At 70.4% G+C, this 57516-nt stretch carries 54 protein-coding genes and 1 pseudogene (1 of these 55 running past the window's edge); 33 read left to right on the plus strand and 22 right to left on the minus strand.

Features of this window, described 5'->3' with window-relative positions:
* Positions 1-20: 20 nt before the first annotated feature.
* Complete coding sequence (locus tag NZH93_RS38605; RefSeq protein ID WP_259628257.1) at positions 21-428, minus strand: RidA family protein; 408 nt, start codon at positions 426-428, stop codon at positions 21-23.
* A gap of 70 nt (positions 429-498) precedes the next feature.
* Here NZH93_RS38605 and NZH93_RS38610 point away from each other — a divergent pair, with 70 nt between their 5' ends.
* Positions 499-1107 carry a TetR/AcrR family transcriptional regulator gene (locus tag NZH93_RS38610; RefSeq protein WP_259628258.1) on the plus strand — a complete coding sequence of 203 codons (609 nt, stop codon included), beginning with the start codon at positions 499-501 and terminating at the stop codon, positions 1105-1107.
* 3 nt (positions 1108-1110) lie between these two features.
* Here the strand turns inward: NZH93_RS38610 and NZH93_RS38615 are convergent, their stop codons facing one another.
* Positions 1111-1866, minus strand: coding sequence for a histidine phosphatase family protein (locus NZH93_RS38615; protein WP_259628259.1), 756 nt, complete (start codon positions 1864-1866; stop codon positions 1111-1113).
* A 42-nt stretch (positions 1867-1908) separates the two neighbouring features.
* On the opposite strand from NZH93_RS38615, the gene NZH93_RS38620 reads away from it, so the two are divergent.
* On the plus strand, positions 1909-2556 hold the full coding sequence (locus NZH93_RS38620; RefSeq protein WP_259628260.1) for a ceramidase domain-containing protein: 648 nt from the start codon (positions 1909-1911) through the stop codon (positions 2554-2556).
* Here the strand turns inward: NZH93_RS38620 and NZH93_RS38625 are convergent.
* The gene (locus tag NZH93_RS38625; protein WP_259628261.1) at positions 2540-3922 is read right to left on the minus strand and encodes a DUF2252 domain-containing protein; all 1383 of its coding nucleotides are present in this window, start codon (positions 3920-3922) and stop codon (positions 2540-2542) included. The two genes, NZH93_RS38620 and NZH93_RS38625, sit on opposite strands and share 17 nt — an antisense overlap.
* A 77-nt stretch (positions 3923-3999) precedes the next feature.
* Positions 4000-5235, minus strand: coding sequence for an ornithine--oxo-acid transaminase (gene rocD / locus NZH93_RS38630; RefSeq protein WP_259628262.1), 1236 nt, complete (start codon positions 5233-5235; stop codon positions 4000-4002).
* A 141-nt stretch (positions 5236-5376) separates the two neighbouring features.
* Here rocD and NZH93_RS38635 point away from each other — a divergent pair, with 141 nt between their 5' ends.
* The 9 genes from NZH93_RS38635 (at position 5377) to NZH93_RS38675 (ending at position 14931) form a co-directional block, all read left to right on the plus strand.
* Positions 5377-6246, plus strand: a complete 870-nt coding sequence (locus tag NZH93_RS38635) for a PPK2 family polyphosphate kinase (protein ID WP_259628263.1) — start codon at positions 5377-5379, stop codon at positions 6244-6246.
* Positions 6247-6330: 84 nt separating this feature from the next.
* Positions 6331-7476 (plus strand): lactonase family protein, encoded by a 1146-nt coding sequence (locus NZH93_RS38640; protein WP_259628264.1) that lies wholly within the window; start codon positions 6331-6333, stop codon positions 7474-7476.
* A gap of 42 nt (positions 7477-7518) precedes the next feature.
* A complete protein-coding gene (locus tag NZH93_RS38645; protein WP_259628265.1) occupies positions 7519-8262 on the plus strand; it encodes an SGNH/GDSL hydrolase family protein in 744 nt (247 codons plus the stop codon).
* Positions 8263-8321: 59 nt separating this feature from the next.
* Positions 8322-9116 carry a HipA family kinase gene (locus NZH93_RS38650; protein ID WP_259628266.1) on the plus strand — a complete coding sequence of 265 codons (795 nt, stop codon included), beginning with the start codon at positions 8322-8324 and terminating at the stop codon, positions 9114-9116.
* Complete coding sequence (locus NZH93_RS38655) at positions 9100-9489, plus strand: DUF3037 domain-containing protein (RefSeq protein WP_259628267.1); 390 nt, start codon at positions 9100-9102, stop codon at positions 9487-9489. Before NZH93_RS38650 ends, NZH93_RS38655 begins: the two co-directional genes overlap by 17 nt.
* Positions 9490-9573: 84 nt before the next feature.
* Complete coding sequence (locus NZH93_RS38660) at positions 9574-10587, plus strand: LCP family protein (RefSeq protein ID WP_259628268.1); 1014 nt, start codon at positions 9574-9576, stop codon at positions 10585-10587.
* Between the two features lie 337 nt (positions 10588-10924).
* Complete coding sequence (locus NZH93_RS38665) at positions 10925-11695, plus strand: 3-hydroxybutyrate dehydrogenase (RefSeq protein ID WP_259628269.1); 771 nt, start codon at positions 10925-10927, stop codon at positions 11693-11695.
* 37 nt (positions 11696-11732) lie between these two features.
* Positions 11733-13067 carry an MFS transporter gene (locus NZH93_RS38670; protein ID WP_259628270.1) on the plus strand — a complete coding sequence of 445 codons (1335 nt, stop codon included), beginning with the start codon at positions 11733-11735 and terminating at the stop codon, positions 13065-13067.
* Positions 13068-13071: 4 nt separating this feature from the next.
* Positions 13072-14931 (plus strand): GAF domain-containing protein, encoded by a 1860-nt coding sequence (locus NZH93_RS38675; protein WP_259628271.1) that lies wholly within the window; start codon positions 13072-13074, stop codon positions 14929-14931.
* On the opposite strand, the gene NZH93_RS38680 is transcribed toward NZH93_RS38675, so the two are convergent.
* The gene (locus NZH93_RS38680; protein ID WP_372506976.1) at positions 14928-16136 is read right to left on the minus strand and encodes an alpha/beta hydrolase family protein; all 1209 of its coding nucleotides are present in this window, start codon (positions 16134-16136) and stop codon (positions 14928-14930) included. The genes NZH93_RS38675 and NZH93_RS38680 overlap by 4 nt on opposite strands.
* A 142-nt stretch (positions 16137-16278) precedes the next feature.
* On the opposite strand from NZH93_RS38680, the gene NZH93_RS38685 reads away from it, so the two are divergent.
* Entirely contained in the window at positions 16279-17205 is a 927-nt protein-coding gene (locus tag NZH93_RS38685) for an extracellular catalytic domain type 1 short-chain-length polyhydroxyalkanoate depolymerase (protein WP_259628272.1), read from the plus strand.
* Positions 17206-17325: 120 nt separating this feature from the next.
* On the opposite strand, the pseudogene NZH93_RS51330 reads toward NZH93_RS38685, so the two are convergent.
* Both NZH93_RS51330 and NZH93_RS38690 read right to left on the minus strand, forming a co-directional pair.
* Positions 17326-17589: pseudogene (locus NZH93_RS51330) on the minus strand (hypothetical protein); the annotation flags it as partial.
* A 42-nt stretch (positions 17590-17631) separates the two neighbouring features.
* Entirely contained in the window at positions 17632-18561 is a 930-nt protein-coding gene (locus NZH93_RS38690; protein WP_259628273.1) for a helix-turn-helix domain-containing protein, read from the minus strand.
* 178 nt (positions 18562-18739) lie between these two features.
* On the opposite strand from NZH93_RS38690, the gene NZH93_RS38695 reads away from it, so the two are divergent.
* Entirely contained in the window at positions 18740-18958 is a 219-nt protein-coding gene (locus tag NZH93_RS38695; protein ID WP_259628274.1) for a hypothetical protein, read from the plus strand.
* Between the two features lie 43 nt (positions 18959-19001).
* Here the strand turns inward: NZH93_RS38695 and NZH93_RS38700 are convergent, their stop codons facing one another.
* The 4 genes from NZH93_RS38700 to NZH93_RS38715 all read right to left on the minus strand — a co-directional run bounded on the left by NZH93_RS38700 (position 19002) and on the right by NZH93_RS38715 (position 23467).
* Entirely contained in the window at positions 19002-20468 is a 1467-nt protein-coding gene (locus NZH93_RS38700; RefSeq protein ID WP_259628275.1) for a GMC family oxidoreductase, read from the minus strand.
* Entirely contained in the window at positions 20461-21942 is a 1482-nt protein-coding gene (locus NZH93_RS38705; protein ID WP_259628276.1) for an aldehyde dehydrogenase family protein, read from the minus strand. The genes NZH93_RS38700 and NZH93_RS38705 overlap by 8 nt, the downstream gene beginning before the upstream one ends.
* Before the next feature lie 74 nt (positions 21943-22016).
* Entirely contained in the window at positions 22017-23153 is a 1137-nt protein-coding gene (locus tag NZH93_RS38710) for an NAD(P)/FAD-dependent oxidoreductase (RefSeq protein WP_259628277.1), read from the minus strand.
* Positions 23150-23467 carry a bifunctional 3-phenylpropionate/cinnamic acid dioxygenase ferredoxin subunit gene (locus tag NZH93_RS38715; protein ID WP_259628278.1) on the minus strand — a complete coding sequence of 106 codons (318 nt, stop codon included), beginning with the start codon at positions 23465-23467 and terminating at the stop codon, positions 23150-23152. The genes NZH93_RS38710 and NZH93_RS38715 overlap by 4 nt, the downstream gene beginning before the upstream one ends.
* A 130-nt stretch (positions 23468-23597) precedes the next feature.
* Between NZH93_RS38715 and NZH93_RS38720 the strand changes: the two genes are divergently transcribed.
* The 7 genes from NZH93_RS38720 (at position 23598) to NZH93_RS38750 (ending at position 31239) form a co-directional block, all read left to right on the plus strand.
* Positions 23598-24380 carry an IclR family transcriptional regulator gene (locus NZH93_RS38720; RefSeq protein WP_259628279.1) on the plus strand — a complete coding sequence of 261 codons (783 nt, stop codon included), beginning with the start codon at positions 23598-23600 and terminating at the stop codon, positions 24378-24380.
* A 204-nt stretch (positions 24381-24584) separates the two neighbouring features.
* Positions 24585-26978, plus strand: coding sequence for a GcvT family protein (locus NZH93_RS38725; protein WP_259628280.1), 2394 nt, complete (start codon positions 24585-24587; stop codon positions 26976-26978).
* 4 nt (positions 26979-26982) lie between these two features.
* Complete coding sequence (gene solA, locus NZH93_RS38730) at positions 26983-28146, plus strand: N-methyl-L-tryptophan oxidase (protein WP_259628281.1); 1164 nt, start codon at positions 26983-26985, stop codon at positions 28144-28146.
* Positions 28143-29261 (plus strand): aromatic ring-hydroxylating oxygenase subunit alpha, encoded by a 1119-nt coding sequence (locus tag NZH93_RS38735; RefSeq protein WP_259628282.1) that lies wholly within the window; start codon positions 28143-28145, stop codon positions 29259-29261. Before solA ends, NZH93_RS38735 begins: the two co-directional genes overlap by 4 nt.
* Before the next feature lie 48 nt (positions 29262-29309).
* Positions 29310-29594, plus strand: coding sequence for a hypothetical protein (locus NZH93_RS38740; protein ID WP_259628283.1), 285 nt, complete (start codon positions 29310-29312; stop codon positions 29592-29594).
* A gap of 146 nt (positions 29595-29740) precedes the next feature.
* On the plus strand, positions 29741-30592 hold the full coding sequence (locus NZH93_RS38745; protein ID WP_259628284.1) for a helix-turn-helix domain-containing protein: 852 nt from the start codon (positions 29741-29743) through the stop codon (positions 30590-30592).
* A 65-nt stretch (positions 30593-30657) separates the two neighbouring features.
* Positions 30658-31239, plus strand: coding sequence for a dihydrofolate reductase family protein (locus tag NZH93_RS38750; protein WP_259628285.1), 582 nt, complete (start codon positions 30658-30660; stop codon positions 31237-31239).
* A 523-nt stretch (positions 31240-31762) separates the two neighbouring features.
* Here NZH93_RS38750 and secA2 read toward each other — a convergent pair.
* Positions 31763-34084: an accessory Sec system translocase SecA2 gene (secA2, locus tag NZH93_RS38755; protein WP_259628286.1), complete on the minus strand. Its 2322-nt coding sequence runs from the start codon at positions 34082-34084 to the stop codon at positions 31763-31765.
* Positions 34085-34276: 192 nt separating this feature from the next.
* Entirely contained in the window at positions 34277-37282 is a 3006-nt protein-coding gene (locus tag NZH93_RS38760; protein ID WP_259628287.1) for a carboxyl transferase domain-containing protein, read from the minus strand.
* A gap of 157 nt (positions 37283-37439) precedes the next feature.
* Here NZH93_RS38760 and NZH93_RS38765 point away from each other — a divergent pair, with 157 nt between their 5' ends.
* Both NZH93_RS38765 and NZH93_RS38770 read left to right on the plus strand, forming a co-directional pair.
* Positions 37440-38240 carry a sporulation protein gene (locus NZH93_RS38765; protein WP_259628288.1) on the plus strand — a complete coding sequence of 267 codons (801 nt, stop codon included), beginning with the start codon at positions 37440-37442 and terminating at the stop codon, positions 38238-38240.
* Between the two features lie 122 nt (positions 38241-38362).
* Complete coding sequence (locus tag NZH93_RS38770; RefSeq protein WP_259628289.1) at positions 38363-38635, plus strand: GlsB/YeaQ/YmgE family stress response membrane protein; 273 nt, start codon at positions 38363-38365, stop codon at positions 38633-38635.
* Between the two features lie 548 nt (positions 38636-39183).
* On the opposite strand, the gene NZH93_RS38775 is transcribed toward NZH93_RS38770, so the two are convergent.
* Positions 39184-39810, minus strand: coding sequence for a TetR/AcrR family transcriptional regulator (locus NZH93_RS38775; RefSeq protein WP_259628290.1), 627 nt, complete (start codon positions 39808-39810; stop codon positions 39184-39186).
* A 102-nt stretch (positions 39811-39912) separates the two neighbouring features.
* Between NZH93_RS38775 and NZH93_RS38780 the strand changes: the two genes are divergently transcribed.
* The 4 genes from NZH93_RS38780 to NZH93_RS38795 all read left to right on the plus strand — a co-directional run bounded on the left by NZH93_RS38780 (position 39913) and on the right by NZH93_RS38795 (position 43046).
* Positions 39913-41058: an acyl-CoA dehydrogenase family protein gene (locus NZH93_RS38780; RefSeq protein ID WP_259628291.1), complete on the plus strand. Its 1146-nt coding sequence runs from the start codon at positions 39913-39915 to the stop codon at positions 41056-41058.
* Positions 41059-41085: 27 nt separating this feature from the next.
* Positions 41086-41847: an SDR family NAD(P)-dependent oxidoreductase gene (locus NZH93_RS38785; RefSeq protein ID WP_259628292.1), complete on the plus strand. Its 762-nt coding sequence runs from the start codon at positions 41086-41088 to the stop codon at positions 41845-41847.
* 85 nt (positions 41848-41932) lie between these two features.
* The gene (locus NZH93_RS38790; RefSeq protein WP_259628293.1) at positions 41933-42466 is read left to right on the plus strand and encodes a 3'-5' exonuclease; all 534 of its coding nucleotides are present in this window, start codon (positions 41933-41935) and stop codon (positions 42464-42466) included.
* A 13-nt stretch (positions 42467-42479) separates the two neighbouring features.
* Positions 42480-43046 carry a TetR/AcrR family transcriptional regulator gene (locus NZH93_RS38795; RefSeq protein WP_259628294.1) on the plus strand — a complete coding sequence of 189 codons (567 nt, stop codon included), beginning with the start codon at positions 42480-42482 and terminating at the stop codon, positions 43044-43046.
* Here NZH93_RS38795 and NZH93_RS38800 read toward each other — a convergent pair.
* The 3 genes from NZH93_RS38800 to fabG form a co-directional block, all read right to left on the minus strand.
* Positions 43043-46297 (minus strand): tetratricopeptide repeat protein, encoded by a 3255-nt coding sequence (locus NZH93_RS38800; protein ID WP_259628295.1) that lies wholly within the window; start codon positions 46295-46297, stop codon positions 43043-43045. The genes NZH93_RS38795 and NZH93_RS38800 overlap by 4 nt on opposite strands.
* 215 nt (positions 46298-46512) lie before the next feature.
* On the minus strand, positions 46513-46965 hold the full coding sequence (locus tag NZH93_RS38805; protein ID WP_259628296.1) for a MaoC family dehydratase: 453 nt from the start codon (positions 46963-46965) through the stop codon (positions 46513-46515).
* An 11-nt stretch (positions 46966-46976) separates the two neighbouring features.
* A complete protein-coding gene (fabG, locus tag NZH93_RS38810) occupies positions 46977-47741 on the minus strand; it encodes a 3-oxoacyl-ACP reductase FabG (RefSeq protein WP_259628297.1) in 765 nt (254 codons plus the stop codon).
* A gap of 137 nt (positions 47742-47878) precedes the next feature.
* On the opposite strand from fabG, the gene NZH93_RS38815 reads away from it, so the two are divergent.
* Together NZH93_RS38815 and NZH93_RS38820 are read left to right on the plus strand one after the other, a co-directional pair.
* Positions 47879-48682 carry an SDR family NAD(P)-dependent oxidoreductase gene (locus tag NZH93_RS38815; protein WP_259628298.1) on the plus strand — a complete coding sequence of 268 codons (804 nt, stop codon included), beginning with the start codon at positions 47879-47881 and terminating at the stop codon, positions 48680-48682.
* 5 nt (positions 48683-48687) lie between these two features.
* Positions 48688-49647, plus strand: coding sequence for a quinone oxidoreductase family protein (locus tag NZH93_RS38820; RefSeq protein ID WP_259628299.1), 960 nt, complete (start codon positions 48688-48690; stop codon positions 49645-49647).
* Positions 49648-49704: 57 nt separating this feature from the next.
* On the opposite strand, the gene NZH93_RS38825 is transcribed toward NZH93_RS38820, so the two are convergent.
* From NZH93_RS38825 to NZH93_RS38845, 5 genes are all read right to left on the minus strand, one after another.
* Positions 49705-50139, minus strand: coding sequence for a DUF6319 family protein (locus NZH93_RS38825; RefSeq protein WP_259628300.1), 435 nt, complete (start codon positions 50137-50139; stop codon positions 49705-49707).
* A 207-nt stretch (positions 50140-50346) separates the two neighbouring features.
* Complete coding sequence (locus NZH93_RS38830) at positions 50347-50571, minus strand: hypothetical protein (protein WP_259628301.1); 225 nt, start codon at positions 50569-50571, stop codon at positions 50347-50349.
* Between the two features lie 19 nt (positions 50572-50590).
* On the minus strand, positions 50591-51757 hold the full coding sequence (locus NZH93_RS38835; RefSeq protein WP_259628302.1) for a S8 family peptidase: 1167 nt from the start codon (positions 51755-51757) through the stop codon (positions 50591-50593).
* Between the two features lie 101 nt (positions 51758-51858).
* Positions 51859-53046, minus strand: a complete 1188-nt coding sequence (locus NZH93_RS38840) for a cation:proton antiporter (RefSeq protein ID WP_259628303.1) — start codon at positions 53044-53046, stop codon at positions 51859-51861.
* A gap of 6 nt (positions 53047-53052) precedes the next feature.
* Positions 53053-53535 (minus strand): cation:proton antiporter regulatory subunit, encoded by a 483-nt coding sequence (locus tag NZH93_RS38845; protein WP_259628304.1) that lies wholly within the window; start codon positions 53533-53535, stop codon positions 53053-53055.
* A 57-nt stretch (positions 53536-53592) separates the two neighbouring features.
* Between NZH93_RS38845 and NZH93_RS38850 the strand changes: the two genes are divergently transcribed.
* The 5 genes from NZH93_RS38850 to der form a co-directional block, all read left to right on the plus strand.
* A complete protein-coding gene (locus NZH93_RS38850; protein WP_259628305.1) occupies positions 53593-54738 on the plus strand; it encodes a DUF1015 family protein in 1146 nt (381 codons plus the stop codon).
* 10 nt (positions 54739-54748) lie between these two features.
* Positions 54749-55114, plus strand: coding sequence for a chorismate mutase (gene aroH, locus NZH93_RS38855; protein ID WP_259628306.1), 366 nt, complete (start codon positions 54749-54751; stop codon positions 55112-55114).
* 124 nt (positions 55115-55238) lie between these two features.
* Positions 55239-55949, plus strand: a complete 711-nt coding sequence (gene cmk / locus NZH93_RS38860; protein WP_259628307.1) for a (d)CMP kinase — start codon at positions 55239-55241, stop codon at positions 55947-55949.
* On the plus strand, positions 55946-56605 hold the full coding sequence (locus NZH93_RS38865; RefSeq protein ID WP_259628308.1) for a lysophospholipid acyltransferase family protein: 660 nt from the start codon (positions 55946-55948) through the stop codon (positions 56603-56605). The genes cmk and NZH93_RS38865 overlap by 4 nt, the downstream gene beginning before the upstream one ends.
* On the plus strand, positions 56602-57516 hold the 5' portion of the coding sequence (gene der, locus NZH93_RS38870) for a ribosome biogenesis GTPase Der (RefSeq protein ID WP_259628309.1). The gene runs 534 nt beyond the window's last position; 915 of the gene's 1449 nt are visible here — the first part of the coding sequence; its start codon is at positions 56602-56604; its stop codon lies off the right edge, out of view. Before NZH93_RS38865 ends, der begins: the two co-directional genes overlap by 4 nt.

The raw sequence follows: 57516 nt of genomic DNA on the forward strand, positions 1-57516 counted from the left end.
GCGGGCCCCCCCACGGCGGGTCAGTCGAGGACCGCGGTGGCCTCGACCTCCAGCAGCAGGCCGGGCTCGGCCAGCGCGGCGACGCCGATGCCGGTGAGCGGCGCGATCGGGGTGACGCCCAGCTTCGCGGCGGCCCTGGCGACCCCCTCGGCGAACAGGGGCATCTTCTCCGGCGTCCAGTCGACGACGTAGACGGTCAACTTCACCACGTCGGCGAACGTGGCGCCGACCTCGGCCAGCGCGGTGCCGACGTTGAGGTAGCACTGCTCGGCCTGCGCGGCGAAGTCGCCGTCGCCGACGTGGCGACCGTCGGCGTCGAGCGAGACCTGGCCCGCGATGAACACCAGCCTCGACCCGGTGGCGACCGACACCTGCCGGTAGAGGTCGACCTTCGGCAGACCCTCGGGGTTCACCAGGGTGATGGGCATGCTGACTCCTTGCGGCGAGAACGGCGGGACCCTCTGAACATAGCAGTGCAATGCTATGTAATCTTCTCCCATGGTCAGGACGAAGGATCCGGCGGTCCGCACCCTGCTCCTCGAACGCGCCGCGCACATGCTCCGCACCCGCCAGCCCATCACCCTGCGCTCGCTGGTGGCCGGGACCGGGGTGTCGACGATGGCCGTCTACACCCACTTCGAGGGCATGGACGGCATGTGGAAGGCACTGCGGCAGGAGGGCTTCACCCGGCTCGCGGCCCGGTTCGCGCTGGTGGAGATGTCCGCGGACCCGGTGCTGGACCTGACCGCGCTGGTGGCCGCCTACCTCCGCAACGCGCTGGACCACCCCGACCTGTACCGGGTCATGTTCGACGCCGACTTCGACCTCGAAGACCTCGGCGCGGCGGACGCGACGCTGGAGCACATGGTCCAGGCCGTCGTCCGGGGTCGGGCGGCCGAGCGCTTCCGCGCCGACGTCGTCCCGCTCGACCTGGCCACCCAGAGCTGGGTCGTCGGCCACGGGCTGGTGTCCCTGGTCGCCACCGGCCCGCTGCCGGACCAGGCGCTCGACCACGGCCCCGTCCTGCTGACCTCGCTGTTCACCGGCGCGGGGGACCGGCCGGACCGGTGCCGCGCCTCGGTCGAACGGGGCTGGCGGGTCGGGTAGCGGTCAGGACCAGGAACGGGTGGTGCTCGCCCGCACCGGGACCTCGACCGTCGTGTCGTCGGAACCGGGGACCGGGTCTTGGAGGTGCGCCGTCGAGTACTCGTGCACCAGCCGGAAGCCCCCGTCGTCCCGCGCCCACGACGTCAGCGACCCGGTGGCCACCACGGAGGCGCGCGCGACGGCGAGCAGGTCCCGCTCCGGCACCCCTTCGAGCAGGTACCGCAGCAGGTACGCGGTGACCTCGTGGGCGAACAGCAGCACCCGCCTGCCCTCGTGGTCGCGTTCCAGGTCGCCCAGCAGCGACCGCAGTCGAAGCGCCACGTCGGCCCACGACTCGCCGCCCGGCGGCCGGTGGTAGAACTCGCCGAGCCGTTGCCTGCGGATCAGCTCGTCCGGGTACCGCAGGGCCACCCCGCGCGCGGTCAGCAGGTCCAGGACCCCCGGTTCGCGGTCGCGCAGGCGCTCGTCCACGACCTGCGTCGGCTGGTAGTCCAGCTCGCGGGTGGCGAACCACGCCGTGCCCAGCGTCCGCAGGTAGGGCGAGCACACGACCACGTCCGGCCGCTGGTCGACGGGCACCGCCGCGAGCCACCGCCCGACGGCGCGGGCCTGCTCCTCGCCGCGCGGCGACAGCGGCACGTCCGCGTCCCGCTCGGGGACGTCGATGACGTCGAGCCCGGTGGCCTCGGCGTGCTGCCTGGCGACGTCGCCGGTGCTCTCCCCGTGCCTGACCACACCGATCCACCCGAGATGCGTCACGCGGTGGTACGTACCCACTTCTCGTGCGCTAAAACCCACACCATGAACCAGTACGTCGACACCTACTGCGAGCGGTTGGCCCCCGGTCTGTGGGGCGAACCGCTCAACGCGCTCAGCAACCTCGCGTTCCTGCTGGCCGCTGCGGTGCTGTGGTTCCGCTACCGGCCGGAGGACCGGAGCATGCGGGCACTGGTGGCGCTGCTGGCGCTGATCGGGTTGGGCAGCCTCTCGTTCCACACGGCGGCCACCGAGCTGACGCGGGTGTTCGACGTGCTGTTCATCGCGCTGTTCGTGTTCTTCTACGTGGTCTGCTTCGGGCACTGGTTCTGGGGCCTGCCGTGGCCGAGGGCGTGGCTGTTCGCGCCCGCGCTGGCACTGCTGGGCGTGCTGCTCATCCCGGTGTCGCTGCTGATCCCGGCCGGGTCGGGGTCGTACCTGGCGGCCGGGGTGGCGCTGGTGGGGCTGGCCGTGGCGCTGCGGTTCTTCGGGCCGGACGGGACGCGGCACCACTGGCGCGCGTTCGGGATCGCGGCCGTGGTGTTCGCGGTGTCGCTGACGCTGCGGACCGTCGACCTCAGCGCGTGCACCGGGTGGCCGACGGGCACCCACTACCTCTGGCACCTGCTGAACGCCGTCGTCCTCTACCTGGTCGCCCGCGAGGCGATGATCCGGGTCAGTCCTCCTCGATGAACGCGGGCAGCCTGCCCGCCCGCACCTCGGCCACGAGCCTCCCGTGGTCGGACTCGGTCTGGTCGGCGTAGTCGAACGCGTACTTCGCGAACGCCTCGTCCAACTCCTCGCCGTCGTCCGCGCAGTAGCCCGCGAGCAGCCGCGGGTCGACGGACCGGGTGTGCGCGCGGGCCAGCAGGGCGCCCGCGAAGCGGCCGTAGTCGTCCAGGTCGTCCCGCTTGAGCGTGGTCGCGTCGATCTCGCCCTTGCGGTTGCGGAACTGGCGGACGATGTAGTCGCGGCCGTCGATGGTCGTCCAGCCGAGCAGGATGTCCGTCTCGGCCTGCACCAGCCGCGCGCCGTGCACGATCCGCTTGCCCTGGTGCTTGCTCGGCGGCACGTCGAGGAACGGCTCCAGCGCCGACGGCCGCGCCTCCTTGACCTGGAGGATCAGCGCCTCGTCGCCGTTGCCGTGCAGCAGCACCAGGTAGTTGCGCAGGCCGACGCTGCCCGTGCCGACGACGCGGAAGGCCACGTCGGACACCCCGTAGCGCATGATCAGGTTGCGGCGGGACTCGCGCAGCGAGTCCACGTAGGACGGCAGGGAGGCGACGACCTCGGCCGCGGTCCGCTCGGTGACCTTGGTCAGCACCGGCGGGTCCTCGAGGAACCGCCAGTGCTCGCCCTGCTTGCGGGTCCACTTCGCGGCGACCTTCGCGCTGGTGTTCTTGCGCGCCTTGGACGCGGCCTTGCTGAACTCGTCGATCAGGTCGTTCGCCTTCGCCTTGTTCAGCACCGACTCGTCGCCGAGCGCGCTCCACGAGTCCAGGAACGGCAGTTCCGCCATGTGCCTCATCGCGCCCCGGTACGCGCGCACGGTGTCCTCGACGGCGTCGCGGCAGCCCTTGTCCGACACGCCGCCCTCGCGGCCCGCCAGCACGAGGCTGGTCACGAGCCTCTTCAGGTCCCACTCCCACGGCCCGGGGAGGGTCTCGTCGAAGTCATTGACGTCCATCACGATCTGGCCCTCGGGCGTCCCGTACAGGCCGAAGTTCGCCGCGTGCGCGTCCCCGCACAACTGGACGTCGACGCCGCTGCGCGGGCTTACCGCGAGGTCGCCCGCCATCAGGCCCGCGCTGCCGCGGAAGAACGAGAACGGCGACGCGACCATCCGCCCGATCCGCAGCGGGACCAGCGTTTCCAGCCTGCCCTCGTTGCTCGCCCGCACGTAGTCCGGGATGGACGGCCGGTCGACCGCGAGCAGCGCCTTCCGGTGCGCCTGGTGCCCGACGGCGTCCCGCAGCGCCCGTCCGGCCGCGTGCACCTCCTCCGGCTCCGTCCACCGGCCAAGAGCCGCCGCCGCTTCCGCCCGCACCCGTTCACCCATGAACGGCATCATGCAACGCGAACGGGCACCTCACGACGTGTATGACACATCGTGAGGTGCCCGCGTGCCCATCGTGACTATCGCTTGACGATCTCGGCGATGGCGTCCACGCCGAGGTCGATCTCCTCCGCCGTGATCACCAGCGGGGGCGCCACGCGCAGGGTCGAGTCGTGCGTCTCCTTGCACAGCACGCCGCGGGCGGCCAGCGCCTCGGACGCCTCCCGGCCCTTCGGCCCGCCCGCCGAGATCTCCACCCCGGCCCACAGCCCGCGACCGCGGACCTCGGACACGCCGTGGCCGACGAGGTCGCCGAGCCTGGCGTGCAGGTAGGCGCCGAGTTCGCGCGAGCGCTCCTGGTACTCGCCGGTGGCCAGCAGCTTCACGACCGCGCGCCCGATGGCGCAGGCCAGCGGGTTGCCGCCGAACGTGGACCCGTGCTCGCCTGGCTTGAGGACGCCCAGCACCGACCGGGTGCCGACCACGGCCGACACCGGCATGATCCCGCCGCCGAGCGCCTTGCCCAGCGTGTACAGGTCGGCGCGCACGCCCGCGTGGTCGAGCGCCAGCAGCTCGCCGGTCCGGCCGAGACCGGACTGGATCTCGTCGGCGATCATCAGCACGTCGTTCTCGTCGCAGATCCGGCGCACGGCGGCCAGGTAGCCGTCCGGCGGCACGACGATGCCGGCTTCGCCCTGGATGGGCTCGATCAGCACGGCGGCGGTCCGGTCCGTGATGGCGTTCCGCAGCGCCTGCTCGTCGCCGTAGGCCACGACCGAGAAGCCGGGCGTGAACGGGCCGAAGTCGGCGCGCGCCACCTCGTCGGTGGAGAACGACACGATGGTGGTCGTGCGGCCGTGGAAGTTCGCGCCCGCGACGACGATCTCCGCCGTGCCCGCCGGGACGCCCTTGACCTGGTAGGCCCACTTGCGGGCCACCTTGATCGCGGACTCGACGGCCTCGGCGCCGGAGTTCATCGTCAGCACCATCTCGGTGCCGGTGAGGTCGGCCAGCTCCCGGCAGAACAGGCCGAACTGGTCGTGGTGGAACGCGCGGCTGGTCAGCGTGACGCGGCCGAGCTGCTCGACGGCCGCGGCGATCAGCGCGGGGTGGCGGTGGCCGAAGTTGAGGGACGAGTAGCCGGACAGGAAGTCCAGGTAGCGACGACCGTCCACGTCCGTCACCCACGCGCCCTCGCCGTGGGAGATCACGACCGGCAGCGGGTGGTAGTTGTGCGTGCTCCAGTGCTCGTCCAGCGCGATGAAGTCGGCCCCGCTGGTCGGGGCCTCTGTGGTGGGAGCGGCGATGGCGGTCATAGGACAAGGCTAAGGGGCGGATGGCGGCGATTTCATCCGTCAGCCGTTGCGCAGGTGTCAGGTTTCTTGCGCAATCGGGGTGATCGACGGAGATCCGTTGCGTACCGAGCGGAGTGATCACCGCCTGGCTACCCTGCGACGATGGCGAAGAAGTCGGCTCACGTCCCCTCCGTCCGCGACGTGCTGGAGGTGGACCCGGCCGGGGTCGACCTCGCGGCGATCGACCCGGCCGCCACGCCGGTCGGTCCGACGAACAAGGCCGACGCCGCGAAGGCCATGGAGGCCATCGGCGTCGAGCTGGACCAGCTCCAGGAGAACCTCTACGCCGAGGGCGTCGGCGGTGGTCGGCGGCGGGTGCTCGTCGTGCTCCAGGGCATGGACACCTCCGGCAAGGGCGGCACGATCAGCCACGTCGCCGGGCTGATGAACCCGCAGGGCCTGCGCGTGGTGTCGTTCAAGAAGCCCACCCGCGCGGAGCTGTCGCACGACTTCCTCTGGCGGATCCGCAGGCAGGTGCCCGGTCCGGGGCAGATCGGCTTCTTCGACCGGTCGCACTACGAGGACGTGCTGGTCCCGAGGGTGGACGAGCTGGTGCCGCCGTCGACCTGGCAGGCCAGGTACCAGCAGATCAACGACTTCGAGGCCGAGCTGGCCGAGTCCGGCGTGACGATCGTGAAGTGCTTCCTGCACATCTCGCCGGAGAAGCAGAAGGAGCGGCTGGTCGCCCGGCTCCAGACGCCGGAGAAGCTCTGGAAGTACAACCCGTCCGACCTCGCGGTGCGGGCCAAGTGGTCGCGGTACCAGGAGGCGTACACCGACCTGCTGGCCAAGTGCTCGTCGCGGGCCGCGCCCTGGTACGCCGTGCCGTCCGACCGCAAGTGGTACCGCAACTGGGCCGTCGCCGAGTTGCTGCTGCACGCCCTGCGCGACCTCGCGCCCACGTATCCTGTGCCCGCGTACGACCCCGCGGTGGAGCTGGCCAAGCTGACCGAGGCGGATCCGTTGCGCTAGGCGCAATCTTCGTTGCATCCCTTGTCCGGGCGCAGTGGTCTAGGCCACTGTGGGTCCTGCCGCCAGGGATCAACGGAGGTGTTCGTGACGATCGACAGGCGACGGTTCCTCGGAGCCATGGGTGTTGGGGCGGGGATGCTGGTGACCGGTGAGGCCGCTGCGGCGCAACTACGTGCGGAGTCCCGCGTGTACCTCGGGACGTACACGACGTGGCCGGGCGGGGGCACCGGGATCGGGCTGGCCTCCTACGACCAGACCACCGGGCAGCTCCGCGCCACCGGCGTGTTCCCCGGTGTGGCGAACCCGTCGTTCGTCATCGAGTCGGGCCGCACCCTCTACGCGGTGAACGAGCAGGGCAGCGGGTCCGTCACGGCCATCGCCGTCGGCGCGGGCGGCGGGCTGCGGATCATCAACGCGCAGAGCACCGGCGGAGCGGACCCGTGCCACCTGGCGCTGGACCCGTCCGGGCGGTACCTGCTGTCCGCGAACTACTCGTCGGGCAGCGTCTCGGTCCACCCGGTGAAGGCCGACGGCGGACTGGGCGCGCGCACGGACCTGGTGACGCACCAGGGCTCCGGGCCGGACCGCGAACGCCAGGAGGGCCCGCACGCCCACCAGGTGCTCCCGGACCTCGCGGGCAAGCACCTGCTGGCCGTCGACCTCGGCACCGACTCCGTCTACAGCTACCGGCTCGACACGACCACCGGGAAGCTCGCGCTCGTCGGCACCGCGAAGGTGAAGCCCGGCGCCGGTCCGCGGCACCTCGCGTTCCACCCGACCGGCAAGTTCGCCTACATCGCGAACGAGCTGGACTCCACGATCGTGGCCGCCTCCTACGACGCCGACCGCGGGGTGCTGACCCCCGGCCAGGCGCTGCGGACCGTGCCCGTGGGAGCGCCCGCCACCCCGCGGAACTACCCGGCGGAGGTCGTCGTGTCGGCGGACGGGCGGTTCGTCTACCTGTCCAACCGCGGCCACGACAGCGTGGCGCTGTTCGCCGTCGAGCAGGGCGGCGCGCGGCTGCGGTTCGTCGAGGCCGTGCCCACCGGCGGCAAGTTCCCGCGGCACGTCACGTTCGACCCGTCCGGGCGATTCCTGTTCGCCGCCAACCAGAACTCGAACACGGTGACGTCGTTCCGGGTCGACCTGGCCACCGGCCGGTTGACCGCTTCCGGGGTGCCGCTGTCGTCGCCGATCCCGGTCTGCGTGGTGCCCACCCGGCTGGGTTAACGGCCTTCCGGGCCGACTGTCCACAGTGGTACCGCTATCACCATGGGTATCGCTGCCGCGTTGGTCTTGAGCTTGGTCATGGTTCCCGCGCCGGTGGCGTCGGAGTACGTCGCGCTGGGCGACTCCTACGCCGCCGGTGTCGGGAGCGGGAGCTCGGGTGAGTGCGGCCGGAGCGCTTCCGCGCACCCGAGCCTGTGGAACGCCGAGCACTCGCCCGCCGCCTTCCGGTTCGTCGCGTGCACCGGCGCGACCACGCAGGACGTGCTGGACGGCCAGGTGGCGTCGCTGTCGTCCACGACGACCCTGGTGACCCTCACCGTGGGCGGGAACGACATCGGGTTCACCGAGGTGATGACGACCTGCACGCTCAGCTCGGACGAGGGGTGCGAGGCCGCCGTCGCCCAGGCGGGCGAGGTGATCCGCACCGAGCTGCCCGGTCGGCTGGAGCGGCTGCTGGCCGAGGTCCGGGCCAGGGCCCCGATCGCGCAGGTCGTCCTCCTCGGCTACCCCAGGCTCTTCGAGTCCGGGGATTGCGTGAGCGGGACGTCCGCGGCGAAGCGCGCGGCGGTGAACAGCGGCGCCGACTCGCTGGCGGCCACGACGGCCGCCGCGGCGCAGGCGGCGGGCGTGGCCTTCGTGGACGTGCGGGAGGCGTTCACCGGGCACGGGATCTGCGGGGCGGACCCGTGGCTGCACTCGATCACGCTGCCCGTCCGCGACTCCTACCACCCGAACCGGAACGGGCAGACCGGCTACCTGCGGGCGCTGGAGGCGGAACTCCGGTAGTCACCGGCTCCGGGTTAACCGGTTGGCACCGGACCGGTCGTTCCGACCATGATGCGGGCGTGGAATCAACGAACGGGCTGCGGAAGGTGTCGGCCACGCGCTACGTGACCCCCTTCCGCGAAGGCGGGTCCCTGCCGGGGCTGGTCGAGGCGGACGACCTCGGGATGTACGTGCTCAAGTTCCGGGGCGCCGGGCAGGGCATCAAGGCGCTCATCGCCGAGATCGTGGTGGGGGAACTGGCGCGACGGCTTGACTTCCGGGTGCCGGAGGTCGTGCTGGTCGACGTCGACCCCGAACTGGCGCGGTCCGAGCCGGACGAGGAGATCCAGGACCTGCTGCGGGCCAGCGGCGGGGTCAACCTCGGCCTGGACTTCCTGCCCGGTTCCTTCGACTACAACCCGGTCGTGCGCGAGCCCGACGTCGAGACGGCCACGCGGCTGCTGTGGCTCGACGGCCTGGTGCTGAACGTCGACCGGAGCTGGCGCAACCCGAACACCCTGCTGTGGCACCGGCAGTTGTGGCTGATCGACCACGGCGCCGCGCTGTACTTCCACCACGGCTGGCGCGCGGATCGCTTCCCCGCCAAGGAGTACCGGTTCGACGCAGGCGACCACCTGATGCTGCCGTTCGCCGGCCCGCTGGCGGACGTCGACGCCGACCTGGCCGCGAAGGTGACCCCGGAGCTGCTGCGGGAGGTACTGGCGCTGGTCCCGGACGAGTGGTTGGCGCAGGACCAGGTGTTCGACGGCGCGGACGCCGTGCGCGAGGCGTACCTGGCGTACTTCGCCGCTCGCCTCGCCGGGCCCCGTGCGTGGGTCGACGTGCTGGAGGTGGCTCGTGCCGCACGTGTTTGAGTACGCCGTGCTGCGGGCGGTTCCCCGCGTCGAGCGCGGTGAGTTCGTCAACGTCGGGGTGCTCCTGTACTGCCCCGACCTGGACTTCCTGTGCGCCAGGACGTTCGTGGACGTCGCTCGGGTGCGGGCGCTGGACCCCGGCGTCGACGTCGAGCTGCTGGAGGCCGCCCTGCGGCACCTCGGGTCGTCGTGCGACGGGGCCGCCGACGCCGGTCCGGTGTCGGGGACGACCCGCGGCCAGCGGTTCCGGTGGCTGACCGCGCCGCGGAGCACGGTGATCCAGACCTCGCCCACGCACACGGGGTTCACCACCGACCCCGACGCCGAGGTGAACCGGCTGCTCGCCGCGCTCGTGATGCCACTGGGTGACTAGGGTGGCAACCTCTCCGCTCGCGCCGCGTCTCTTAGGGGCAAGAGCGGTTGACCGGAGCATCCATCCAGATCGGGGTTGGCGAACATGAGCGCTGGATACCAGCAGGGGTACCAGCAACCGCCCGCGCGCAGGCCGATGCCGCAGCGGCGCAAGGTGAAGAAGGGCCGGGTGTTCCTGGCCATCGTCTTCGTGCTGTTGCTGGTCCTGGTCGGGTTGTACTTCTACGTCGACTCGTCGTTGCGGCGTTCCAACGCGCTGCCGGACTACGAGGGGCGGCCCGCCGACACACCCGGCACCAACTGGTTGCTGGTCGGCTCGGACGCCCGCGACGACCTCACCCAGGAGCAGAAGGACGCGCTGTCGACCGGTGACGCGGGCGGCAAGCGGACCGACACCATCATGCTCCTGCACATCCCGGCGGGTTCCGGGAAGTCGACGCTGGTGAGCCTGCCGCGCGACTCCTATGTGGACATCCCGGGCGAGGGGAAGAACAAGATCAACGCCGCGTTCGCGCTCGGTGGCGCGCCGCTGCTGGCGCAGACCGTCGAAGGCGTGACCGGGATCCACCTCGACCACTACATGGAGATCGGCTTCGGCGGGTTCGCGGGCATCGTGGACGCCGTCGGCGGCGTCGACATGTGCATCGAGGAGCCGATGCAGGACCCGTTGGCGGGCCTGGACCTCAAGCCCGGCTGCCAGGAGCTGGACGGCACGCAGGCGCTCGGGTTCGTGCGCACGCGGGCCTTCGCCACGGCCGACCTCCAGCGGGTGCAGAACCAGCGCAAGTTCCTGTCCGCGCTGTCGGACCGGGCGACGAGCCCGGCCACGCTGCTGAACCCGTTCCGCGCGTTCCCGCTGCTGTTCGCGAGCACCGATTCCATCTCGGTGAACGACGACGACAGCCTGTTCAACCTCGGCGGGCTCGCGTTCGGGATGGGCGGCGGCGTGGACACGGCGACCGTGCCCGTCGGCGGCACGCCGACGCTCGACGGCGTCGGGTCGGTCGTGCAGTGGGACCGGGAGAACGCCCTGCGCCTGTTCGGCGCGCTGGAGAAGGACGAACCGGTCCCCGCGGACCTGTTGCAGCAGCCCGGCTAGTAGTCGATCAACTGGCGATCGGGCCGTCGAGCTCCTGCTCGGCGGCCTTTTCGTCGTTCTCGGCCGGACTCTTCGCCTTGCTGGCCGCCATGATGCCGTCGAGCTCGCGCATGAGGTCGTCGTAGATCGGCGTTAATGACATTGAGTTACCCCCAAGTACGTCGTGGTCCCCCGAACGGATCAACGAACTGTACTCATGGATGAGCCCTGATATCACCAGGTATTGGGTAAGCCGATGGTCACATCGCTAACTGTCGGCTAAACACATGAAGCAATACGGCGTTATGTGCTGGTCACACATGTGCCGACCCGGAGGCCCCTCGCTAGCGTCGACGGCATGAACAGTGGGCTCCGTCACAGCGGCGACGACCTCGCGGGCCGCACGGCACTCGTCACGGGGGCGGGAGGCGGCATCGGCCGCGCCTGCGCCGTGGCGCTGAGCGAGGCCGGGGCGAAGGTCCACCTGGTCGACCGGGACGCCGACGCGGTGCGCGCGGTGGCCGCCGAGACCGGCGGTACGGAGCACGTGGTCGACCTCTCCTCCGCCGACCCGACCCGCGACCTGCCCCGCGAGGTCGACATCCTGGTCAACAACGCCGGGCTCCAGCACGTGGCGCCGATCCACGAGTTCCCGCCGGAGCGGTTCGAGCTGATCCAACGGGTCATGCTCACCGCCCCGTTCCTGCTGATGCGGCACTGCCTGCCGCACATGCGCTCGCACGGCTGGGGCCGGGTCGTCAACCTCACCAGCGTCCACGGCCTGCGCGCCAGCGCGTTCAAGGCCGCCTACGTCGCCGCGAAGCACGGCCTGGAGGGGCTGAGCAAGGTCGCCGCGCTGGAGGGCGCCGAGCACGGCGTGACGAGCAACTGCGTGAGCCCCGGCTACGTGCGCACACCGCTGGTGGAGGGGCAGGTCGCCGAACAGGCCCGCGCGCACGGCGTCCCGGAGGACCGCGTGCTCGCCGAGGTGATGCTCCAGCGCACCGCCATCAAGCGGCTCATCGAGCCCGAGGACGTCGCGGCGACCGTGCTCTGGTTGTGCGGCAAGCACTCCGGGCACGTGACCGGCTCCACGTTCACGATCGACGGCGGCTGGACCGCCCAGTAGACGCCCCGCAAGTCCGCCCCGACGAAGTGGTGACCCCATGACTACCGCAGCACCGAGGAAACCCATCATCAAGGTGGTGGCCGCAAGTCTGATCGGAACGACTATCGAGTGGTATGACTTCTTTCTCTACGGCTCCGCCGCCGCTCTGGTGTTCAACAAGCTGTTCTTCCCCAGCGTGGACCCGCTGACCGGCACGCTGCTGGCGTTCACCACCTACGCCATCGGGTTCCTGGCCAGGCCGCTGGGCGGTGTGGTGTTCGGGCACTTCGGCGACAAGATCGGCCGCAAGAAGCTGCTGGTGTTCGCGCTCGTCCTCATGGGCGGGGCCACGTTCGCGATGGGCCTGCTGCCCACCTACGCCACCATCGGCGTCGCGGCACCGCTGCTGCTGACGCTGCTGCGCCTGGTGCAGGGCTTCGCGCTCGGCGGCGAGTGGGGCGGCGCGGTGCTGATCGTGTCCGAGCACGGCGACGCGAAACGGCGTGGCTTCTGGGCTTCCTGGCCGCAGGCCGGGGTTCCGCTCGGCAACCTGCTCGCCACGGCGGTGCTCGCCGTGCTGGCGGCCGTGCAGACCGACGAGGCGTTCCTGGCGTGGGGCTGGCGGGTGCCGTTCCTGCTGTCCGGCCTGCTGGTCGTGATCGGCCTGTGGATCAGGTTGACCGTCAGCGAGTCGCCGGTGTTCCTGGAGGCGCAGCGGAAGGCGGAACTGCGGAAGTCGCCGGTCGCGGAGAAGGCGCCGATCGTCACGCTGCTGCGCCTGCACTGGCGCGAGGTGCTGATCGCGATGGGCGCCAGGATGGGCGAGAACGTCTCGTACTACGTCATCACCGCGTTCATCCTCGTCTACCTCACCGGCCCGTTGGGACTGTCCAAGTCGTACGGCCTCAACGCCGTCCTGATCGCCTCGGTGATCCACTTCATCTCGATCCCGCTGTGGGGAGCCCTGTCCGACCGCGTCGGCCGCCGCGCGGTGTACCTGTTCGGCGCGGTCGGCGTCGGCGTGTGGATCTTCCTGTTCTTCACCCTGCTGGACACGAAGTCGTTCGGCGCCATCGTGCTCGCCACGTCCGTCGGCCTGCTGCTGCACGGCGCCATGTACGGCCCGCAGGCCGCGTTCTTCTCCGAGCTGTTCGGCACCAGGGTCCGCTACTCGGGCGCATCGGTCGGCTACCAGCTCGCGTCCATCGTGGCCGGTGCGCTCGCGCCGCTGATCGCCACGGCCCTGCTCAAGTCGTACGGCAGCACCGTCCCGGTCGCCCTCTACGTCGGGTTCGCCTGCCTGCTCAGCGTCGTCGCCGTGGTCGTCGCGAAGGAAACCAGGGGCGTGTCGCTGGAGAAGAACACCGATGAGGCCGCGGAAGTGTCAGCATGACGCCATGACCGACCCGGTGGAGCACCTGCTCGAACTGCTCGCCCAGGACGCGGGCAGCGAGCGGCTCGCGCAGGTGCTCCCCGCGGCGCGGGCCGCGGGGGCGAGCGGCGCCGACCTCGACCGGGTCGAGCGGGCCGCGGAGTGGGCGTTGGAGATCCGGCGCACGCTGACCGAGCACCGCCGCCGCGAGGCCGAGCTGGAGGCGCTGTTCGACACCGCCAGCGACCTCGCGGGCGCCCGCGACCCGGACGCGGTGCTGCGGTCGATCGTCCGGAGGGCCCGGCTGCTGCTGGGCACGGACGTGGCGTACCTGAGCATGAACGAACCCGCCGCGCACGGCACGTACATGCGCGTCACGGACGGATCGGTCTCCGCGCTGTTCCAGGAGGTCCGGCTCGGCATGGGGGAGGGGCTCGGCGGTCTGGTCGCCCAGACGGCCAGGCCGTACGCCACCGCCGACTACTTCGCCGACCTGCGCTTCAACCACACCAGGCCGATCGACACCGCCGTGGAGGACGAGGGCCTGGTCGCGATCCTCGGCGTGCCGCTGACGCTGGGCAGCCGGGTGATCGGCGTCCTGTACGCGGCGAACCGGTCACCGCGGCGCTTCCCGCCCGACGAGGTGGCGCTGCTGTCGTCGCTCGCGGACCACGCGGCCATCGCGCTGGACACCGCGCACCTGCTGGAGGAGACGCGGGTCGCGCTGCGGGAGCGCAACGAGGCCAACGAGGTCATCCGCGCGCAGAGCGAGGACATGCGCCGCGCCGAGGAGGCGCACGACCGGCTCGCGGACCTCGTGCTGCGCGGCGCGGACCTGCCCGAGGTGGCGGCGGCCGTGGCGAAGGTGCTCGGCGGCGCCATCGCCGTGCACGACGGCGACCTGGGTGAACTGGCCCGGATCGGCGTCACGAAGAAGACCCCGCCCCGGTCGGCGGTGAACGCCTCCCGCGCGACCGGGCGGGCGGTGGCGCAGGACGGCACGTGGGTGTGCGCGGTGCTGGCCGGTCGGGAGCTGCTGGGCAGCATCACGTTGACCGGCAGGCCCGACCTGGAGGACGCCGACCGGCGGCTGTTCGAACGCGCGAGCGTCGTGACGGCGTTGCTCCTGCTGTTGCGCCGCAGCGTGGCCGAGGCGGAGAACAAGGTGCGCGGCGAGCTGATCACCGACCTGCTGACCGCGCCGGACCGCGACCCGGCCGGGTTGGCCGCGCGGGCCAGGCGGGTCGGCGTCGAACTGGGCGTGCCGCACGTCGTCCTGGTCGCCGACGGCGGCCCCCGCGATCGACTCCTCGCCGCCGCGGCGCACCTCGCGTCGACCGGGCGCGGGCTCGCGGGCGTGCACGGCGAGCACGTCGTGCTGCTGCTGCCGGGCACGGCCGCCGGGCCCGCCGCCACGGACACCGCGCGGGTGCTCGGCAAGGCCGTGGGCGTGCCGGTGACCGTCGGCGCGGGCGGCCCGGCGGAGGGCCCGGAACAGGTCGTCACGGCGCACGCCGAAGCCGCCCGGTGCCTGTCCGCGCTGCTCGTGCTGGACCGGCGCGGCCAGGGCGGGACACCCGCCGACCTCGGGTTCGTCGGCGTGCTGCTGGGCGAGCGCGCGGACGTGGCCGGGTACGTGCGCACGACGTTGGGACCGCTGCTGGACTACGACGCCGCGCGCGGCACGGAACTCGTGCGGACCCTCGCCGTCTACTTCTCCTGCGGCGCGAACCTCAGCCGAGCCAAGGACGAGCTGCACGTGCACGTCAACACCGTGGTGCAGCGGCTGGACCGCGTCGCCACGCTGCTCGGCGAGGACTGGCAGTCGCCGGAGCGGGTGCTGGAGATCCAGTTGGCGCTGCGCCTCCTGCTGCTCGTCGGCTAGCCCAGCGAGCACTCGGTGGGGGAGACGGTGTCCGGTCGGTCGACCGTGGCCGAGGCGGGTGGCCGTTCGCCGCCGAGCCAGCGCTCCAGCGCGGCGAAAGCCGTGCGGTGGCAGGGGGTCAGCGGTCGGAGCCGGTCGGGGAAGGCGTCGTACAGCGAGTCGACGTGCGTGCCGCCCTCGACCCGGTAGTAGCGGAACAGCCTGTCCCGCCCCGCCTTCCGCACCATCTCGGCGTACACGTCGGAGTCCTGGTCGATCGGCAGCAGCCCGTCCAGCGTGCCGTGCAGCGTCAGCAGTGGCTTGCCGATCCGACCGGTCAACGCGATCTCCCGCACCGCCCGCCGCGCCGCGGGCCTGCTCGCGTAGTCGTAGTCCGCTTCCGCACCCTCGTAGTCGGGGTCCAGCGCCTCCCGGTAGATGCGCTGGGTCAGCTCCCAGTAGTGCTGGCGGTAGAACGGCCACAGGAACTCCGACGCGGCCGGGAACACCGGCTCACCGCGCAGCGCGGGCGGCAGGAACGTCAGCAGGTTCGGCCCGTCCTCCCGCCACAGCACGCCCTCCCAGTCGACCCCGCCGTCGTACAGCTCGGGGTGGTTCTCCAGTTGCCACCGCACCAGGTAGCCGCCGTTCGACAGCCCGGTCGCGATAGTGCGACTCGCCGGACGGCAGTAGTGCTCCCGCACCAACGCCTTCGCCGCGCGGGTCAACTGGGTCACGCGCTGGTTCCACTCCACGATCGCGTCCCCACCGGCGTAGAACCCGACCCCGGTGTTGCCCTTGTCGGTCGCGGCGAACGCGTACCCGCGCTGGAGCACCCAGTCGCTGATCGCGCGGTCGTTCGCGTACTGCTCGCGGACCCCCGGCGAGCCGGAGACCACCAGCCCGCCGTTCCACCGCGCGGGCAACCGGATCACGAACTGCGAGTCGTGGTTCCAGCCGTGGTTGGTGTTGGACGTCGAGTCGTCCGGGAAGTACCCGTCGACCTGCGTGCCGGGCACGGCGGTCGGCGCGGGCAGTCCGGCGGGCGTCAACCCGGCCCAGTCCGCCGGATCGGTCACCCCGCCCGCCGTGGTCAGGTCGACGGCACGGCGGACCTCCTGGTGTTCGGCACCGGGCACCCGCACCGGCCCGCACCGACCGGCCTGCTCGGCCTGGGCTGGGGTGATGTTGACGAGGAACAGGGCTGCGACGAGCGGAACGACGATGTTCACGCACCCGACGGTAGGGCGAGGACCGTTGGCGGGTAATGGTTCCGGCCACCACACGCGCGCCGCGCGATGTGGCTGTCCCTTCCATCGCGCCGCGGTCGGGCGCTTCCTACCGTGAGGTGCGGACAAGGAGGTCCGCATGCGCATCATCGCCCTGGTCTTGATCCTGCTCATGACCACGACACCGTCCGCGAGCGCCGCGAGCGTCACCGAGGTGACCGGGTTCGGCACCAATCCCGGCAACCTCAGGATGTTCCGCTACGTCCCCGACAACCTCCCCGCCGGTCGCCCGCTCGTGGTGGCCCTGCACGGCTGCACCCAGGACGCCGCGGGCTACGGCACCGCGTCGGGCTGGCTGGCGCTGGCCGACCGCTACCGCTTCACGGTGCTGCTGCCGCAGCAGCAGAGCGCCAACAACCTCAACAAGTGCTTCAACTGGTTCCAGACGACGGACACCACCCGCGGTCAGGGTGAGGCGGCGTCCATCGCCCAGATGATCACCAAGACGGGCGCGACCCCGGTCTACGTCACCGGCCTGTCCGCGGGCGGCGGCATGACCTCGGTCCTGCTCGCCACCTACCCGGAGACCTTCCGCGGCGGCGGCATAGTCGCCGGCCTCCCGTTCGGCTGCGCCGCCTCCGTCATCGACGCCTACACCTGCATGAACCCCGGCAAGAACCTCACACCGCAGCAGTGGGGCGACAAGGTCCGCGCCGCAGCCCCGTTCTCCGGCACCCGCCCACCCGTGACGATCTGGCACGGCACGGCCGACTACACCGTCGCCGTGGCCAACCAGCGGGAACTCGTCGAGCAGTGGACGAACGCCCACGGCACCGACGCAGTCGCCGACACAACCGACACCGTCGCCGGCCACCCGCACGCCGTGTACCGCAACACCTCAGGAGGTGCAGCGGTCGAAACGCACACCATCACCGGAATGGGCCACGGCCAACCAGTCGACCCCGGCACCGGCCCCCAACAATGCGGCACCGCCACCGCTTACGTGCTCGACGTGAACGCCTGCGCCGCCTGGCACCTGGCGCACGGGTGGGGTTTGGACGGTTGAACGGAGTTGCTGCCAGAGCGCACGCCGGGTCCGGTGGAACTCGGTCTCGTCGGCCTTGAGGGCGCTCCAGTCCGCGTTGTCCAGACCGGTGCCCGGAGCCAAGCCGGTCGGACGCAGGATCGCGACCTCGTCCGGACCGTTCTCCTCCCAGCCGAGTTCGGTGCTGCTGCAGAACATCCCGTGTGAGACCGCTCCCCGGAACCTCGTGCGCCGCATCTTCCTGCGCCCCGGCAAACGGGTTCCGGGGAGGGCGACGGGCACGAAGTCGCCTGCCTTGACCAAGGCCGGTCCACCGAAGACTATTTGAACCTTGTCACGTCCGATGTCGACTATTGCGAGACGGATGAAATCAGCATTCGGGTGGTCGAAGACGTCGATGACCATCCCTGCAACGACACCGGGCACCGGGGGATCCTATTGGAAGGCTCAGGCCCTGCTCGCAGCGGCCCAGAGGACGTCGAACGCGACCTGTGCTCGATCGCGGTGTTCCTTGTTCATCACCATGTCGCTATTGGAATCCTCATTCGGCCTGATCAGATAACCCAATTCTCCTCTCGTGCTGATGTAGTCCTGCATCTGGGCGAGGAGTGCGGGTTCTTCGGTGTCCAGTGCGTCCAGGTCGAGTCGGTAGAGGGCGGTTCCCGAAGTCACCGGTTGAGTGGCTCGGCGGAATGAGCAGTTCCGGCGGACGAGGTCGCGGCCCACCCGATCGGTGAGCAGGTCGCGGAACTGCTCCACGACGTGTCCCGAGTACGCCGGTACCAGGAAGCGGTAGTCGCACCCCTCCAGCACGTTCGACGCCACGACGCCCATGAACTTCCCGGCCACCGCCCTTCCGTCGGGCATGACGATCAAGTCGTATTCCAGGTTGAGCGTCAAGATGTCCGCCGAGAGGCAGAACCGCTCTATCCGGGCCGCCTCGTCGTCCTGGATCAGACCTTCGCGTCCTGCGGTGGGCGATTTCGCCAATTCGCGCGCGACCTGGTCGACCCGGTCGGCCAGTACCCGGCCCACGCGTCCCACCAGTGCGGTGTGGCGTCGTGTGTTGACCGAGACGCGCTGCCAGGAGTTCTCGATGTAGCCCGTCAGCAGGGTGTGGTCGGGTGCCGGTTGGCTCGCTTCGCCGAACACGAGGTAATCCAGGCTCACCCCGAAGAAGTCCGCCAGCGCCACCAGCTTCTGGAAGCTGGGCCGGGTCTGGTCGCGGGTGTACTGCGAGAGCGCCGCGGGACTGATTTCGAGAGCGTCGAGTATTTCTCGTCTATGTCTGCTGTACCCACCGCGTTCGATCAGTGAGATGAGCGTCTGTCCGAGCTTTACCTGTCGTTCGTTCACTTCATCCACCCGCGCTTTCACGTGGAATCGACCCTTGGAGGCCGATTCCAAGGTAAAGCAAGGCTTCACGGCTGTGAAGCGACGCTTTGCGAAGGCTCTTGACGGGCCCGACAAAGCACGCATACTTCAGGGTGAACGGCCAAAAATCAAGTCCGCAAAAATGGCGGATAGCTTGATCGGAATTGGGCGGGTGGTCGCGATGGTGGTTCTGGTCTTCCTCATCGGCGCGTTGTTGGGATTGTTGGTCGGGGCGGCGGTCTGCGTTCGCAACGTCCGGCAGGAGGTGCCGACGCGGGTGGCGTTCCGCATGCACGTCCTGGAGTCGCGGCTGAGCGCGCTCCAGTCGTCGGTCGACCAGGCGCTGTCGAGGTGGAACGACGACGTGCCCGCCCCGCGGCGTGAACGAGTGCTCGACTGAACTGGCGTGGAGCTTCCCCCGCGCGGGGGAAGCTCCACGGGGTTCACGCGCCGCGGATCAGGTCCGCTGCTCGTTCGCCGATCATCAGCACCGTCACCATCGGGTTCACGGTCGGCATCGTCGGGAACACTGAAGCGTCCACGACCCTCAACCCCTCCAACCCGATGACCTTCAACGACGGGTCCACCACGGACCCGATCGCGCACGTCCCGGCCGGGTGGTAGACGGTGTGGGCGGCGCGGCGGCCGTACTCCGACAGGTCCTCGTCGGACGTCACCTCGGGGCCGGGGGCGATTTCCCGTTTGAGCCAGGACTTCAGCGGTTCCTGCGAGGCGATCTCCCGCGCGATCCGGAACCCGTCGACCAGGGTCTGCTCGTCGTACCCGTCGGGGTTGGTGAAGTACCCGAAGTCGAGCGCCGGTTTCACGGTGGGGTCCGCGCTGGTGAGCCACATCCGGCCGACGCTGTGCGGGCGGGGGATGTTCGGGGTCATGCAGACGCCGTGCTCGACGACCGGGTAGCCGAGCCGCTCGGTGTTGGCGGTGAACGGGATCTGGTAGAAGTGGAACATCAGGTCCGGGCGGGGGTCGGACTGGTCGCGCCGGACGAACAGGCCCGCGTCGGAGTCCATCACCGAGTTCAGCGGGATCGGGCCGTCGGTCTCCCAGATGATCACCGACTCCGGGTGGTCCAGCAGGTTCTCGCCGACGCCCGGCAGGTCGTGCACGACCTCGATGCCCAGCGCGGACAGGTCCGCGGCCGGGCCGACGCCGGACAGCATCAGCAGCCGCGGCGTGTCGATCGCGCCCGCGCACAGCAGGACCTCGCGCCGCGCGGAGATGAACCCGGCCGACGTGTCGACACCAATCGCCCGTCCGTCCTCGAAGGACACGCGCGAGACCCACGTCTCCAGCACCAGCGTCAGGTTCGGCCGGTCGAGGACCGGGTGCAGGTAGGCCGTGGACGCGGAGGACCGAGACCCGGTCTCCGGGTGGTAGGCGACCGAGAAGAACCCCGTCCCGTCGGCGAACGGCTTGGCGTTGAAGTCCTCGACCTCCGGAACGCCCAGCGCCGCCTTGGCCGCCGCGATGAAGTCCAGCGCGATCGGGTTCCGGTCCGCCGGGTCCACCGGGATGATGTTGTTGAGCAGCCTGTCGTAGTACGGGCCGAACGTGTCCCAGTCCCAGCCCGGCCCCCAGGAGGCGACGTCCTGCGGGAACGGGACGAAGCTGATCAGCGTGTTGTGCGAGGAGCAGCCGCCGAGCACGCGGGCGCGGGAGTGGCGGATGTGGGAGTTGCCGCGCGGTTGCTCGACGGTGGGGTAGTCGTAGTCCAGTTCCGAGCCGAGCAGGTTGATCCAGTTGCGGAGTTCCAGGACGCGCGGGTCGTCGACGTCGCTCGGCCCGCCCTCGACGACGCACACCGTCACCGAGGGGTCCTCCGAGAGCCTGGCCGCGAGCACCGATCCGGCGGTGCCACCGCCGACGATGACGTAGTCGTACTCAGGCATCGGAGCTCCTCGCGAACCAGTTCTGGGCCGTGGGCTTGAGGTTCTGGTAGACGTGCTTCGGTTCGCAGTACTCGTGCAGGCCGCTGGGCCCGAGTTCGCGGCCGATGCCGGACCGCTTGAAGCCGCCCCACTCCGCCTGCGGCAGGTACGGACCGAAGTCGTTGATCCACACGGTGCCGTGGCGCAGCTTGCGCGCGACCCACTGGGCCTTCTCCAGGTCCTGCGACCACACGCCGCCCGCCAGGCCGTACTCGGTGTCGTTGCCCAGGAACACCGCCTCCTCCCGCGTGCTGAAGCGCTCCGCGGTGATGATCGGACCGAAGGTCTCCTCCTGCACCAGCTTCATCTCACGGGTGCAGTCCGCGAACACGGTGGGGCGGAAGAAGAAACCCTCCCGCAAGTCCGGGGACGTGGGCCGCGCACCGCCCGCCACCAGCCGCGCGCCCTCGGCCAGCCCGATCTCCACGTACTTCTCGACCTTGGCGCGGTGCTCGGCCGACACCAGCGGCCCGCTCTCCGTGTCGGGGTCGAAACCGTTGCCCAGCCGGACCAGGTCCGCGCGCCGGGCGACCTCCGCGACGAAGTCGTCGTACACCGAGTCCTGCACGATCAGGCGGGTGCCGGACGAGCACACCTGGCCCGCGTGGAAGAACGCGGCCGTCAGCGCGTAGTCGACGGCGGTGTCCAGGTCGGCGTCGGCGAACACGATGTTCGGGTTCTTGCCGCCCAGTTCCAGCGCGACCTTCTTCACCGACGTCGCCGCCGCCCGCATGATGTACTGCCCGACGCCCAGGCTGCCGGTGAACGAGACCAGGTCGACGTCGTCGCTCTCCACGAGCACCGAGCCGACCTCGGATCCCGTGCCCAGCACCAGGTTCGCGACCCCCGCGGGCACCCCCGCCTCCGCGAGGACCTCGAACAGCTTGACGGTCGTCAGCGGCGTGATCTCACTCGGCTTGGCGACGAGCGTGTTGCCCGCCAACAACGCCGGCGCGATCTTCCACGCCACCTGGAGCAGCGGGTAGTTCCACGGCGCGATCATCGCGCACACGCCGACGGGGTCGTAGTCGATCCGGCTGATCACGTCCGGGCCCGCGCCGGTCACGACGCGCGGGTGGATCGCCCCCGCGAGGTTGCCGTAGTAGCGGAACACCGCCGCCACGTCGTCGACGTCGATCCGGCTCTCCACCAGGGTTTTGCCGGTGTCCAGCGTCTCGGTGCGGGCGATGTCCTCCTTCGACCGGTCGAGCAGGTCGGCCACGTGGTTCAGCACGGCCGCGCGGTGCTCGGGACTGGTCGCCGACCAGCGGCCGTCGTCGAACGCGCGCCGAGCGGCCGCGACGGCGGCCAGTGCGTCCGCCGCCGTCCCCTCCGCCACGGTGGCGACCACGCTCCGGTCGAAGGGGTTGATCACCTCGCGCTCGGCGCCGCTACTCGACCCGACCCACCGGCCGTCGATGAACAGCTTCGACACGGGTGTTCGCCTCCTTGCGAGATGGACTGATCGTTTCACCGTTCCCGCAGGTGGCTGGTCCTGTCAAGCCGGCCTCACGGTGCCGGTGTGGACAGTGGGGCCGCGCCGAGCTGCCTGCGCAGCCGGGTGAAGTGCCGGGCGTTGTTCATCGCCACGACCCCGACGACCACGTCGTCGCGCAGGTACACGGCGGCGAACTTGCGGTCCTCCGGCGTGCCGTCGACGTACCGGACCTCGTCGTACAGGTGGGTTTCGCCGACGAACTGGATGCGGACGCCGTACTGGTCCGACCAGAAGTAGCCGGGGCGGTCGTGGACCTCCGCGGTCGTGCCCGCGAGCAGGTTGCGCACCGCCACCGACGCCTGTTCGGCCGCGCTGGTCCAGTGCTCGTGCCGCTGGCCGCTCCACCGGGCCACGTCGCCGACGGCGACCACGCCGGGCACGTTCGTCACGCCGCCCTGGTCGCACAGCACGCCGTTGCCGACCGCCACGCCCGAGCCCGCGAGCCAGTCGGTGGCCGGGTGCGCGCCGACGCCCGCGACGACCAGGTCGGCGGGCAGCACGTCGCCGTCGGTCAGCACGACCCCGGCCGCGGACACCTCGTTCACGCCGACGCCGCAGCGCAGCGCCACGCCGTGGTCGAGGTGCAGTTCGCCGCAGACCGCGCCGATCTCCGGCCCGAGCACGCGGCCCAGCGGGATCGGCAGCACCTCCACGACGGTCACGTCGAGGCCGAGCTTCCGGGCCGTGGACGCGACTTCCGCGCCGATGAAGCCCGCGCCGATCACCACGAGCCGCTCGGTGCCGCCGGTGAGCGCCGCCCGCAGCGCGACGGCGTCGTCCAGCGTCCGCAGCGCGAGGGCGCCGGGCACCGTCCTGGGCGCGCCGCCGGTCGCGATCACCACGCCGTCGGCGGTGAGGGTCGAGCCGTCGGACAGGTGGACCTCGCGGGTGGTCGTGTCGAGCCGGTCCGCGCGCACGCCCAGTCGCCAGTCGGCGTCGAGCGCGGCCAGCGCGTCCGGGTCCGACAGCGCCAGCGACTCGCGGTCCACCGTGCCGAGGAGGAAGTCCTTGGACAGCGGCGGCCGGTCGTACGGTGCGTGCGGCTCGTCGCCGACGACGACCAGCCGTCCGTCGAAACCCTGTGCCCGCAACGCTTCCGCGGAGCGGAGTCCGGCGAGCGAGGCGCCGATGACCGCGATGGTCCTCACGCCACGTCCTGCTGGGCCTCGGTGTTCACGTAGACGACGTCGTCGACCACGACGACCGGGTAGGTGCGGACGGGTCTCTTGGCGGGCAGCCCGTTTGGCAGGCCGGTGCGCAGGTCGAACGACGACGCGTGCAGCGGGCACTCCACCCAGCAGCCCTCCAGCCAGCCGTCCGCGAGGGAGGCGTCCTGGTGGGAGCAGGTGTCGTCGATGGCGTACAGCTCGCCGTCGGCGTTGAACACCGCGATGGGCACGCGGGCCAGGATGCGGACCGCCTCGCCAGGGGGGAGGTCGATGACGGTGCAGACGCGGATCATGGGGGCGCCTCCGTTGCGCGATGCAGAACACGACCTGGATAACGCAACAATGTGAGGCTGGCGGGGGCCGCCGTCAAGAGGTTCGCCTGGTTGGACCATGGCTCATTTACCCAGTGGTTACTGTTGCGCCATGAGCAACTCGGACGCAGATCGGGGAACGGTGGCTCAGGTCCAGTCCGTGGACCGGGCCATCAGCGTGCTGGAGATGCTGGCGCACGGCGAGGCGGGTATCACCGAAATCGCTGGTGAGCTGGGTGTGCACAAGTCCACGGCGTCCAGACTCGTGAGCGTGCTGGAGTCACGGGGCCTCGTCGAGCAGCTCGGCGAACGGGGCAAGTACGCCATCGGGTTCGGGATCGTCCGGCTCGCGGGCGCGGCGACCGGGCGCATGGACCTCACCAAGTTGGGCCAACCGACGTGCCAATCGCTCGCGGACGAGTTCGGCGAGACGGTCAACATCGCCGTGGCGGACCAGGGCGTCGCCATCAACATCACTCAGGCCAGGGGATCGGCCGCGATCAGCGCGCAGAACTGGATCGGCCAGCGCACGCCGCTGCACGCCACGTCCAGCGGCAAGGTGCTGCTCGCGTTCATGCCGCCGGAGGAGCGAAAGCGCCTGCTCGGCCAGCCCCTCGACCGGTACACGCCGCGCACGGTCGTGGAGCCGGACGACCTGTCCGTCGAGCTGGACCGGATCGCGGTCGACGGCTTCGCGGCCTGCTACGAGGAGCTGGAACTCGGGCTGCACGCGGTCGCCGTGCCGATCCGCGGGCAGCGCGGTGAGGTGATCGCGGCGATGAGCGCCTCCGGGCCGTCCTACCGGCTCTCGCGGCAGCGGGTGAAGCAGATCGTCACCCCCATGACGGACTCCGCCACGGAGCTGTCCGCCCAGCTCGGGTACTTCGCGGGCTGACCTCCGACGATCTTGGACCCCGTTTCACGTGGTGGGACGGGGTTCTTGTCGTTTTGTCCCATTACCTGCCGGTAGCGGCCGAACGCCGTGTTTCCGGCGTGCGACTACTCGGATGGAGGGATTGACATCGGGGAGCGCTGAGCGCAATTTGTTGCAGAGGGCGGAACACCAAGCGCCTTTCGCAACTCCGGTGGGAGGGTACGGATGGCGGGTCGACCACGGGTGGTCATCGTCGGCGCGGGCATCGTGGGGTGCGCGCTGGCCGACGAGCTGACCGAGCGGGGCTGGACCGACGTCACGGTCCTGGAGCAGGGGCCGCTGTTCGCCACGGGCGGGTCCAGCTCGCACGCTCCGGGGCTGGTCTTCCAGACCACGGGCAACAAGACCATGACCGAGTTCGCGAGCTACACCGCGCGCAAGTACGGCGAACTGGGCTGCTTCGACGCCGTCGGCGGCCTGGAGGTCGCGACCACGCCGGAACGGCTGACCGAGCTGAAGCGGCGGCACGGCTGGGCCACCGCGTGGGGCGTGGAGACGTCGCTGATCCCACCCGAGGAGTGCGTCGTGCTGCACCCGCTGCTCGACGTCGCGAAGGTGCTCGGCGGGTTCCACATCCCCACCGACGGACTGGCGAAGCCCGTCGCCGCCGCGCAGGCCCAGGCGGAACAGGCCATCGCCCGCGGGGCGACGTTCGTGCCGCACCAGAAGGTCACCGCCGTGGAACGCGCCGCGGGCCGGGTCACCGGCGTGACGACCGAGACCGACACGTTCAAGGCCGACGTCGTCGTGTCGTGCGCCGGGATGTGGGGTCCGCTGCTCGGCGACCTGGTCGACCTCACCGTGCCGCTCGTGCCGATGGCGCACCAGTACGCCAAGACCACGCCCCTGCCTACCGGCGAGGTCGGCGGCCCGATCCTGCGCCACCAGGACGCCGACCTGTACTTCCGCGGCCACGGCGACCGGCTCGGCATCGGCGCCTACGGGCACCGGCCGATGCCCATCGACCCGCGCGAGATCGGCGACCCGCGCTTCACCAAGTCCATGGCCTCCGAGCGGCTGTTCACGCCCGAGGACTTCGAGGACTCGTGGACCGCCGCCGTCGACCTGCTGCCCGTGCTGGCGGAGTCCAAGGTGGACGACGGCATCAACGGCCTGTTCTCGTTCACCACCGACGGCCTGCCGCTGCTGGGCGAACACCCGGACCTGGAGGGGTTCTGGGTCGCCGAGGCCGTGTGGATCACGCACTCCGCGGGCGTCGCGCGAGCGGTGGCGCAGTGGCTGGTCGACGGCCAGCCCCAGCAGGACCTGCACCACGCCGACCTCAACCGGTTCGAGGACGTGCAGCTCGCGCCCGACTACGTGCGCAAGCGGAGCTGCCAGAACTTCGTCGAGGTCTACGACGTCCTGCACCCGTTGCAGCCCCTGGAAGACCCGCGCCCGCTGCGCACCACCCCGTTCTACGAACGGCAGCAGGCGCTCGGCGGTGTGTTCCTCGAAGGCGCGGGATGGGAGCGCGCGCACTGGTACGAGGCCAACGCGGACCTGCCCGAGGTCGAGGGCATCCCGTCCCGCAACGAGTGGGCGTCCCGCTTCTGGTCGCCGATCGCGGGCGCCGAAGCGCTGGTGACCCGCAGCCGCGTGGCCATGTTCGACATGACCCCGTTGAAGCGCCTCGAAGTCACCGGACCCGGCGCGCTCGACTTCCTCCAGACCATGACCACCAACAACCTCGCCCGCAAACCCGGCGCGGTCACCTACACGCTGCTGCTCGGCGAGGACGGCGGCGTCCGCAGCGACCTCACCGTGGCCCGGCTGGCGGAGAACCGGTTCCAGGTCGGCGCGAACGGCAACCTCGACCTGGACTGGCTGACCCGGCACCTGCCGGGCAGCGGCAGCGTCCAGGTCCGCGACATCACCGCGGGCACGTGCTGCGTCGGCCTGTGGGGGCCGCTGGCGCGCGACCTCGTCGAGCCGGTCTCCACAGTGGACACCCGGCTCGGCTACTTCAAGGCGCAGAAGGCGTTCGTCGGCAACGTCCCGGTGACCGCGATGCGGCTGTCCTACGTCGGCGAACTGGGCTGGGAGCTGTACACGACGGCGGACCTCGGCCGCGAGCTGTGGGACACGCTGTGGGAGGCCGGGCAGCGCCACGGTGTCATCGCGGCGGGCCGCAGCGCGTTCAACAGCCTCCGGCTGGAGAAGGGCTACCGGGCCTGGGGCACCGACATGACCACCGAGCACGACCCGTACGAGGCCGGGGTCGGGTTCGCGGTCCGGATGGACAAGGGCTACTTCGTCGGCCGCGACGCCCTCGCGGCCAGGACCCAGACCCGCAAGCTCACCTGCCTGACCATCGCCGACCCGCACGCCGTGGTGCTCGGCAACGAGCCGGTGCACGTGAACGGCGCCCCCGCCGGGTACGTCACCAGCGCGGCCTACGGCTACACGACCGGCGTGGGCATCGCGTACGCGTGGCTGCCCGCCGAGGTGGCGGTGCCCGGCCAGGCCGTGGAGGTCGAGTACTTCGGCGAACGCGTCGCGGCCGTCGTCGCCGAAGAGCCCCTGTTCGACCCGAAGATGACCCGGTTGAGGAGTTGACGCCGTGCCCGACACCTATGACGTCATCGTGATCGGCCTTGGTGGGATGGGCAGCGCCGCGGCGTACCGCCTCGCCGAACGCGGTCAGCGCGTGCTCGGCCTGGAGAAGTTCGCGCCCGTGCACACCCAGGGCTCCAGCCACGGCGGGTCCCGCATCACCCGGCAGGCCTACTTCGAGGACCCCGCGTACGTGCCGCTGCTGCTGCGCGCGCACGAGATGTGGGACCAGATCGAGGCCGACTCGGACCGCGAGATCTTCCACCGCGTCGGCGGGATCATGGTCGGGCGGCCGGACTCCCGCACGGTCTCCGGCAGCCTCCGCTCGGCGCGGGAGTGGGACCTGCCGCACGAGCTGCTGGACGCCACCGAGATCCGCCGCCGCTTCCCGACCATGCGCCCGACCGACGAGGACATCGCCCTCTACGAGGCGGGCGCGGGCCTGGTCGTGCCGGAGTCCAGCGTCGGCGCGCACCTCGACCTGGCCGCCAGGGCGGGCGCCGACCTGCGCTTCGAGGAGGAGGTCCTCTCCTGGACCGCCGACGACGGCGTCGAGGTGGTGACGTCGAAGGGCACGTACCGCGCCGAGCAGCTCGTGATCTGCCCCGGCGCCTGGGCCCCCGGCCTGCTGGCCGACCTCGGCGTCCCGTTCGTCGTCGAGCGCCAGGTCCAGTACTGGTTCGAGCCCGAGGGCGGCGCCGAGCCGTTCCTGCCCGACCGCCACCCCGTCTACATCTGGGAGAACCCCGAGGGCCGCCAGTTCTACGGCTTCCCCGCGCACAACGGCGTCGACGGCGGCGTGAAGGTCGCGTTCTTCCGCGGCGGCGACCCGTGCAGCCCGGACACCATCGACCGCACCGTGCACGACCACGAGGTCGCAGCGATGGCCGACTTCGTCGGCACGGCGATGCCCACGCTGCCCGGCACGTTCCTGCGCGCGGCGACCTGCATGTACACCAACACCGCCGACGAGCACTTCGTCATCGCCCGCCACCCCGACCACCAGGCGGTGGTGGTCGCCTGCGGCTTCTCCGGCCACGGCTTCAAGTTCGTCCCCGTCGTCGGCGAGATCGTCGCCGACCTCGTCGCGAACGGCACGACCAGCCACCCGATCGCCCTCTTCGACCCCGCACGGCTGACCGGCTCGGAAGAGAAGGTGACCACCGGATGACCGCGACCGAGCAGCCGAGCAGCCTCATCTCCACGCTGGGCGGCCACTACTACACCGACCCCGCCGTCTTCGCCGCCGAACAGGCCCGCATCTTCGAGCAGATGTGGTTCTGCGCGGTCCGGAGCTCGGACGTCCCCAACCCCGGCGACTTCCGCACCGTCACCGTCGGCCGCGAGAGCGTCATCGTCTCCCGCGCCAGGGACGGTTCCCTGAAGGCGTTCCTCAACGTCTGCCGCCACCGCGGCGCACGGCTGTGCACCACCGAGTCCGGCACGGTGAAACGCGCCTTCCAGTGCCCGTACCACGCCTGGACCTACGGCCTGGACGGGAAGCTCATCGCCGCCCCCAACCTCACGTCCATGCCGGACGTCGACCGCGTCGAGTACGGCCTCACCACCGTGCACCTGCGCGAATGGCTCGGCTACGCCTGGATCACCCTCGCGGAGGACCCGCCCTCCTTCGCCGACACCGTGCAGAGCGCCGTCACCGAACGACTGGGCGACCTGAGCGCCATCGACGGCTACGAGATCGACGAACTAGAGGTCGGCAGACGCATCCGATACGAGGTGAAGGCGAATTGGAAGCTCATCATCGAGAACTTCATGGAGTGCTACCACTGCGCCACGATCCATCCCGAACTGACCGAGGTGCTGCCCGAATTCGCGGATGGGTACGCCGCTCAGTACTACGTGGGACATGGCGCCGAATTCGGGTCGGAGATCGACGGCTTCACCGTGGACGGCAGTGAGGGCTTCGACAAGCTGGCGGGCGTCAGCGCCGACCAGGACCGGCGCTACTACGCCATCACCATCCGCCCGCAGGTCTTCATCAACCTCGTACCCGATCACGTGATCATCCACCGGATGTACCCGATGGCGCCGGATCTCACGATCGTGGAGTGCGATTGGCTGTACGCGAAACAGGTAGTGGCAGAAGGCCGCGACGTCTCCCGCTCGGTCGAGTTGTTCCACCGGGTGAACGAACAAGACTTCGACGCCTGTGAGCGATGCCAGCCCGCCATGTCGTCACGCGCGTATGCCAAGGGCGGTGTACTAGTGCCATCGGAACACCACATCGGGCAGTTTCACGATTGGGTCGAACGGGTACTGGAGTGACGGTCCGAGGTTCCCTCGGCTAGGGGATGGACCATCCCCCTTGTCGAGGTGAACGCTGCTGTGGTGATGGAGCAACGGCGCTCGCAGGTCTCGGACGAGGACCTGGTACTCATTCGACGGATTCAGCACCTGGCAAGGCGTGCTGAACGAACAGCGCACGACCACTCGAACTTCGTCGGCCCCCCGCCATCCCAGGAACACCTGGACCTGCTGGCGGAGATCCGCGCGCTCACCGAATCCCACCTCTCGGTGACGTCGAAGTCGATGATGCCCCGACAGGCCGAGCCAGCCGGGGAGAAACGAATCGCCTCATCGGCGGTGCGCTTCCCTTGACCGAATCCCCGGCGGCGACCCCGCCGGGGGACCCAGGGGTTCACCGGGCGATTGGTGTCCGGGTGAAGTAGGGCCGGCGTCCGGGTGAGGGGGTTGCGTCGCGGGGCCGCTGTCCCCCGCGGTCGAAGCCCGCCGGGACGTCGACGATGCTGTGCCCCGTGGAGTACGTGTCCAGAACACCGCGACCACCGCTGAACGGACTGATCGACGACCTCTACTACCTGGAGGGCGCACCGCCGTACGCCCGACTGACGCTGCCGCCGGCACCGTCGGCACTGCTCATCATCAACCTCGGCGCCCCGTTCCAGATCCGCGCGGCCACCGACATCAAACCGACCGACTACACCGACGGCTGCGTGATCACCACCCGCACCCGCACACTGGAGTTCGGCTACCCACTCCCCACCCGATCAGTAGGCGTGCACTTCACACCGTGGGGCCTGGCACCGTTTCTACCGATGCCCGCGACCGAACTGCGCGACCGCCCGGTGACGGTGGAACAGGTCTGGGGACGCCCCGCCACCGCCGAACTGCGAGACCGCCTGGCCACGGCCAACGACCCGCACGAGATGCTGACGCTGCTGGAGAACGAGTTGACGCGACGACTGCACGAAACCGCAGGCCTGGACCTGGTCCGCCACACGAGCAGCGTCATCGCAGCGACCAGGGGGGCGCTGTCGATCGGCGACCTGAGCACAGCGGCAGGCGTCAGCAGCACCCACCTGGCACAGCGGTTCAAACAACTCATCGGCGTCACACCAAAGCGACTGGCCCGCACCTACCGCTTCACCGCCACCGTGTTCGCGATCAACCCCGCCGAACCGATCGACTGGAGCGACCTGGCAGGCAACGCGGGCTACTTCGACCAGGCCCACTTCAGCCACGAGTTCCGAGCCTTCACCGGCCTCACGCCAACCAGGTACGTAGAGGTTCGTCAACGATTCCTGCGCGAACACCCCGGCCACGCCTTGGACGGCTGGCCACTGCCCACCGATTGATTTCTTACAAGAACACCAGCTCACAACACGCTAGCTTTCGGGCACCCCAAACAGAGGAGAGCCCCGTGGGCAAGGTGGTCATGTACAGCTCGGTGTCGGTGGACGGCTTCATCGCAAACGAGAATGACCAACCCGGTCCACTGTTCGACTGGTTGACCAGTGGCGACGTTCCGTTGGACGACAGTGGTTACCTGAAGGTGTCGCAGACCTCGTACGACTACACCCGCCCGTACTGGGACCAGATCGGGGTGACGATCGCAGGCCGCCATGTTTTCGACCTGACGGATGGCTGGGACGGAAAGCCGCCGAGCGGAATCGACCACGTAGTCGTCGTGACACACCGCCCAGCACCCGAGGGCTGGAACCCTGAGGCACCGTTCCACTTCGTTGACGGCATCGAGGCGGCAGTTGCCAAGGCACAGGAGTTGGCGGGTGACCGCGTGGTCGAGGTCGCCGCAGGCGACGTAGGCGGCCAGGTACTGGCAGCAGGCCTGATCGACGAGGTACGCATGGACGTCGTACCCGTCGTGCTCGGAACAGGCAAACGCTACTTCGGATCAACCCAAGCACAACACCTGCTGGAAGACCCTGACGTGGTAATCCAGGGCAACAGAGTGTTACATCTGCTCTACCGGCTACACCGCTGACCGCCGACCACCGCAAAACCGGCACCAACAGCAGCCGACCACCTACGAAGCCGGACGCCGCCTACCGCCGACCACTTACGAATCCGGACGCCGCCTACGCAGCGTGGCCGATTTTACTTGGGGGATTTGCCCCTTAAACTTGCGTCGGACGGCGGCTTCACCTCCCCGCCGTTTTGGTCCGACGAAGGGGCAAATCTAGGGGCCCCAAGTCAAATCGGCCACATCCCCGCTGGATCCCCGGTACGCAACCCAGCCATGCTGTGACCTGCGGGTATGTTTTCGAGGGGTTCCCCCGCCACCCCGCTCGCGCAATTATTTCGATGTCTCCTTTTCTTTGTCAAGGCGGGAAAGATGCCTTGACAAAGAAAAGGAGACACGAAGGGCGCTGGGGATGGGGCCGGCGGGGGAGGTCTGTGCCGGGGTCAGTTGCGTGCGTCCGTCACGTCCCAGCCACCACGCTTCCGGCCAAAGACAAAACGCCTGCCACCCCCAGAGGGGACAGCAGGCGCCTCGAAACCAACCCCTACTTACGTTTCACCATCTTCACCAACCCCTTGAACGTCTCCTCCAACCCGGAAGAGAACGGGTTGTCATGCACCAGATAAGTCCAAGTCGTATTCGGCCGCTTGACCCCAGCCGCAGCCAACTCCGCCCCCTCCGGACCGATCTTCGCCTCGGCGAACGTCTCCTCCGCCGATTCCCAGGAATCCGGCACGATCCGGTTGAACGTGGGAATCGCCTCCCGGTGGAACTCGTCCAACGGGTTCTGCCGCGCCAGCGCCCTCAGGTGGATGCCCTCACGCAGGTCCGTCAGGAACGTCAGGTGCTCACTCCACCGCTGATCCAGGTGGTACAGCGTGATCAACCGAGCCGCCCCGACGAGGACCTCCTCCGAGACGTCCTCCTTCAACTCCGCCGCGCGCTCAGGAGCCCGCTTGGCCAACTCCTCCCAAGCCGCGTCCGTCGTCAGCACCTTGTTCCGGTGAGCCATCAGCAGTTCCCGCTGGTGCTCCACGAGCTTGTTGTACCGCCACGTGTTCCGGTGGATCTCCAGGTGCACGCCCTCGGCCACCCGCTGCGCGTGCTCGACCGTGTGCAGCGTCCCCGAGTCGGTGATCCGCCCGTCGTCGTCCACCTCGACCGGCTCGTCGTGGTCCGGCGCGAACTGCGTGACCAGCTCGTCCTGCAACGACCCGAAGAACACCGACCCACCGGGGTCGCCCTGACGGCCTGCGCGACCGCGCAACTGGTCGTCCAACCGGCTCGACGTGTGCCGACCGGACCCGACCACGTACAACCCGCCCAGTCCGACGATCCGCTCGTGGTCCTCACCGTCGTGCCCGCCCAGCCGGATGTCGGTACCTCGACCGGCCATCTGCGTCGACACCGTGATCCGGTCGAACGACCCGGCGTCGGCGATGATCGTCGCCTCCTCGGCGTCGTTCTTCGCGTTCAGCACCACCGGTTCCAACCCGGCCGCGCGCAGCTTCGTCGAGAGCCTCTCCGACTCGGCCACGTCCAGCGTCCCGACCAGGATCGGTCGCCCGGTCTCGTGAACGGACGCGATCTCCTTGACGAGGGCCGCTTCCTTCAACTCCAGCGTCGTGTACAGCCGCGGCGCCTCGTCCTCCCGGATGCACTCCTGGTTCGACGGGATCACCAGGACTTCCAGGGTGTAGAACGTCCGGAGCTGCTCCGCCACCGCGACGGCCGTGCCGGTCATCCCGCACACCGTCGGGTACCGGTTCAGCAGCGCCTGCACGGTGATCGAGTCCAGCACCTCGCCGGAGTCCGTCGCAGCGACGGACTCCTTCGCCTCGACGGCGGCCTGCAAGCCGTCGGGCCAGCGCTGCAAGCGGGCGATCCGGCCGCGGGTGTCGTTGATCAGGTGGACCTTGCCGTCGCGCACGATGTAGTCGATGTCGCGGTGCAGCAGGACGTGCGCGTGCAGGGCCACGTTGACCTTGCTCAGCGTCGTCTGGACGTGCTCGTCGGAGTACAGGTCGATGCCGCCGAGCGTGCGCTCCACGGCCTCGGAGCCCGCGCCCGTCAGGTAGACGTTGCGCTCCTCGTCGTCGACCTCGAAGTGCAGGTCCTTGCGGAGCCTCCGCACCAGGTCGGCGATCACGGGGTCGGCGGCCTCGTTCGCGGTCGAGCCCGCGAGGACCAGCGGCACGCGGGCCTCGTCGACGAGCACCGAGTCGGCCTCGTCGACCAGCACCACGCGCGGCTTCGGGACGATCCGGTCCGCCTCGTCCACGGCCAGCCGGTCGCGCAGCACGTCGAACCCGATCTCGCTGACCGCCGCGTACGTCACCTCGGCCTCGTACGCCGCGCGCCGCTCCTCCGGCTTCGAGCTCTGGCTCAGCCACCCGACGGACACGCCGAGCAGCTCGTACAGCGGACCCATCCACTCGGCGTCGCGCTGGGCGAGGTAGTCGTTCACCGACGCCACGTGCACCTGGTCGCCGCGCAGCGCGAACCCGGCCGCCGCGATGGCGCCGGACAGCGTCTTGCCCTCACCGGTCGCCATTTCGACGACGTGACCCTCCAGGAGCCCGAGGGCACCGAGGATCTGCACGTCGAACGGACGCAGACCGAGCGCGCGGTCGGCGGCCTCCCTGGCGAGCGCGCACACCTCTACCAGTTCGTCCTTGCCGAACACGTCCCGTTCGCGCAGCTCCCCGGCCGCGGCGGTGAGCTCCTCGTCGCTGAGCGCGCCGACGCGCTCCTCGTGGGTGTTCACGGCGGCCAGCAGGGTCCGGTAGGGCGTGAGGTCGGCCGAGCCGGGGCGTTGTGCGAACCGACGCATCCGCTGCTTCAGCCGTGCCATGAGTGTGGTCACGGTGCCGAAACGTACGGCAAGGCGGTTGCGTTCCCGGTGTGGTGGGTGCTTCCTCCACCGTTGACGCAGGTCGCTGAGCTGTTCGGCCCAGCATTCACCCGTTCGCACCGCCCCAGCACACCTCGAAGCGCCAAAACTGTCGGACCCCGGCCGTAGCGTGTGCGTCGGGGGGCCTTCACGCACGGGGGACCTCTACCAGGTGTCGATGTACGGCCGTTTCTTGCCCGAGGCGCGCGGGACGGCCGGGTCGAACCCCGTCGTGATCCAGCGCCGCGTGTCCGCCGGGTCGATCACGTCGTCGACCTCGAACGCCCCCGCCAGGTTCAGCGCCTTGCCGTGGTCGTAGGAGGCGGCGACCATCCGGTCGAACGCCGCCCGCCGTTCCTCCGGGTCGGCGATGGCCTCCAGTTCCCGCCGGAACCCGAGTTTCACGGCGCCCTCCAACCCCATGGGGCCGAACTCGCCGCTCGGCCAGGAGACGGTGAACCCCGGCACGGCCAGGCTGCCGCCCGCCATCGCCTGCGCGCCGAGCCCGTAGGCCTTGCGCAGCACCACCAGGCCGAACGGCACGTCCAGGTTGGCCGCCACGACCATCATCCGGCTCAGGTGCCGCACGGTCGCCGTGCGCTCCGCGTCCGGACCGACCATGAACCCCGGTGTGTCGCACAGCGACAGGACCGGCAGGTCGAACGCGTCGCAGAGCTGGAGGAACCTGGCCGCCTTGTCCGCCGCGTCCGCGTCGATCGCGCCGCCGAGGTGGGCCGGGTCGTTGGCGATCAGGCCGATTGGCCTGCCCTCGACGCGGATCAGCGCGGTGACGATCCCCCGGCCGAACGCCCGGCGCAGCTCCAGCACCGAGTCGGTGTCCGCGAGGGTGTCGACGACCGCGCGCACGTCGTACGCGCGGAGCCGGTTCTCCGGGATGGCGTGCCGCAGCAGGCGCTGGTCCGGCGCCGTCCACCCTGGCACCGGTCCGGTGAAGTAGGAGAGGTACTTCCTCGCCACGGCAACGGCTTCCGCCTCGTCGGCGACCGCGACGTCGACCACCCCGTTGGGGACCTGGACGTCCATCGGACCGATGTCCTCCGGGCGGAACACGCCCAGCCCGCCGCCCTCGACCATGGCCGGACCGCCCATGCCGATGTTCGCGTCGGCGGTCGCGATGATCACGTCGCAGGTGCCGAGCAGCACGGCGTTGCCCGCGAAGCAGCGGCCCGAGACGACGCCCACCAGCGGCACCGCGCCGCTGAGCTTCGCCATGGCGTGGAACGAGCCGGTGTCCAGGCCGCTGACCAGACCGTGGTCGGTGTCGCCCGGCCGACCGCCGCCGCCTTCGGCGAACAGGACCACGGGCAGGTGGCGCTGTTCGGCCAGCGCGAGCATCCGGTCCAGCTTGGCGTGGTTGCGGACGCCCTGCGTGCCCGCCAGAACCGTGTAGTCGTAGGACATCACGACGGACCGGTGGCCGTCGATCGTGCCGATCCCGGCCACCAAGCCGTCCGCGGGCGTGCGGTCGACCAGCTCCTCCAACGTCCGGCGCTGGCGTTGCGCGGCGACGGCCAGACCGCCGTACTCCACGAAGCTGTTGTCGTCGCAGAGGTCCGCGACGTTCTCCCTGGCCGTGCGGCGGCCGGTCCGGTGGCGCTTCGCCTCGGCGTCCGGACGGCGGAAGTCGTGTCGTGCCAACACTTCCGCGAGGTCCGGTCGGATGGCGTCGAGGTCGATCCGCTCGACCTCCCCGGTCTCCGCGAGGTCGCCGCCCTCGGCCACCGGCGCGCCCTCGGCGACCGTGTCGCCCACCGCCACCAGCGCACGGCCGGAGCCGGTGGCGATGACGTGCTGCATCTTCATCGCCTCCACGACGACCGCGCCGGGGTCGACCGCGACGACCGTGCCCGCCACGGGGGAGCGGGGGCCGTCCTGGCAGGTCGGAGCCGGGAGGGCGTCCAGGGAACCGGTGTGCGTGTCGGACAGGTCCCGGTCCAGCAGGTCGCGGAGGAACCCGAGGTTCGTGGGAACGCCGTCGACGCGGAACTCGGCGAGCGCGCGGCGCGCCTTGCGCAGCGCGGTGTCGAGGTCGTCGGCGTGCACGACGAGCTTGGCCAGCAGCGCGTCGAAGCGGTCGCTCGCCCGGTAGCCGCCGTAGGCGTGGGTGTCCACGCGGACGCCGGGGCCCGTCGCCGGTTGGAACGCCGTGACCGTGCCCGCGGAGGTCAGCGTGACGCGGAGCTGGACGGCGCAGCCGCGTTCCCGGTGCGCGAGGTCCGGGTCCTCGCCCGCGGCGATCAGGAGCTGGGCGCGCACGAGGTCGAGACCGGTGACCTCCTCGGTCACCGTGTGCTCGACCTGGAGCCGCGGATTGGCCTCCAGGAAAACGAAACCGCCGTCCGGGGACACCAGGAACTCGACCGTGCCGACACCCCGGTACGCCACGGCCTCCGCGATCCGCGCAGCGGCGTCGTGCAGCGCCTTGCGCAGGTCCGGGTCCAGCCGCGGCGCGGGGGCGATCTCGACGACCTTCTGGTGGTCCCGCTGGAGGCTGCAATCGCGGTCGCCGAGCACGGTCGTGCCGACGACCTGCACCTCGACGTGCCGGGCCCGCGTCAGCAGGCGTTCCAGGTAGACCGCGCCGTCGCCGAACGCGGCCAGCGCCTCGGCCCGGCAGCGGTCGAGCGCGGCGGGCAGGTCGGCCACGTCGTGGACCTGCCGCATGCCCTTACCGCCACCGCCCGCGACGGCCTTGACCATGACCGGACCGTGCTCGGCGAAGAACGCCCGCGCGGCCTCGGCGTCCACGGGGCCCGTACCCGGCAGCACGGGAACGCCCAGTTCCACGGCGAGCGCGCGGGCACGGCTCTTGTCGCCCAGCAGCGCCAGCACGTCCGGACCGGGCCCGACGAACACCAGACCGGCGTCGGCGCACGCCCGCGCGAAGCCCGCGTTCTCGGACAGGAAGCCGTAACCGGGGTGGACGGTGTCGCAGCCGTGGTCCAGCGCGACCCGCACGAGGCGGTCGACGTCGAGGTACGGAGCCGGTCCGACGCCGTCCAGCCCGACGGCGACGTCGGCCAGCCGGACGTGCAGGGCGTCCGCGTCATCGGCCGAGTGCACCGCCACGGTGCGAAGACCCAGGTCAGCGGCGGTTCGGAGGACGCGGACCGCGATCTCACCCCGGTTGGCGACGAGCAGTCCGGGCACGGGGGACCTCCTGAGCGACCGCTTAGTATGTTGTCGGCCCATCATGGTGGCAGCGCGACACGCCCACGTCCAGGTGGAACCAAAAGCCCCTGTCGGGCGTCAATGGGACACACTTCCACCCAACTGTGAACCCGCCAGCCGCCCCAGGAGGTCCCCCGTGGTGTTCAAGAGGATGTTGCGCGCGTTCGGTGTAGGCGGGCCCACGGTCGACACCGTGCTCACCAACCCGAACACGCGTCCCGGCGAGCTGCTGACGGGGGAGGTGCGCATCGCCGGAGGCGACCACCCCGCCGACATCGACCACGTGGCGCTCTCGCTGGTCACCAGAGTCGAGTTCGAGGGCAGCGACAGCGAGACGATCCGCAACGTCGACTACGGCAAGGTGTTCGTCGCCCAGCGCATCACCGTCGCGCCCGGCCAGCACATGTCCATCCCGTTCCAGTACCAGGTCCCGCTGGAGTCGCCGATCAACGTCGTGGGCGGCCAGCAGCTCCACGGCATGACCCTCGGCCTCCGCACGGAACTCGCCGTGCGCGGCGCAGTCGACCCCGGCGACCTCGACCCGGTCTCGGTCCACCCGCTCCAGTCGCAGGAACGCGTGCTCAACGCCTTCGTCCAGCTCGGCTTCCGCTTCACCCGCGCCGACAACGAGGCGGGCCGCCTGCACGGCGTGCCGCAGCAGCTCCAGTTCTACCAGGAGATCGAATTCCTGCCCCCGCAGCAGTTCGTCTCCAAGATCAGCCAGGTCGAACTGACCTTCGTCGCCGACCCGCACAGCCTCTGGGTGATCCTCGAGGCCGACCGCCGCGGCGGCATGTTCCGCTCCGGCGGCGACAGCTTCGGCCACTTCCACCTGAGCCACCAGGAGGCCGTGGGAGCCGACTGGGCGGGCATCATCCACAACTGGATGGACCAGATCGCCGGCCGCCGCGGCTCGTTCGGCGCGTTCGGTCACTGAACTGGGCGAATAGACCCGCTGTTCACCCTGCGGACCAGGCGTTCGGTGGGATAGTGATCGCCGAAGACCCCGGACACGGGCCGGGCGCTTCATCGAGGGTTTTCCAACCCGCAGGAGGCATCGTGAGCATCGGCAGCATCATCGGCGCTCTGGTCATCGGACTGATCATCGGACTGCTCGGCAAGCTGGTCGCGCCGGGGAAGCAGGGCATCCCCCTGTGGTTGACCATCGTGGTCGGCATCGCGGCGGCGTTCCTCGGGACGTTCGTGGCACGGATCTTCGGCGTGGAGGACACACCGGGAATCGACTGGATCGAGTTGGTGGTTCAGATCGCGATCGCGGCGGTCGGGGTGACGTTGGCGGCGGGCGTGTATGGGAAGAGGAGCGTTCACTAGCGGTTGGTTGTTGCGGTTGAGGGTCGGCGGTTGGTGCAGTCGTGGCCGTCGTCGCAGCCGTAGCCGCAGGCAAATGCCCGCCCTCCTACGGGAGTGGCGGGTGTTTGCGTGAAAAGCCGACCTGCTTCGACGCTTGATCTGGCGCACGCAACTGACCCGGCACACACTTCCCCCGCCGCCCCCATCCCCAGCGCCCTTCGTGTCTCTTTTGCTTTGTCAAGGCATCTTTCCCGCCTTGACAAAGCAAAAGAGACATCGAAATAATTGCGCGAGAGGGGTGGCGGGGGAACCCCTCGAAAACATACCCGCAGGTCACGGCGTGGTCAGGCTCCGTACCGAAGTGCCAGCGTGGGGGTGGCCGATTTGACTTGGGGCCTCTAGATTTGCCCCTTCGCCGGACAATAAAGGGCAGAGGTGAAGCTGCCGTCCGGCGCAAGTTTAAGGGGCAAATCCCCCAAGTAAAATCGGCCACGCTGCGTAGACGGCGTCCGGTCTCGTAGGTGGCTGGCGGTCTGCGAGGTCCGGTTTCGTGGGTCGTGGGTCGTGGCTCAAACGCTCTTGCTGAGCATGCGTAGTGCCAGGTCTGCGTAGAGGGTGCCGATGTCCTCTGGTGTCCGTTTTCCGTCCGGGCGGTACCACCTGGCCACGTCTATGCACAGCGACAGCACTGCCAGTGCTGTGCCGTTCTGGTCCGGGGTTTCGAAGCTGCCCGCCTTCACCCCGTCCTCGACGATCTGCCGCACGTGCGTCTCGATCTTGCGTCTCAACTCCGCCACCACGGCGTGGTGTTCCGGTGAAAGTGATCCCAGTTCGTACTGCACCACTCGTGCCGTTGTCCTGAACTCCGCGTGCCACCGCGCGAAAGCTGCCACTGTTTTTGCCATCCGGTCCCTAGGATCCGGGTCCTGGACGGCTGTCAGCACTTTCAACGACCGTTCGTGGCCGACCTTGCTGATCTGGAACAGCAGGTCTTCCTTCGAGCGGTAGTGGATGTACACGGCTGCTGGGCTCATGCCTGCTCTGGCGGCGATGTCCCTCGTCGTGGTGGCGTGGTAGCCCTTGTCCGCGAAGGCGTGGGCGGCGGCGATGAGCATGCGTCTTGCTGCGTCCGGGGTGATGGCGTCGTGCCAGGACTGGTCGAGCAGGGCGTACTCGCCTTCACCCAGGCTGGTCATGTGTCCTCCGGGACGTGTTGACAGGGGTGTGGATCGTACTGCAATCTAAGCGCGCGCTTAGTTCTAAGCAACCGCTTAGTATGTCGTTTTGAGGAGGCTCCAGTGCGGCGGACGCTGTTCGAGGCTGATCACCACGCGTTCCGGGAATCGGCACGGGAGTTCGTTGATCGCACGTTGCGGCCGAACTACGAGAAGTACGTGGAGCAGCGGTTCATCGATCGTGAGGCGTGGCTCGAAGCCGGGCGGCAGGGGCTGCTGGGGCTCGAGGTGCCTGAGGAGTACGGCGGCAGCGCGGCTGGTGACTACCGGTTCAACGCGGTGTTCGGTGAGGAGCTGTGCAGGCTCAGCGCGGGTGTCGCGTCGTGCATCGGGATTCACGGGGACGTGGTCGCGCCCTACCTCGTCGATCTCTGCACCGAGGAGCAGAAGCAGCGGTGGTTGCCGCGGTTCTGCTCCGGTGAGATGACCACGGGCATCGGGATGACCGAGCCGTCCGGTGGGTCGGACCTGGCCGCGTTGCGCAGCGTCGCGGTGCGGGACGGGTCGGACTGGATCCTGAACGGGTCGAAGACGTTCATCACCAACGGGTACTCGGCGGACATGATCATCGTGGCCGCGCGCACCTCGCCGGACAAGGGGGCGAAGGGCATCACGCTGTTCGCCGTCGAGACCGGGATGAAGGGGTTCGAGCGGGGGCGGAAGCTCGACAAGGTGGGGCAGCCCGAGTCGGACACCGCCGAGCTGTTCTTCTCCGACGTGCGGCTGTCCGCGGAGCAGGTCATCGGTGAGGTCGACCGCGGGTTCATCTACATGATGGAGCGCCTGCCGCAGGAGCGGATCGGTGGCGCGATCTCGAACCTGGCGCACGCCGCGCAGATCCTGATCGAGACGATCGAGTACGTGAAGGAGCGCAAGGCGTTCGGGCAGCCGATCGGTTCGTTCCAGCACAACAAGTTCCTGCTCGCCGAGCTGGCGACGAAGGTCGACGTCACGCAGGCGTTCCTGGACCAGTGCACGCTGGCGCACACGCGTGGTGAGCTGACCGCCGTGGACGCGGCGAAGGCGAAGTACTGGAGCGCGGACGTGCAGAACGAGGTGCTCGACGCGTGCGTTCAGTTGCACGGCGGCTACGGGTACATGACCGAGTACCGGGTCGCGCGGGCGTGGATGGACGCTCGGGTCACGAAGATCTGGGCGGGGTCGAACGAGATCATGAAGGAACTCATCGGCCGCGACCTCGGCCTGTGACCACCAACCCGGAAAGGCTTTGCTGACATGGGAATCCTCGACAAGTTCCGGCTCGACGGCCAGGTCGCGATCGTCACGGGCGCGTCCTCCGGGCTCGGTGTGGCGTTCGCCAAGGCGCTCGCGGAAGCGGGCGCGGACGTGGTGCTCGCGGCCCGGCGCGCGGAGAAGCTGAAGGACACCGCGCAGCTTGTCGAGGCCGCGGGTCGGCGCGCGCTGATCGTGCAGGCCGACGTGTCGTCGCCCGAGGACTGCCGTCGGATCGCCCAGGAGGCGGCCGGGTTCGGGCCCGTGTCGGTCCTGGTCAACAACGCCGGTGTGGGCACGGCCGTGCCCGCGTCGCGGGAGACCCCGGAGCAGTTCCGCGGGGTCATCGACGTGAACCTCAACGGGGCGTTCTGGATGGCGCAGGCCGCCGCCGCCGCGATGGCCAACGGCGGTTCGATCATCAACATCTCCAGCGTGCTCGGGCTGATGTCCGGTGGGCTGCCGCAGGCCGCCTACTCGGCGTCCAAGGCCGGGCTGATGGGGTTGACCAGGGACCTGGCCGCGCAGTGGAGCGCCCGCAAGGGGATCCGGGTCAACGCCATCGCGCCCGGCTACTTCGCCAGCGAGATGACCGACACCTACCCGGACGGCTACCTGGACGGAAACCTGGCCCGCACGCCGTTGCGGCGCATGGGCGACCCGGAGGAACTGGCCGCGGCGGTCGTCTTCCTGGCGTCCGCGGCGGGCGGGTACGTCACCGGTGCCACGCTCGTCGTGGACGGTGGCATCTCCATCGGCGGCTGATCTCCGGAACCCCGCGCACGGATCGTCCTTCGTGCGCGGGGTTTTCCGTTTCCGGTCCGATGAGGACCCGTGCCACGATGACCGGGTGAAACTGGACAGGCTGCTGGTCGTCGACGTGGAAGCGACCTGCTGGGAAGGCGATCCGCCGCCCGGTGAGGCGTCGGAGATCATCGAGATCGGGGTGTGCGAGCTGGACGTCGCCACCGGTGAGCGCCTGGGCAAGCACAGCGTCCTGGTGCGGCCCGAACGGTCGTCGGTCAGCGCGTTCTGCACGTCGCTGACGACCCTCACCGCGGAGCAGGTGTCCGGCGGCGTCACCTACGTCGAGGCGTGCGCCTTGCTGCGCAAGGAGTTCCGGTCCCGCGACCGGGTGTGGGCCAGCTACGGCGACTACGACCGGAAGCAGTTCGAACGCCAGGGGCACTACCCGTTCGGGCCGCGGCACGTGAACGTGAAGACGCTGTTCGCGCTGAGCCGGGCGCTGCCGCGGGAGGTGGGGCTCGCCGAGGCGCTGGCGCTGGCCGGGCTGCCGCTGGAGGGCACGCACCACCGGGGCGACGACGACGCGTGGAACATCGCCGCGCTCTTCGGCGGGATCCTGCGTTCCACCAGGGAATAGGTAGGCTTCGACGGTGACCGTCCCCGAACGTCTGATCAGCGCCGCCACCGAACTGTTCGCGGCCAAGGGTTTCGACCGGGTGGCCGTGCAGGAGATCGTGGACCGCGCCGGGGTCACCAAGGGGGCGATGTACCACTACTTCGGCTCCAAGGACGATCTGCTGCACGAGATCTACGGCAGCGTGCTGCGGATGCAGACGGAGCGGTTGGAGAAGATCGCCGCCGGGGACGGCCCGGTCGTGGAGCGCCTGCACGCCGCCGCGTCGGACGTGATCGTCACCAGCATCGACAACTTCGACCAGGCGAAGGTGTACTTCCGGTCGGCGGACCACCTGGCCGAGGACAAGCGGCTGGCCATGCGGTCGGAACGGCGGCGGTACCACGAGCGGTTCCGGGCGCTGGTGGAGGAGGGGCAGGCGGCCGGGGTGTTCCGCGCGGACGTCCCGGCGGACGTGACGGTGCACTACTACTTCGGCGCGGTCCACCACCTGGCCACCTGGTACAGCCCGGACGGGGTGCTGTCGGCGGAGGACGTGGGGCGGCACTACGCGGACCTGCTGGTCGGTTCGCTGCGTCCCTAGTCGGGCTGGAGCCCGTCCGGGTCGCCGAGCCGGGCGGTCATCGTCCGCCTGGTGGCCAGGGCAGCGTCGCCGAACGCGGACGGTTCGTCCCGCGCCAACCTGCGGTAGATCGCGTGCGCCTGCTCCATCGCGTCCGAGGCGGATTCCAGTTCCAGCGAGGCCTTCAGCCGCACCCAGGCGTAGGCCCGCAACGCGCAGGCGGTCATGGCGGTCGACGACCCGAGGTCGATGGCCGACGGCCAGCCCAGGAGGCTGACGGCGTACTCGGTGGCCTTCAGCGCGTGGTCCCGGTGGCCGGACTCCGCGAGCCGCACACCGTGGTTGACCAGGCACGAGATGAGGTCCGGGCGGTAGAGGACCGGGTCGACGGCCACGAGGCGGCGGCAGGTGGACACCGCCTGCTCGGAGGTCTTCAGCGCCTCGCTGCCCTTGCCGATGTCGACCAGCCGTGAGCTGAGGGCGCTGAGCGTCCTGGCGAGCCCGCACTCCACCCGCGCGAGTTCGCGTTGGCCCAGTGCCAGGAGGCCCTCCACCACCGGACTGGCGCTCGTGACGACCGCGGTCAACCTGGCGGCTCGGGCCAGCCTGATCTCCAGGTTCCTCGTCGACTGCACGTTGCCGGGATCCATCGACCTGACGATGGCGTTCACCGACCTCTGGAGGCTGCTCACGGCCGGGGACGGCTTCTCGTCCAACAGCGAGGGCCCCGGTAATCGGACCCCGAGGCGCAGCATCGCCTCCGCCAGCAGTTCCTCGTAGCGGGACAGGGCGGCCTCGGCGATGTCCGCCCGGATCGCCACTGCTCGCCGGGAGGCCGCCGCGGCGTCGTCGAGCTTGCCCGCACGGGACAGGTGGGCACCCTGGTTGTGCAGGCAGGCCGCCAGTTTCGGCGCGTAGATCTCCGGCGCGGTGAAGTGCAGCCGCTCGTAGTGGTCGATGGCGTTCTGGACGTGCGACAGCGCGCGGTCCCCGAACCCCAGTTCGGCGCACGTCGTCGCCAGGCTGTGCAGGGAGGCGGCCAGTTCCGCCTCGAACACGACCCGCCTGGAGACGGCCAGCCGCGTTCGGATCAGCACCGCCTCCTCCGTCGCGTCGAGTGCCGCCGTGAGGTGGCCGAGTTCGGCCCTGTGCGTGCCGAGGTTGTGCAGCGCGCTCGCGAGGTCGGGGGAGAACACGTGGGGGTCGCGGGCGGCGAGGTTCCGGTACAGCCGGACCGCCTCCTCCGCGACGTCGAGCGCCTTCGCGGTCCGCTGCACGCCCGCCAGGTGCATGCCGAGGTTGTTCAGCGTCGCCGCGAGGGTGGGCTCGTGGGCGGTCGGGTCGTGGGCGGCGAGCCGCCGGTGGATGTCCACGGCTTCCTCGATCGTGGCCAGCGCCAGCTCCCGCAGGTTGACCTCGGACAGGTCCGCGGCCAGGTTGTTGAGCGACGACGCGAGGTCGGCCTCGTGCGCGCACGGGTCGGCCTCGGCGAGCCGCTTGCGGATCGCCACCGCCTCCTGCGACGCCTCCAGAGCCTCCTGCTTGCGGCCGATCCCCGCGAGGTGGGTGCCGAGGTGGTGCAGGGAGAGGGCGAGCCCCGGCTCGTGGGCGCTGGGGTGGTCCGCCGCCAGTTCGCGGTAGATCCGCACCGCGGGCTCCGTCGTGCGCAGCGCCTGGTCGAACGCGCCCGCGTTGCCGAGCCTCCACCCCAGGCCGATCAGGAGCCGAGCGCGTGCCTCGGGTGACCGGGTGTGTACCAGCCGGTAGTCGGTCAGCCTCCGCACGAGGGCCGCCGCGGCCGGGTCGAGGTCGGCGTGGTGGTCGGGCAGGAGGGGCTCGATGGCGGCGAGCACCCGGATGTCGGCGGCGTTCGCGACCGCCATCAGAGCGGCGCCACCCGCCGTGACCGCGCGGCCGGGGTCCACGAGCAGCAGGTCCCGCAGGTGCGCGCCCACGTGCGGCCACCGCTTGCCGGACTCGGTCAGCACCGTGATCAACTGGCCGTGCGGGACGCCTTCGTCGATCAACCGCGCGGCGACGTCCACCGTCCACGGGTCGAGCATCCGCGTGGCGCCGTCCCGACCCGCCGTCCCGGTGGGCAGGCAGTAGGCCAGGAAGTCCTCGCCCAGCCTGTCCGGGTAGACGGGTTCGAGCACCGTCTGGTCGTCGGCGGGCGGGTAGCACGCGCTGTGGTCCGCCAGGATGCGCCCGGCTTCGCAGTCCGACGCCGCGACGCCGAGGCCCCGGAGCACCGCGACGCCCTCGCGGTGGGACACGGGACCGACCAGGGTGGCGATGAACGCCGCGCGCGCCAGTTCCTCGTGCCCGGACGTGATCGCGCGGGTCTCGCGCATCGCCGCCCAGTGGTCGATCTCCCGGTGCAGCAGGTACTCGGACAGCGCTCCGGGGTCGGTCGGGGGCAGCCTCCGCCGGTCCGAGGCGTCCACGGCGACGAGGGCGGCCATGTGGATGGTGAGCACCGACCCGTAGGCGCTGTGGTCGAGCGAACCGAGCGGGCGCACGCCCTCGGCGTCCACGCCGAACACCTCGGCGAACCGGTTGCGCGCCGCGGTGAAGACCTCGCGCCTCGACGCGAGGTCCGTCGCGAGCTCCGGGAGCCGTCGGGCGTCGGCGCTGACGCCCAGCTTGCGCAGCGGGTACTGGAGGAGGTCCCAGCACCGGCGGGGTGACCTGGCCAGCAGCAGGATCCGCCTGGCCCCGTTGTGCCGCAGCCTGACGTCCTCGACCAGCGCCAGCAGATCGCTCCGCGGCCACCGGTCCGCGTAGTCCACGACGACCAGCAGCCCCTCCGCCCCGGTCGGGCTGATCCCGTCGCAGGCCGCGAACCCCGGATCGCTGCCGTGCTGGGCGAAGGCGACCGTCCACCCCGCGGCCACCGACCGGGCCGCGAACTTCACCGCGAGCCTGGTCTTGCCGAACCCGCCCGGCGCGTGCAGCAGCAGGGCGTCGATCCTGGCCGCGCCCCGCCGCCACCGGTCGAGTTCCCGCAGATCGGATTCCCTGCCGATGAAGTCGACGACCTCGTTGCGGGCCAGCAGCAACTGGCTGGGTTGGCGCCGGGAGGGTTCCGGCAGCGCGGAGTGCTCGGGGCCGGGGAAGGACCGCAGGGCGTACCCCCGCTTGGCCGAGGTCACGTGGACGTCGCCGTGGACGGCACCGGTCTGCACGACCGGGCCGATCAGGTTGCCGTTGGCGCTGTTGTGGACGGTTCCACCGACAGCGCTTCGAGGGGCGTTGTTCCGCCACCGCATGCCGCCACCTCCGAGGAAGTGGACAGGCTAGCCCGTGGAAGCCGTCCGTCAGATCTCCAGGACGGGCGTGTCGTTCATCCGGGATCGAGGTGCCGCAATAGTGCGGTTCTGTTGGTGTGCAAGGGTTTCCCGATTTGTGCGGGCTCGGCCGCGGGTGACGGGGAGCGCGCTCGTCGAGCGGTTCGGCGCGCCCCCGTCGCCGGGTGGGTGCGCCTTCAGGCCACGAAGAGCACCACGGTTTCCGCTACGCAGCCCGGTTTCGGGTTGCCGTCGATCTCGACCGTCACCTTCACCACGGCCTGCTTGCCCGGCGGGAAGTCGACCACGTCGATGATCTCCGCCCCCGCCCGCACCCGTGAGCCCACGACGACCGGACTGGGGAAGCGGACCTTGTTCAGGCCGTAGTTCACCCCCATCTTCAAGCCCTCGATGGTGTAGATGTCCTTCACCAGCATGGGGATCAGGGACAGGGTCAGGTAGCCGTGCGCGACCGGCGCGCCGAACGGGCCCGCCTTCGCCTTCTCGATGTCGATGTGGATCCACTGGTGGTCGCCGGTGGCGTCGGCGAACAGGTTGATCTCGTCCTGGGTGATCTCGTGCCACTCGCCGTGACCGAGGTGTTCGCCCTTGGCCGCGGTGTACTCGTCAAGGGAAGCGAAAACGCGCATGGTCTGTCCCCTCAGTCCTTCGGTCCGCCTGCGACGTAGATGACCTGGCCCGACACGAAACCGGCGCCTTCGCTGACCAGGAACGAGACCGTGTGCGCGATGTCGTCCGGGGTGCCCACGCGGGCGACCGGGATCTGGCTGGCCGCGGCCTTCTTGAAGTCCTCGAAGTCCACCTTGATCCGCGCGGCGGTGGCCGCGGTCATCTCCGTGGCGATGAAGCCGGGGGCGATGGCGTTGACGGTGACGCCGAACTTGCCGAGTTCGATGGCCAGCGTCTTGGTGAAGCCCTGGAGGCCCGCCTTGGCCGTCGCGTAGTTCGCCTGGCCCCGGTTGCCCAGCGCGGAGGTGCTGGACAGGTTCACGATGCGGCCCCAGCCCTGCTCGGTCTGGAACTTCTGGACCGCGCGGCTCATCAGGAACGCGCCGCGCAGGTGGACGTTCATGACCGCGTCCCAGTCGTCGTCGGTCATCTTGAACAGCAGGTTGTCGCGGAGGATGCCCGCGTTGTTCACCAGGACGGTCGGGGCGCCGAGTTCGTCGGCGACCTTCTGGACGACCGCGGTGACCTGCTCGGAGTCGCTGACGTCGACCGCGGCGGCGAGAGCGCGGCCACCCGAGGCGTTGATCTTCTCGGCGGCTTCGGCGCAGCTCTCCACGTCGAGGTCGAGCAGCGCCACGGCGAAGCCGTCCTGTGCCAGCCGCCACGCGGTCGCGGCGCCGATGCCACGTGCCGCGCCGGTGACGATCGCTACCCGCGAAGCGGTTTCTGCGGCCACTGGTTCCTCCTTGAACGAGAGCTAAGCAAGCGCTTAGAAAGTACCTCGCGCGGACTGGCTCGCGCCAGCTTGACGGCCTAGCATGGTCCCAGAACCATACCGACTGGTCGGAATGTAGTCACGAGGGAGTTGTGCCGGTGGAGGACCGCAGGTTCGAGGGCAAGGTCGCGCTGATCACCGGTGCGGCGAACGGAATCGGCGCGGGTGTGTCCCGGCGCCTCGCCGAGGAGGGCGCGCGCGTCGTCGTCGCCGACATCGACGGCGACCGGGGCAAGGTGATCGCCGACGAGGTCGACGGCCTGTACGTGCACTGCGACGTGCGCGACCCCGAGCACAGCAAGGCGGCGGTCGCGGCGGCCGTGGAGCGGTTCGGCGCGCTGGACCTCGTCGCGCTCAACGCGGGCATCTCCACCGGCTTCGGCCTCGGCTCCGACTTCGACCCCGAGCGCTACCGCAGCGTCATGGGGATCAACCTCGACGGCGTGGTCTACGGCGTCCACGCCGCGCTGCCCGCGCTGCGCGCCAGCCACGGCCAGATCATCGCGACGGCGAGCATGGCGGGCATCACGCCGACGCCGCTCGACCCGATCTACGGCGCCAACAAGACCGCCGTCGTGGGCCTGGTGCGCTCGCTCGCGCCGTCGCTGGTCCGCGACCGCGTGCGGGTCAACGCCCTGTGCCCGTCCTTCGCCGACACCGCCATCATCGCGCCGTTCCGCGAGACGCTCGAATCGACGAACATGCCGATCATGGAGGTCTCCGACGTCGTCACGGCGTTCATGGCCATCGCCGGGTCGAACGGCACCGGCGAGTGCTGGTTCGTCGTGCCGGGCCGCGAGTCCCAGCCGTTCACCTTCCGCAACGCTCCCGGTCCGCGCTCCGCGGCGGGCGAGCGCATGTCCGTCGACCCCGGCGCTTTCGCGACCGGACAGGAGGCCTGAAACCCGTGCGTGCCATCCAGATCACCGAGTTCGGCGGCCCCGAGGTCCTCACCGAGACCGAACTGCCCGACCCCGTCGCCGGGCCCGGCGAGGTGCTGATCGACGTCAGCCGCGCGGGCCTCAACTACGCCGACACCCACCAGGCGGAGAACTCCTACCTGTCGAAGACGGAACTCCCGATCGTGCCCGGCGGCGAGATCGCGGGCATGACGTCGAACGGCCGCCGCGTCGTCGCGCTGACCAGCGGTGGTGGCGGCTACGCGCAGCGGGCCGTCGCGCCCGCCGCGACCACCTTCGACGTGCCGGAGGGCGTGGACGACCTGACCGCGCTCAGCCTCGTCGTCCAGGGCGCGACGGCGTGGCTGCTGCTGCGCCGCAGCGTGAACCTGCTGGAGGGCGAGAGCGTCGTCGTGCACGCCGCCGCGGGCGGTGTCGGCTCGATCGCCGTGCAGTTGGCGAAGCTGTGGGGCGCGGGCCGCGTCATCGCGACCGCCAGCACCGACGACAAGCGCAAGCTCGCGCTCGACCTCGGCGCCGACGTCGCCATCTCCTCGACCGAGGAGAACATGACGGACGCCTTGAAGGAGGCCAACAACGGCCGCCGCGTCGACATCGTGCTCGACATGGCGGGCGGTTCCGTGACGGACCAGAGCCTCGCCGCGCTGGCCCCGTTCGGCAGGCTCGCGTTCTACGGCATGGCCAGCCGCGAGAAGCCGTCCCCGGTCGACCCGGTCAAGCTCCTCGGGCGCTCCACGGCCGTCATCGGCATGTGGCTGCCGCACGCGTTCCGCCTGCCCGGCGGCGTCGTCCACCGCGCCATGGACGAGCTGTTCACCCTCGTGCTGGAGGGGAAGCTCCGCGCCGTCCCCGGCGGCGAGTACGGCATGTCCGAGGTCCGCCGAGCCCACGAGGACCTGCGTGCCCGCCGCACCAGCGGCAAGCTCCTGCTCGACCCGAACCGCTAGCCCCGACGCGAAGGGCCCCCTCCGTTGCCGGAGGGGGCCCTTCGTCGTGTCACAGCGTCAGTCGCTCAGTTCGGCCAAGGCCTGCTTGACCTTCGCCAACTCGGCTTCGAGCTCCTCCATGCGGGTGCGGTGCTGGTCGCGCGCCGCTTCCAGGACGGTCTCGATGCCGCTGAAGATGTCCTCGTGCAACTCCTTCGCGGCCTTGGACACCGCGATGGCGGGGATGGTGAGGCCCTGCACGACGCGCTGGGTGCCGTGCAGCAGGTCGGCCTGCCAGTCGCCGTCCATGGTCCCGGTGACCGTCAGCGTCAACTCGACGGTCCGCGTCTTCTTGGCGGTGCTCTTGGCCCGCTTGACCGGCTTGGCGGGCGCCTCCTCCGCCACCGGCTCGGCGGCGGCCTCGGCGGGCTTGGCACCCTCGTCCGCCACCGGCTTCGCCGCGGGAACCGACTCCACAACGGCCTCATGGGCCGCCGGAACCTTGGCTTCCACCGCGTCTACCTGGTCACTCTGCTCCGTGAGCGTGTTAGACACGTTCTGGTTTCCTCTCTAGCAATACCGGCTCGACCCGGCCATAGCATAGAACACTTGTTCGATCCGAAAGGTGAAGGCTCGACAAGCGCCCCAGCGCGCCGCGGTCGTCCGGTTATCTTCCCACCCCGCTCACCACCACCGAGAACGGCACAGCCGCGGGCCGCCTCACCCCTCCGACGGGAACCCCCGCACCACCCTCTGCACCGCCACCTCGGCCACCCCGTCCACCTCGGCCAACCGGGCCAGCGCCCCGCCCTCCGCGGACCCGGTGACCATCCCCAGCGCTTCCAGCACGTCATCCACGACGAGGCCCGCCGCCGTCAACTCGGTGACGACGGCGGGCAGCCGTTCCAGGCTGTCGTCGGCGATCGATACCACGACCTTCTCCACCGGCGACCTCCACGGGACCTCAGGGAGCTTGCACCAATCCTGCACCGACATCCGTGGAAGGCAAAGGGAGTCGGCGCGCGGTCTGGGACAGCCTCGCCCACAGCTCGAACCCGCGCGACCCGTGCTTCTGCGCCATCAGCGCGGCGACGCCCGCGACGTGCGGCGTGGCCATGCTGGTGCCCTGCAACCGCTTCGTGCCCCCGACGTTCCAGCTCGAGTACACGTCGACGCCGGGCGCGACCACGTCCACCGCGCCGACGGTGTCGGTGGTGCCGCAGGAGAAGAAGCCCATGGCCCGCGCCACGTCGACCGCCCCGACCGCCATGATCGACGGGCAGTTCGCCGGGTGGCCGACGGGGGCGACGGCTCCGGGCCGCCTGCTGTCGTTGCCCGCGGCGGCGATGATGAGCGTCCCCCTCGCCAGCGCCCGCGACGCCGCCTGCTCGAAGATCGCCGAGTGCGGCGTGCCGGGCCGGACGGAGGCGCCCAGCGACATCGAGATGACCGCGCACCCGTTGGCGATGGCCCACTCGATGCCCGCCAGGATGCCGCCGTCCGAGCCGGAACCCTTGTTGCTGAGCACCTTGCCCGCGAAGATCTCCGCCTCGTGCGCGACGCCGTAGCCGGGGCCGGACGCGGGCGTGCGCGGACCGCAGGACGTGCCGATGCAGTGCGTGCCGTGGCCGTGCACGTCGTCGACGGTCTCGCCCGTGATGAACGAACTGGTGGTGACGGTGCGGCCCGCGAAGTCGGGGTGCGCGACGGTGAACCCGGTGTCCAGCACCGCGACCCGGATCCCCTTGCCGGACGCGGTGCTCAGGTTCGCGCCCACGGCCTGCAAGCCCCAGGTGAACACGCTCTCGTCCACCGCGGCGACGTCCGTCGCCGTGTCGGCGCTGATGGCGTGCACGACCCGCTCGGCCTCCACGGCGAGCACCGGACCGGGCTCGTCGACCGCGCGGTTCAGACCGGGGAGCTGCTCGGCGGTGGCGTCCACGAGCGCGATGCCCAGCTCGTGGAAGATCACCCCGTCCGCGCCCGCGATCTGCTCGGCCACGGTGTCGGCCGTGGTCGCGACCTGGATGCCCGCTACGCGGTCCAGTTCCCGGACGCCCGCTGCGGTGGAGTTGTTCTCTAGGAGCACCAGGTAGCGACCAGTGGTCTCGGTGCTCGTCGGCTGTGACATGACGACCCCCTTCGGGGACGGTGGCGGCGGTCAACCTCTCCACGTAGTGAGACGCCGCACACCGCGCAGATACCGGGGTTCACCCGAACGCCGCAACCGGTTCAGGCGGTTGCCGCCTCCCGCGCGCCGCGGCGCTTGCGCACCAGACCGACCACCGGTTCCACGATGCGGGCCGTCACCGGGCCGAGCACCGCCATCAGGAGCACGTACGCCGTCGCCAGCGCCGCCAGCTTCTCGTCCACCGCGCCGGAGGCGACCGTCAGCCCGGCGATGACGATGGAGAACTCGCCGCGCGCCACCAGCGCCGCGCCCGCGCGGGCCCGACCCATCTTGGCGATGCCCTGCCTCTTCGCCGCCCACCACCCGGTCGCGATCTTCGTCAGCGTCGTCACGACCGCCAGCGCCACGGCCACGCCGAGCACCGGCGGGATGGACGCGGGGTTGGTGTTGAGGCCGAACACGACGAAGAACATCGCGGCGAACAGGTCGCGCAGCGGTTCGAGCATGCGGGTCGCGTTCTCCGCCGTGGAACCGGAGATGGCGATGCCCAGCAGGAACGCGCCGACCGCGGCGGACACCTGGAGCTGCGAGGCGATGCCCGCCACCAGCAGCGCCGAGCCGAGGACCTTGAGCAGGAACACCTCGTGGTCGGGACTGTCCACGATGGCCGACACGAACCGGCCGTACTTCAACGCGATCACCAGGACGACGGTGATCGCGGCCAGCGAGATGCCCACCGCGCTCAGGCCGCCGAAGAAGCTCACGCCCGCCAGCAAGGCCGTCAGGATCGGCAGGTACACCGCCATCGCCAGGTCCTCGAACACCAGCACCGACAGCACCACCGGGGTTTCCCGGTTGCCGAGCCGACCGAGGTCGCCGAGGACCTTCGCGATGATGCCGGAGGACGAGATGTAGGTGACGCCCGCCATCGCGAGCGCGCCGACCGGGCCCCAGCCCAGCAGCAGCCCGGCGATCGCGCCCGGCGTCGCGTTCAGCACGATGTCGAGCAGGCCCGCCGTCCACGACTTCTTCAAGCCGGTGACCAGTTCGCTGGCCGAGTACTCCAGGCCGAGCAGCAACAGCAGCAGCACCACGCCGATCTCGCTGGCGAGGTGGGTGAACTCCTCGATGCCGTCCAACGGGATCAGCCCGCCGTGGCCGAAGGCCAGACCGCCGATCAGGTAGAGGGGGATGGGGGAGATGCCGATCTTCCAGGCCACCCGGCCGAGCAGGCCCAAGCCGAAGAAGACCGCCCCGAGTTGGATCAGTGCGATCGCTGTCGTGTGCACGAGTGCTCAGCCACCACCCAGGATCTCGGCGGAGGACGCGAGACCGTCCGACGTGCCGACCACCACGACGAGGTCGCCGCCGGTGAACAGGAAGTCCGGCCGGGGCGAGGGGTGCACGACGCCCGCGCGCACGACGGCGACGATCGACGCGCCGGTGCGGGTGCGGAGCTGGGTGTCGCCGAGTTCCCTGCCGTCGTACCGCGAGCCGGGCACGATCGGGAACTGCTTCGTGTCGATCCCGGTGACCTCGCTGTGCTGGTTCTCCAGGTGCGCCACCAACTGCGGCGCCCCGAGCAGCCCGGCCAGCGTCCCTGCTTCCTGCGGGGTCAGCGGTATGGACGCCGAACACGCGTCCGGGTCGTCGGTCTTCGAGATGATGAACTCGAACTTGCCGTCGCGGTAGGTGATCACCCCGATCCGGCGGCCCGAGCGGATCATGAAGTCCTGGCGGGTGCCGATCCCCGGTAGCGGCGTCACCTCGACGTTCACGGTTGAAGCCTACTTCACGTCGGATGACGGGATCGTCGGCCGCAGTACCGTGCCGACATGACGGGATGGCTTCAGCCTGTGCGGCGCGGGTGGGTCGTGCGCGACCGCGTACCGGGGCCGGACGTGGACGAGTTCGCCGAGCCGGACCAGGTGGTCCGCGCACTGGCCGGTCCCGGCGGCGGCCGGGGCACGCTGCTCGCCGTGCAGCACCCGCACCGCACGCCCGCCGCGCTGGCCGCGGGGACGGGACTGGTGGAGTCGCTGCCGCTGGCCCGCGAAGCGCTCGGGCAGCTCCTGCGCCAGGCGTACCGGCCGGTCTCCGACGTGGTCGCGCCGTACTGGGTGGACGGCCCGGACGGGACGGCGTGCGGGCTGCTCTGCGTGGTCGACCCCGCCGCGGTGGACGCCGACGGCATCAGCCGGGTCCGGCACAGCGAGCAGGTGTACCCCGACGTGGTGGCCGAACGGGCCCGCGTGCTCGCCGGGCTCGGCGTCGCCACCAGCGCCGCGATGCTCGTGCCGGTCGCCCCGCGCGACGAGCTGACCGCGCTGCTGCACGCCGAGTTCGACCACGACCCCGCCGTGTCGCTGGTCGACTCGGGCGGCCGTCGGCACCGCGTGTGGCTCGTCGGTCCCGGCGACGCGCAGGACACCCTCCTGGAGGTCGCCGGGGCGCACCCGCTGCTGGTCGCCGACGGCAACCACCGGGTCGCCGCCGCGGCCGCCGCGGGCCTGAGCGGGCTGCTCGCGCTGGTCACGGCCGGGCCCGCGCTGCGGATCGGGCCGATCCACCGCGCGCTCGTCGACACCGGCCTGTCCGCCGACGACCTGGCCACGGCCTGGCGCGCGCTCGGGCTGCGGGTCGACGACCTGCCCGCCGTGCGGCCACCGGAACCCGGCGTGGTCGTGGTGGTGTGCCCGGACCGGGTGCTGCGCGTCGACCTGCCGACGCCGGGGATCGACCACGCCGCCGTGGAATCCCTGCTGCTGGAGAAGGCGCTCGGCCTGGACCCCGAGAGCCCGCGGGTGCGGCCGGTGATCGACGAGCGGTGGCGGTCGGTCGCGGCCGACGCGGTGCTGCTGGTGGCTCCCGTGCCGCTCGCGGACGTCCTCGCCGTGCACGCGGCGGGGGAGCGGATGCCGCGCAAGAGCACCTACTTCACGCCGAAACCCCGTAGCGGTCTGCTGCTGGCTGACCTCTAGAGTCCTTCGAATGGCGGTACGAGCGATTCGCGGAGCGACCCAGATCGACGCCGACGACCGCGACCAGGTGCTGGAGGCGACAGCCGAACTGGTCCGGGAGCTGTTGGCGCGCAACGGTCTCACCAGCGACGAGGTCATCAGCGTGATCCTCACGGCGACCCCGGACGTCGTGTCCGAGTTCCCCGCGTACGCGGCGCGGAAGGCCGGGTTGGACGACGTCCCGCTGCTGTCGGCGACGGAGATCGCGGTGCCCGGCGCCATGCCGAGGGTGATCCGGCTCATGGCGCACGTGGAGACGGACCTGACCCGTGCCGAGGTGAGGCACGTCTACCTGAGGGGCGCGGCGGCGCTGCGGACCGACCTGAAGCAGTTGTGACGCCTGGGGCGAACGCGGCCGTGCGGGGGGAATAACCCCGCCTGGTGCGGGCGTGACGCTCCACACCAGGCACAATGGGAGCGTGGGCGGCGGCCCGCGTCAACGACATCAGGAGGCAGTCGCGGTGGGACAAGGTGAGCTGCGTGGCGTGGTGGCCCTCGACGGGCCTTCCGGCACCGGCAAGTCCTCCGTGGCCCGCAGGCTGGCGGGCATCCTGGGCGCCCAGTACCTGGACACCGGCGCGATGTACCGCGCCGTGACGCTCGCGGTGCTGCGCGCCGGGGTCGACCCCCTCGACACCGAACGGGTGATTTCGCTCGCCCGCTCGTCGCGCCTGGTGCTCGGCACCGACCCGGCCCACGCGACCACGACGCTCGACGGCCAGGACGTCGGCGCCGAGATCCGCGGCGCGGACGTGACGCTGGCGGTCTCGCCGGTGTCGGCCGTGCGCGAGGTCCGCGAACTGCTCGTCGCCGAGCAGCGCCGCATCATCGCCGAAGCGGACGGCATCGTCGTGGAAGGCCGGGACATCGGCACCGTCGTCGCGCCCGACGCCGAGCTGAAGGTGTACCTGACGGCGTCCGCCGAAGCGCGCGCCCAGCGCCGCACCAGGCAGGACACCGCCGCGGGCCGCGCGGTGACCGTGGACGCGACGCTCGCGGACGTGCAGCGGCGCGACAACTACGACTCGACGCGCGCGGTGTCGCCGCTCCGACCCGCCGACGACGCGGTCGAGCTCGACACGACGACGCTCGACCTCGCGGGCACCGTCGCCGCGCTCCTCGACCTGGTGGACCGGCGCGGCCTCCGGGTGGCGGATCGGGTGACCAGGTGACCGGTCAACTCCCCGACGGGTCGTCGGCGGGGTGGACGGACTTCGGCAGGTGGATCGCGCGGTACCCTTACGCGCTGCCGTTCCGCGTGCGGGTGCACGGCGGTGAGCACGTACCGCCGACGGGCGCGGTCGTGGTCGTGGCCAACCACAGCTCCATGGCGGACGGGCCCCTGCTGTTCGGCGCGCTGCCCCGCCGGGTGGTGTTCCTGATCAAGCAGGAGATGTTCGCCGGCCCACTCGGCTGGTTCCTGCGCAAGATCGGCCAGCTCCCGGTGCGCCGCGGCGTGCCGGACCGGACACCGCTGCTCGCGGCGGTGGAGGTGCTCCGCGCCGGTGGCGTGGTCGGCGTCTTCCCCGAGGGCACGCGCGGCAGCGGCGACGTGGCCGACGCGCAGCACGGGGCCGCGTGGCTGGCCAGGTCGTCGGACGCCGTGGTGCTGCCGGTGGCCTGTCGCGGGACGCTGCGGCCGCCGGGCGCCACCCGGAGGTTCCTGCCCGTGGTCGACGTGCTGGTCGGAAAGCCGTTCGAGCTGCCCCCTGGGAAGGGAAAACAGGCGCTCGACGTTGCCACCGGGCAGGTGCGCGACCGCCTGGCCGCACTGGTGGCCGAACTGGACGATTTTCGCAACAGAAGTCTGAGTGGAGAAGCAAAGTGACGGACTTGGACGGCACGTGGACGGACGAGTCCGACTGGTCGGCGTTCGACGGTGACGGCTCGGGGGACGGCGAGGACGGCGTCGCCGTACCGCAGCCGACGCTCGCCGTGGTCGGACGCCCGAACGTGGGCAAGTCGACCCTCGTGAACCGCATCATCGGCCGCCGCGAGGCGGTCGTTCAGGACGTGCCCGGCGTGACGCGCGACCGCATCGCGTACGACGCGCTGTGGAACGGCCGCAAGTTCACCGTCGTGGACACCGGCGGCTGGGAGCCGGACGCGACCGGCCTCCAGGGCGCCGTCGCCGCGCAGGCCGAGCTGGCGATGGCGGCGGCGGACGTGATCCTGCTGGTCGTGGACACGACCGTCGGCTACACCGCCACCGAGGAAGCCGTGGCCAAGATCCTGCGCCGCTCCAAGCGGCCGGTGCTGCTGGTCGCGAACAAGGTCGACGACGAGCGGCTGCTGGCCGAGACCGCGTCGCTCTGGTCGCTGGGCCTCGGCGAGCCGTGGCCGGTCTCCGGTCTGCACGGCCGCGGCTCCGGCGACCTGCTCGACGCGATCCTGGCCGCCCTGCCGGAGACCCCGCGCGACGACTTCAAGCCCGTCGCGGGCCCCCGCCGCGTGGCGTTGGTCGGCAAGCCGAACGTGGGCAAGTCCAGCCTCCTCAACCGCCTGACCGGCGAGAACCGCTCGGTCGTCGACGCGGTCGCGGGCACCACCGTCGACCCGGTCGACTCCATGGTCGAGCTGGACGACGAGGTGTGGCGCTTCGTCGACACCGCCGGTCTGCGCAAGCGCGTGAACTTCGCCAGCGGCGCCGAGTACTACGCGTCGCTGCGCACCAAGGCCGCGATCGACTCGGCCGAGGTCGCGATCGTGCTGCTCGACGCGAGCGAGCCGATCAGCGAG

The sequence above is a fragment of the Umezawaea endophytica genome (assembly GCF_025061645.1).
In the GTDB taxonomy this organism is placed as follows: Bacteria; Actinomycetota; Actinomycetes; order Mycobacteriales; family Pseudonocardiaceae; genus Umezawaea; species Umezawaea endophytica.

Excerpts from the sequence above, each read along its gene's own strand:
- NZH93_RS38725 (WP_259628280.1), top strand. The coding sequence starts at position 24,585 with ATGGCGGGTCGACCACGGGTGGTCATCGTCGGCGCGGGCATCGTGGGG.
- aroH (WP_259628306.1), top strand. The coding sequence starts at position 54,749 with ATGGCGGTACGAGCGATTCGCGGAGCGACCCAGATCGACGCCGACGAC.
- NZH93_RS38800 (WP_259628295.1), bottom strand. The coding sequence starts at position 46,297 with ATGCGGTGGCGGAACAACGCCCCTCGAAGCGCTGTCGGTGGAACCGTC.
- NZH93_RS38610 (WP_259628258.1), top strand. The coding sequence starts at position 499 with ATGGTCAGGACGAAGGATCCGGCGGTCCGCACCCTGCTCCTCGAACGC.
- NZH93_RS38700 (WP_259628275.1), bottom strand. The coding sequence starts at position 20,468 with ATGCCTGAGTACGACTACGTCATCGTCGGCGGTGGCACCGCCGGATCG.
- NZH93_RS38745 (WP_259628284.1), top strand. The coding sequence starts at position 29,741 with ATGCTGTGCCCCGTGGAGTACGTGTCCAGAACACCGCGACCACCGCTG.
- NZH93_RS38665 (WP_259628269.1), top strand. The coding sequence starts at position 10,925 with ATGAACAGTGGGCTCCGTCACAGCGGCGACGACCTCGCGGGCCGCACG.
- NZH93_RS38720 (WP_259628279.1), top strand. The coding sequence starts at position 23,598 with ATGAGCAACTCGGACGCAGATCGGGGAACGGTGGCTCAGGTCCAGTCC.
- NZH93_RS38685 (WP_259628272.1), top strand. The coding sequence starts at position 16,279 with ATGCGCATCATCGCCCTGGTCTTGATCCTGCTCATGACCACGACACCG.
- NZH93_RS38625 (WP_259628261.1), bottom strand. The coding sequence starts at position 3,922 with ATGGGTGAACGGGTGCGGGCGGAAGCGGCGGCGGCTCTTGGCCGGTGG.
- NZH93_RS38775 (WP_259628290.1), bottom strand. The coding sequence starts at position 39,810 with ATGACCAGCCTGGGTGAAGGCGAGTACGCCCTGCTCGACCAGTCCTGG.
- NZH93_RS38645 (WP_259628265.1), top strand. The coding sequence starts at position 7,519 with ATGGGTATCGCTGCCGCGTTGGTCTTGAGCTTGGTCATGGTTCCCGCG.
- NZH93_RS38635 (WP_259628263.1), top strand. The coding sequence starts at position 5,377 with ATGGCGAAGAAGTCGGCTCACGTCCCCTCCGTCCGCGACGTGCTGGAG.
- NZH93_RS38715 (WP_259628278.1), bottom strand. The coding sequence starts at position 23,467 with ATGATCCGCGTCTGCACCGTCATCGACCTCCCCCCTGGCGAGGCGGTC.
- NZH93_RS38785 (WP_259628292.1), top strand. The coding sequence starts at position 41,086 with ATGGGAATCCTCGACAAGTTCCGGCTCGACGGCCAGGTCGCGATCGTC.
- NZH93_RS38835 (WP_259628302.1), bottom strand. The coding sequence starts at position 51,757 with ATGTCACAGCCGACGAGCACCGAGACCACTGGTCGCTACCTGGTGCTC.
- NZH93_RS38660 (WP_259628268.1), top strand. The coding sequence starts at position 9,574 with ATGAGCGCTGGATACCAGCAGGGGTACCAGCAACCGCCCGCGCGCAGG.
- NZH93_RS38735 (WP_259628282.1), top strand. The coding sequence starts at position 28,143 with ATGACCGCGACCGAGCAGCCGAGCAGCCTCATCTCCACGCTGGGCGGC.
- NZH93_RS38620 (WP_259628260.1), top strand. The coding sequence starts at position 1,909 with ATGAACCAGTACGTCGACACCTACTGCGAGCGGTTGGCCCCCGGTCTG.
- NZH93_RS38605 (WP_259628257.1), bottom strand. The coding sequence starts at position 428 with ATGCCCATCACCCTGGTGAACCCCGAGGGTCTGCCGAAGGTCGACCTC.
- NZH93_RS38670 (WP_259628270.1), top strand. The coding sequence starts at position 11,733 with ATGACTACCGCAGCACCGAGGAAACCCATCATCAAGGTGGTGGCCGCA.
- NZH93_RS38695 (WP_259628274.1), top strand. The coding sequence starts at position 18,740 with ATGGTGGTTCTGGTCTTCCTCATCGGCGCGTTGTTGGGATTGTTGGTC.
- NZH93_RS38850 (WP_259628305.1), top strand. The coding sequence starts at position 53,593 with ATGACGGGATGGCTTCAGCCTGTGCGGCGCGGGTGGGTCGTGCGCGAC.
- NZH93_RS38805 (WP_259628296.1), bottom strand. The coding sequence starts at position 46,965 with ATGCGCGTTTTCGCTTCCCTTGACGAGTACACCGCGGCCAAGGGCGAA.
- rocD (WP_259628262.1), bottom strand. The coding sequence starts at position 5,235 with ATGACCGCCATCGCCGCTCCCACCACAGAGGCCCCGACCAGCGGGGCC.
- NZH93_RS38675 (WP_259628271.1), top strand. The coding sequence starts at position 13,072 with ATGACCGACCCGGTGGAGCACCTGCTCGAACTGCTCGCCCAGGACGCG.